Source organism: Mesorhizobium sp. IMUNJ 23033, from assembly GCF_044778005.1.
Classification (GTDB): domain Bacteria; phylum Pseudomonadota; class Alphaproteobacteria; order Rhizobiales; family Rhizobiaceae; genus Mesorhizobium; species Mesorhizobium amorphae_A.
The window spans coordinates 109,797-167,467 of sequence record NZ_JBJACT010000006.1; the positions used below are offsets into that span (position 1 = coordinate 109,797).

Consider the following 57,671-nt stretch of genomic DNA (forward strand, 5'->3'; position numbering starts at 1 on the left):
ATGCCAAGCCCAATGTTGATAAGCGAGACGCATTCGCCGTCGATTGCCGCGCTTCCCGAGGTCGGCGCGTAGATGCCTGAAAGCAATCGAAGCAGCGTCGTCTTCCCGGAACCGTTGTGGCCGACAAGCCCTACTCGTTCGCCCTCATGGATTGCGAGGTCAATCTCGTCGAGACCTTTGACGACGACCAGCCCGTCGAATCGTCTTTCGATGGCGCCGCCGGTCGCAACCTTCAGAACCCGGTTCTTCAAAGACCGGCTCGCAGCGTTGTAAACGGGAAAGGAGACCGAGGCCTTATCCAGATGAATCTTAGCCATTCAACTACAACCAGTACGGGATGCGCTTGCGATAACGGCCGAACAGCCACAACGCGAACAGCCAACCAACGGCTAACATCGCTATTGCGTAAAGCCAGGTGAGAGGTGACGGAATCTGGCCGAGCAACGGACCACGGATCAGCGTAATCAGATGGTAAAATGGATTCAAATCGAAAAGGTACTGAGGCATGCCCGCCGGCAATGTCTTCGTCTGCCAGATGATTGGGGTCAGATAGAAAATCACTTGAAGAAAGTTTTGCATCACCTGCGTCATATCGCGGAAGCGCGCGCAAATTGTCGCAAGGACAAGCATCATCCACAGAAGGTTTAGCGAGACGAGTATGAACCCAGGCAAGGCTAGTATCGCGACCCATGAGATAGGTGCTGCTACAATGACCAACACAACGGGTATGACCACCAGATTATGCGCAAACACTATTGTATTGCGCCAAAGTGTCCTCATCACATGAGTGAACAAAGGCATTCGGACTTGGAGGATGATGCCTTCGGCGCCTATGAAGCTGGTGCAGCCGTCGCTTAGACAAGAGGAGATGAAACCCCAGACAATCAGGCCGCATCCGACAAACGGAAGGAACTCTTGCATCGGCGTTCGAAAAAGATTGCCGAAAATAAGCCCCAGGGCACCGATCATCACGCCCATGTTGATGGTGAGCCAGAATGCCCCGATCCGTGAACGGCGATAGCGCTGGGCGATATCTTGCCAGCCAAACGTCGTCGCCAGATGGTGTTTCTTGATGGCCTCGCTGATGTCCGTGACGGCGTCGGGGAAAGTCATAACTGTCATTTCATCGGCCAATTCAGGGAAACTCGGTGACGCTCAAACCAAACTCAGGCGTCTCCACTACTCGCGATAGAGCACACGTCATTCGTTCTGAGGGATTGTCGCCAGCATCGTGCCTCTCACTGGGGCCAAGAACCATCAAATCTGGTTGATACGATGCGCATCATGCCAACAGGACCGGCGTCAACCTACCTCAATTACCAGCCGACCCATCCTTATTCGGCGACTTTGGGCGGCCATGGCCACCCTCGAAGCAAGCTATTGCTTCTGGTCAGCCGGTCCTCTATCACGGCGCCGAATTCAAATGCAAGGATCATAACCCCGCAGGAGAGCGTGGGCTGTTGAGGGAGCTGTTGGCGGTCAAGGCCGCCGAACACAGCTGGAAAATCCCAAAAAACGGTGAATCGCGAAGATGCTGAATGACGCAAAGACCGCTCAATGAGCTATTTGACGCACACCGTGGCAAAGTGTCAGACAAGTGGGAACACTACCTCAACATGTACGAAAGGCTCTTCGAGCCGCTGCGCCACAAGCCGCTTCGTCTGCTCGAAATCGGTGTGCAGAATGGCGGCTCGCTCGAGATTTGGGCTAAATATTTCAAGCATGCCCGGGAGATAACAGGCGTCGACATCGACCAAGCAGTCGGCCGACTGACATTCGACGACGAACGCATCGGCGTGATAGTTGCCGACGCCACGAATCCCGAATGGAGCGCCACACTTAGCGCAACGCTCGACATCGTGATCGATGACGGTTCGCACCGGTCAGGCGACATGATCAAATCGTTCCTGCTGCTGTTTCCGAAGCTGGCGCGAGACGGAATCTACGTCGTGGAGGACATGCACGCCAGCTACTTCCCGGAGCTCCAAGGGGGGCTCTTCACGCCTGGCTCGGCTATGTCCTTCTTCAAGCGGCTCGCCGATGTCGTCAATCATGAACATTGGGATGTGGATCAACAATCATGGGAACTCGTCATTCCCATCCTCAATCAGCACGATATTGGCCCGACTGATCTCACGTGGCTCGCGACGATCGATTCGATAGAGTTCACAAACTCCTGCGTCATTTTGCGCAAGGGACTGCCAGAAGACAATCGACTGGGCAGGGAGCGCATTCGCGGCGAGATCGAACAGGTTTTGCCTGGTCGATTGCCATATGACGGTCAAATGTATGAGCGGGCACATTTCTCTGCCGGGGCTTCCCTCACGGCGAGAACGGTTCATCCCGAGGATTCAATCGCGAATCTCGAGGCGGAAGTCGCTCATCTTGGCGAGAAGACGCAGAGGTTCAGTGAGGAAGTGCAGGGCATCCGCGAGCGGCTCTCGTCAGCGCAAGACGAATTGTCGGCATCGCTGGAAGCAAGAGCGAAACTGCAGGAGGCATTCGCAAGCGCCGAGGACACTATCAAGGCGCTGAAAGGCGAACTTCATTCATACCGGGGAGAGGTCGCTGCGCTGCGGGCCTCAAACAGTTGGCGAATAACCGGGCCGCTAAGAGCGGTCCGAGTGATCGCGAGAAAGATAGCTCGTTTGCTTGGTTCTGCTCGCCGTTTGATCTCCAGGCAGTCGCGAGCGATTCAGGTGTTGATAGCGCCTCGCAAGACGGTCCGCCTTGCCAGGACCATGCGCCGGCGTGCCGGCGGCGTGCGGCCCCTGTTGAAGATAGGCTGGATTGTGCTGCGGCATGAGGGCATACCGGGCCTATGGTCGAGATTGAGCCGTGCCGCCAACGCCAATTCACCCGGCGACGCCTGGCACAGAGATGTTGTTCGCCGCAGCATCTGGCGCCAGATGAATGGCAACGCCTCATCCGTTCTCGGCAAGCACATTGTCCCTGATTTTCGGCAAGTAAGCGATTTCGCGGACAGCCGTCACGATCCTGAAGAACTCCTTTTCTCGATTCTGACGCCGGTCTTCAACACGGACGACGGCGCACTGCGGGCGATGCTCGATTCGGTGGCGGACCAGTCGTTTGGGATTTGGGAACACATTCTCGTTGATGACGGGTCCACCGATTCCAATGTTGTACGAACATTGAAGGAATATGCTGCCGCGGACCCTCGGTTTGCCGTCGTGGAATGCGACAGAAATCATGGAATTTCGGAAGCAACGAACGAGGCTTTGCGGCGCGCTCGCGGCAAATATGTCGTCCTGCTGGACCATGACGACACTCTACACCCTGATGCCTTGCTCGAGAATGCGCGCGTCATCGGTGCCTATCCGGAAGTCGATCTGATCTACAGTGACGAGGACAAGACCAACTCGGACGGCGAGTTCTACGCGCCGTACTTCAAGCCTGATTGGTCGCCAGTGCATCTGTTAACAAGGATGTGCACAGGGCACCTCTCAGTTTATCGCAAGGATTTGGTGAACACCGTCGGAGGTTTTCGGCCGGAGTTTGACGGGACGCAAGATTACGATCTTGCGCTGCGTATTGCGGAAAAAACCTCAAAAGTCGTCCATATACCAAAGGTATTGTATCATTGGCGCGTTGGAGCCACCAGCACTGCCGGTGATCTCGATGCCAAGGCAGGAATATTGGAAAGACAAAGGGAGGCGCTTGAAGATTGCTTTAAGCGCAGGGGTATTGAAGGGAGCATTCACGCCACCAACTACCCAGGCAATTGGAGGCCTGTTCCCGACATACCCAACCCTGCTCCTTTGGTCTCCATTGTGATTCCAACGGCTGGCCGAAATGGCGTCATTCGTGGCCGGAGTACAAACATCCTGCAGAATTGCTTGGACAGTCTCGCACGGTCCACATACCCGAACTTCGAAATCGTGGTCTCTTGCAATGAGCCGCTTCCACCCGCAGCGCAGGAGGCCTTGCAACGTTTTCCGCGGCACAAGCTTGTTCGATATGAAAGCCCAGTTCTCAACCTCGCCGAAAAGATCAACAAAGCAGCGCGAATGGCCCAAGGAGAATACCTTGTGCTGTTGAATGACGACATCGAGGTCAAGACACCGGACTGGATCGAGAGCATGGTACGCATCTGTGCCCTCGATGGTGTCGGATGCGTTGGTGCGAAGCTCCTGTTCGAGAACGACACGATTCAGCATGCAGGCGTGGTGTTTCAGGATTCCGGCCCTACGCATGCCATGATCGGCCGCCCCGCTCGTGAGTATGGTCCCAATTTGGAGGCCTATCTGACTCGCGAAGTCGTCGCGGTGACTGGAGCTTGCTTAATGGTCGGATCCCGTTTGTTTTGGGAACTGAACGGCTTCGATGAAAGCTTCCCCCTCAACTACAATGACGTCGATTTCTGTTTGCGCCTGCGCGACCTGGGGCACAGCGTCGTGCAGGAACCGTCGGCTGAGCTCTACCATTTCGAGTCCCTGTCCAAGGAAGGGGTCTTCTCGGCGGAACTCGATCGGTTTGTCGCTCGCTGGGGCGAAATCGACGATCCGTACTACAACGTCAATTTCGATCGCTCCAAGCCATGGTTCAATCCGAAGCCGGGCTGGAACTGGCGCGATCTTCCGTCGGAGGACTATCAAGCCTGGCTCGACCGGAGGGTGGCCGCGCGCATGCCGGGCACACTAGGCCCGAGTCGAACTGAAGAACTCACCCTGTCGGTGGTTACCTCGGCCTATAATACCGAGCGCCGTTTCCTCCTTGAGCTTGCTCAATGCGTCAACAACCAGAGCCATCAAAAGCTGGAGTGGATTCTGGTCGACAACGGATCAACCGATCCTGACACGGTTGCGACGCTTCAGGAAATTGCCTCGACAAGCAATCGCGCTACCCTTGTCCGGGTGGAAAAGAACAAGGGTATTTTAGGCGGTATGCGGGTTGGTCTCGAAAACGCGACAGGCGACTACATCCTGCCGATGGATTCCGATGACCTCATTACCTCCGATGCCATGGCAGTGATCTCCACCTTTCTGATCGACCACGGTCGTCCGGAATTGGTCTATTCGGACGAAGACAAATGCGGTGTGCATTCCGCGCGCTCCAGTCCCTTCATGAAGAGAGATTGGGATCCCATCATGTTCTACGGTTGCTGCTACGTGGCGCACATGTGTGCGATCCGTCGAGACGTGGCGCTGAGACTGGAAGCCTACACGGACGACAAGGCGGATGGTTGTCACGATTGGGATACCTTCTTGAGGTTTATCCGTGATGGGGCCACTCCGATTCATATGAACGAAATTATCTATTCCTGGCGCATGCACTCCCAATCGACGGCCTCGGCTGACCCGTCGGTAAAGCCCTTTACTCTCACTTCGCAGAGCCACGTTCTGACGCAGCATCTCGAGCTAACGGGGCTCGCTGACAGAGTTGAAATCGCCGAAAACGCGCTGTTTGGCCACGCCGGCATGTGGCGGCTCCGGCGCAAGGCCGGCGAACTGCCAGGAACGCTTGTGATCGCGACCCACCAAAGCGGAGCAGACGGCAAGGTCGAGGGCTCTGTGAGCACCGTATCCGAGCTGATGGACGTCATTCGCGCAAAGTCGAGCGACTATGAATACATCGCGGTTGTGGATTCGGCGCTCGCGATCGACGCTGCCGACTGGGTTTCCGAGGCAATCGGGCTGTGTGAGGTTCAGGATGATGTCGCCTTCGTCGGCGGCACCTTGCACTCTGATAGCGCGACCATGCTCTGGACCGGAGGCTATCGCACTTACCGCAATGGCGAGATATGCCCCTACCATGGCCGCCCTTCATACCATTCGGGCTATCATGGAGACGTCTTTTTGCAGCGCAGTGTTGACACTTTCACGCCAATGTTTTGGTTGGCTCCTGCCAAGCGCCTGGAGAATCTCTTGAGAGAACTGCCGGCTGACCTATCGTTTGCAGAACTTGCCGGCATCCTCGCGGTCGAAGCTGCCAAGAACGGATATCGGACCGTCGTTTCGCCATTCATGAAGGCGGTTGTGCGAGGCTCCGTCGGGGAGCTACCCTATCATCCGGTGGTGAAGCATCCGTTCCCCGATGGCAAGGCATACTATCCATCGAGGATGTCGCCAACAGCAGCTTGGGAAATAGGGCCAGCAAACTAGGCGCTCGTAGTCGACGCCTTCCCGGATCTATGGAGCTTATGAATGAAAGCGGTGATACTCGCCGGCGGACTCGGTACGCGATTGGCGGAAGAGACGTCTATTCGACCCAAGCCATTGGTAGAAATTGGCGGCCGACCGATTCTTTGGCATATTATGAAGAGCTATTCAGCGCACGGTATAAATGAATTTATAGTTTGTTGCGGTTATAAAGGGTATATGATCAAGGAATATTTTGCAAATTACTTCCTGCATATGTGTGACGTAACTTTTGACATTGCAAAAAACCAGATGGTAACTCATCAGAGTCGAGCCGAGGATTGGAAGGTTACGCTTATTGACACTGGAGATAGCACCATGACGGGAGGACGCCTTCGTCGCGTGCGTGAATACATAGGCGATGAGACTTTCTGCTTCACCTATGGCGACGGCGTTGGTGATATAGACATTGCGGCAACCATTGAGTTTCATCGTCACCACGGCAAGCTCGCAACGCTTACGGCCGCGACACCGCCTGGCCGCTTCGGCGCGCTTAACCTGGACGGTGATGACGTCAAATCATTTCAGGAAAAACCGAAGGCTGATGGGGGAGTGATCAACGCAGGGTTCTTCGTATTGGAGCCGCAGGTGATCGACCGCATCTCCGGCGACGCGACGGTTTGGGAGAGGGAGCCCCTCGAGACCCTCGCGTCGGATGGTCAACTTGCGGCCTGGCGCCACAATGGCTTCTGGCAACCCATGGACACGTTGCGTGATCGCCACCAGCTCGAGGCGTTGTGGGAGGGCGGCAAGGCGCCATGGCGAGTGTGGCAATGACAGCCGTCAATCCCAACCCGGATTTCTGGGCCGGCAAAAGAGTTCTTGTTACGGGTCACACCGGCTTCAAGGGTAGCTGGATTTGCATCTGGCTTTCGACGATGGGAGCGAGGATCACCGGCCTCTCATTGGACCCGGACACCACCCCATCGCTCTATGATATCGCTGGAGTGAGCAGGTTCCTTGAGGCAGACTTGCGCTGCGACATTCGCGACGCCGGCAGGCTACGCGACGCAGTTTTGTCCGCGGAGCCCGAAATCGTGCTGCATCTGGCGGCCCAACCGCTGGTGCGCCGCTCATATTCCGACCCGCTTGCGACCTATGCAACGAACGTCATGGGCACCGCGCATCTCCTGGAGGCCGTTCGACATACGCCGTCCGTCAAGGTGGTCGTCAACGTCACCACCGATAAATGCTACGAGAATCGCGAATGGGTTTGGGCCTATCGCGAGGACGAGGCGATGGGAGGTCACGACCCCTATTCGAGCAGCAAAGGCTGCTCCGAACTTGTAACCGCGGCGTACCGCCGTTCGTTCCTGGCCGCGGCGGGCGTAGGCGTCGCGACTGCCCGCGCCGGCAACGTCATAGGTGGCGGGGACTGGTCGGCAGACAGGTTGGTGCCAGATTTTCTACGCGCCATCGATCGCAATGAAACACTCGTCATCCGTTCACCCGAAGCGACCCGTCCTTGGCAACACGTGCTCGAGCCATTGTCTGGCTATCTGTTGGTGGCCGAAGCGTTGTGGCGCGACAATGTCGGCTTCGCCGAAGGCTGGAATTTTGGCCCGGACGAGGATGACGCCAAGCCGGTACGCTGGATCGTCGAGACACTGCACGCCTTGCGTCCGCAGACGCGCTGGGAGATTTTCGACGGCGAGCGTCCGCACGAGGCAGGCATGCTGACCCTGTCGAGTTCAAAGGCCCGGGTCAGATTGAAATGGCAGCCCCGCTGGAGGCTTCGTCGCGCGCTCGAAGAGACGGTTCAATGGCATGACGCCTGGACGCGCGACCAAGACATGGCTGAGCTGTGTCGGGAACAGATCGGCAGCTATCTGGATAGCCCCGTCCCATGAGCGCGCGTTTTTCCGTCGAGCAAACGCCCCTGGCCGGGCTTCTGTTGATTGCGCGGAAGGTCATCGGCGATCACCGCGGCTACTTGGAGCGGTTGTTCTGCACCACCGAGTTTGCCTCCTTCCTTGAGGGGCGCAAGATCGTCCAGATCAATCACACGCTGACACGAAACACCGGAGCGGCGCGCGGCATGCATTTTCAGCGTGAGCCCTATCAAGAGACGAAGATCGTGTCGTGTTTGCGCGGCGAGGTCTTCGACGTTGCCGTCGATCTTCGGAAGGGGTCTGCCACATTTGGCAAATGGTATGGCGCTGTTCTAAGCGCCGAAAATCATAGCAGTCTCTACATTCCCGAAGGCTTCGCCCATGGCTTTCAGACGCTATGCAGCGATTGCGAGATGCTCTATTTCCACACGGCTCCCTACGCCGCCGAGGCGGAGGACGCCGTCAACATGCTCGATCCCGCATTCGGCATCGAATGGCCCTTGGCCATCACCGAGCGCTCGGCTCGCGACGAAGGCCATCCTTTCATCACAAGCGCATTCGAGAGTTTGAAGACATGATTTGTAGACACTGCCGTGCACCGGTCACGCAGAGCTTCGTCGACTTGGGCAGCGCGCCCCCTTCGAACGCATATCTAACTGCAGAGGCAATGCGGGGTCCGGAGAAGTGGTTTCCGCTCCGCGTTCTCGTTTGCACTCAATGTTGGCTGGTGCAAACAGAGGATTTTGCCAGGTTTGACGAACTATTTGACCAGGAATATGCGTATTTCTCCAGCTTTTCGGCCTCCTGGCTTAAGCATTCCAAACACTATTGTGAGGCAATGACTGCACGGTTCGGCCTCAGCCCCGCTAGCCACGTGGTCGAAGTTGCTGCCAATGACGGCTATCTGTTGCAATATTTCAAGGCAGCCGACATTCCATGTCTTGGCATCGAACCTACTGAAAGCACTGCCAGGGCAGCGCGCGAAAAGGGGATCGACATAGTCCAGTCGTTTTTCGGCGAGGCACTCGGTCAAAAGCTGGCGAACGAGGGCCGGAGTGCTGACCTTACCGCCGCGAACAATGTGCTCGCTCACGTGCCGGATATCAATGATTTCGTGAAGGGGTTTGCGAGGATCTTGAAACCGAACGGCGTTTCGACTTTCGAATTTCCTTCCCTGCTCAATCTACGTGATCTCGTCCAGTTCGATACGATTTATCATGAGCATTTCTCCTATCTATCTTTGACCGCAGTAGATCAAATATTCGACGCGAATGGCTTGTCTGTCTTCGATGTCGAAGAGTTGTCGACTCATGGTGGCAGCTTGCGTGTATTCGCGCAGAGGAAAGACACGGGGAAGCGCGAAAAACGCACCTCTGTTGAAGCGATGCTGGCGCGTGAGAGGGCTGCGGGCCTCACTTCTCGCGAAGGTTATGCCGGTTTCCAGGCGAGAACCAATCATGCAAAGAACGCGCTGCTTTCATTTCTCATAGCAGCGCGGGACGACGGAAAGAAGGTTGTCGCCTACGGTGCCGCTGCAAAGGGTAACACATTCCTCAACTACGCCGGTATTCGGCCAGACCTGATAAGCGTTGTGGTGGACCTCAATCCTGCCAAGCAGGGGAAGTTCATGCCAGGAAGCAGGATTCCAATCGCCGGCGAGGAAAAGATTCGCGACGAAAAGCCAGACTACATAGTTATCCTTCCATGGAATCTGTCTGAAGAGATAACCAGCCAACTTGCATACGTCCGCGAATGGGGTGCACGCTTCGTGACGTCCATACCCGAACTCAAGGTATTTTGATGCGCGTCGCGGTAACAGGCGCGACAGGATTTATTGGACGTCATGTCCTGGCCGAACTGTGTCGGCGCGGTCATGAAACGACAGCGTGCGTGCGCGACGCTTCGCGTCTGCCGGATGAGTTCCTGCAGATGGGGACGGAAGTCCGGCAGATTGCCATAGGCGCTGGCGACGAGCCTGACTGGCAGAGCTTAGGTTCGCCGGACGTGCTTATCCATCTTGCATGGGATGGATTGCCGAACTATCACTCGCCGCACCATTTTGAGAAAGAACTGCCGGACCAGTACTCATTCCTCGCTCGGCTCGTAAAGACCGGATTGCCGGCGCTAACTGTGACAGGAACTTGCTTCGAATATGGTATGCAATCTGGCGCTCTCGGTGAGGAGACCATATGCTTGCCGAGCAATTGCTACGGATTTGCTAAGAACACCTTACACAGGCAATTGCAATTTCTCTCGGCCCAACATAGATTTAATCTCGTTTGGGCAAGATTATTTTATCTGTATGGCGACGGTCAGTCCTCCAACTCGCTTCTTTCGCAATTGCGTAATGCGGTTACAGAAAGAAAGAAAGTCTTCGACATGTCCGGCGGTGAGCAGTTACGCGACTATCTGCCGGTGACGACTGTTTCAAGGTTTCTTTGTACACTTGCGACGCTGGGGCAAGACATTGGCCCGATCAACATCTGCTCGGGGAAGCCGATTTCGGTTCGTAGATTGGTTGAGACCTGGATTCGGGAATATGGCTGGAAGATAGAGCTCAACCTTGGCCACTATCCCTATCCAGACTATGAGCCGATGGCCTTCTGGGGAAAGACCGACAAGCTTTCGACGATCATCTCCATAGCGGATGCGGTTCAACCCGCTTCGATGGAAGTATCAAAAGCGCCGTGAGCGCAAATGCCTTTGCCGCTGCCTTCTATGACGGCTGCAGCGGAGCCTGGGGCACTGTGGCAGCCCTGCACCCCAGTCTCTTAACCCCACCTCTTTGCAAAAATTCTCTGGCGATGCCCCCAACTCCGCGCTATGCGATAGAGGGCGGCGGGTTGAAGATTTGGCACTCTGATAGGTGGCCGGTGGCGGATGACAGTCGATCTGGCGCCACTTTAGCGCTACTATCTTCGCGCCTGGAGTTCAGTACTAGCCAATGACCTCATACGTAGAAGCCGTGTCCGGACTTCGGCCGAAGATACGGCGCGCCATCATCATGCTTCAGGACATCGTCATGGTCCTGATCGCGATGGTGCTCAGCCTGGTGCTGTCGCGGTCGAATCTTTCGTTCGATACGTTCTCACCTACAGGCCTGGCATTCTGGGCGAGCATTGTCGTTCTCAGCCATTTGCTGTTCAGATATTGCGGCCTCTACAACACCGTGTGGCGGTTCGCCTCGACGCCCGACTTCTTCAACATCCTGAAGGGCTGCGCGACCTTGACTGTGCTGCTCTATAGCGCCTCGCTGGCGTTTCGCGCCTTCCAGCCGGTGATCGGCCTCAACGAGCGCCAGTTCATCGTCTTCTTCCTGGTCTCCTTCACCATCATATCGGCGCCCCGGCTCTACTACCGGTTCCTTCGCGACGGCGCGAGCTGGCGCATCCTCGGCCGCGCTACCAACAACAAGCTGGTCAAGCAGGCACTGTTCATCGGCAGGCTGAGCGAGGCCGACGTGATCATCCGTTTCACGCGCACGGCGCAGCCGGCCGAGTATGCCATCGCCGGCATCATGGCCATTGAGAGCGAGGCGCGGCGGGGCACGCGGATCCAGGGCGTTCCGGTGGTGGCGCTCCGCCCGCGCCTTGTCGAAGTGCTGGAGGAATACACCAAGGGCACCGAGAATCTCGACCTGCTGATTTTCGGCAACGGCGCCGAACGCGAGATCGAGGAGTATTCGGAGCTGGTTCGCGTCGCACGCCACAGCGGCATCGCCGTCGTCCAGTTCTCCGGCTTCTCGGAGCTCGGGCAGGGCGGCAAGCTGGTTCTCGACGCCGTCGAGATGGAAACGATCCTGCGCCGTTCGACCGTGCCTCCCGACATCGAGCGCATCGGTGCTTTCGTCAGCGGCAAGCGCGTCCTGGTGACCGGCGGTGCCGGCTCCATCGGCCGCATCCTGGTCAAGCGCTCCCTGGAACTCGGCGCCGAGGCCGTTCTGGTCGCCGATATCTCGGAATTCGGCATTTTCCAGCTCGACCAGTCCGTTGACGAAAAGGACCATGATCGGCTGAAGTGTCGCATCATCGATGTCACCGACCGGCGCCAGATGACGCGCGTTGTCAGCGAATTCAAGCCGGCCATCATCTTCCATGCCGCGGCGCTGAAGCATGTGCCGCTGCTCGAGGAGAACTGGGAATCGGCCATTCAGACCAACATTTTCGGAACGCTCGCCTGCGCCGAAGTCGCCGCCAAATGCGGGGTGCCGCAGTTCCTGCTGATTTCGAGCGACAAGGCGGTCGACCCCACCTCGGTGCTCGGCATCACCAAAAGGGCGGCCGAGCAGATCGTCAGTTCCTTGCATGGGACGCATGCCACCGGGCTCGGCGGGCGTCGCTCCGGCACCAAATTCATCGCCGTGCGCTTTGGCAACGTGTTTGGCTCCAACGGCTCCGTGGCCACCATCTTCCAGGCGCAGATCGAGGCGGGTGGCCCAGTCACCATCACCGACCGGCGCATGACGCGCTATTTCATGACCGTGGCCGAGGCCGTCGACCTTGTCATCATGTCGGCCGCCGATTCGGAGCGGCGCGAGGGCAAGGACGACTATGCCATCTATATGCTCGACATGGGCAAGCCCGTGCCGATCCTCGAGGTCGCCGAAACCATGATCCGCATGGCCGGCAAGAGCCCCTACACCGACATTCCGATCCGTTTCACCGGCATCAGGCCCGGCGAGAAGCTGCACGAGACGCTTCAGGGCGAGAACGAGGAGATCGTCAAGCTCGATATTGCCAAGATTTTCGGCCTGCGGACCGATGTCGTGGAATGGCCCAGGATCCAGGCCGCGCTGACGATACTGCAGGCGGCAATGCGTGACCAGGACAAGGCGGCGGCACTTGCCGTGCTTGCGGCGCTGTATCAGGCGGAAAAACCAATCGGCGGCGCACGCCAGGAAACCAGACCGAAAACAGTCGGACAAGTCGGCTAGACTCTGTCGCAGATGGCCGTGATTGGCTATTGAAACCAATCCGATAGCCATTTCGGGCAGTTCAGGTGATTCTAAACCCGTGATCAGACAAGACCAGCGCGTGGCCGTTCTGTTGGGCACGAAGGACGGCGCGGCCTTCATCGCCGAGCAGCTGGAGTCGCTGCTCGCGCAGTCGCATCCCCACATAGACCTGTGGGTCTCCGACGACGGCTCCACGGACGGCACGACCGATCTGATCCGCGCGTGGCAGGCCCGCTGGCACAAGGGCCGGCTGACCCTGGTGGAAGGACCGTGCCGGGGCTTCGCCGCCAATTTCCGTTCGATGATCGTCGATCCGCGCATCGATGCCGACTGCTACGCCTTTTGCGACCAGGACGACGTCTGGGAGCCCGACCGGCTGGAAAGCGCGCTGCGCTGGATCGAGACATTGGATGCGGCGACCCCGCTTCTGTTCTGCTCCAGAACCGCGACCATTTCCGAAACCGGAACCGCCGAAGGCCATTCGCCGCTGTTCGGGCAGCCGCCATCGTTTCGCAATGCCCTCGTACAGAGCATCGCCGGCGGCAACACGATGATGATCAACCGCACCGCGCGTGACCTCCTGGCCAAGGCATCGGCAAGGACGGAGTTCGTCAGCCACGACTGGTGGGCCTACCTGATCGTCACCGCCGCCGGCGGCATTGTCCGCTACGATCCGCGGCCCCTGGTGCGCTACCGCCAGCACGCGGCAAATCTGGTTGGCGCCAATGTCTCCTGGAAGGCGAGGCTTTCCAGGCTCGCGCGCCTGTCCAGGGGCGAGTTTGCCGGCTGGACCGACACCAATCTCGGCGGCCTCGCCGTCAACCGCGATATCCTCACCAAGGATGCGGCGGCCTGCCTCGGCCTGTTCATAAGGGCACGCAAGGGCAATGTCGTTCGCCGCTTGCGCCTGCTGCGCAGGAGCGGCGTCTACCGACAGACGTTTTTGGGAACGCTTGGGCTTTATCTGGCTTTCCTCTGGCGCCGGATCTAGAGCATGGACGCGAAGCGGGCCTTCGATCTCGTTGTCGCGGCCGCGATGCTGGTGGTGACATCGCCGGTGTTGGTGGTCGCGATGCTGGTCATCCGGGCGACATCGCCCGGGCCCGCCATCTTTTCGCAAGTTCGGGTCGGGCGCGCAGGCGCGCTCTTTGCCTGTCACAAGCTGCGCACCATGCATCAGGGAACGCCGTCCTTGCCGACGCACGAGGCGCCGGCCAATTCCGTCACCGCCGTCGGGAAGGTTTTGCGCGGGACCAAGATCGACGAGTTGCCGCAGCTCTGGAACGTCCTGAAAGGCGAGATGAGCCTCGTCGGGCCGCGCCCATGCCTGCCCACGCAGACGGAACTGATCGGGCACCGAAGAGAGTTGGGCGTGCTGCAGGCGCTCCCTGGCATAACCGGCCTCGCCCAGGTCAGGGGGATCGACATGTCGGATCCCAAGCTCTGCGCCGAAACCGATGCCGAATATCTGAAGACGGCCTCGATCGGCCTGGATATTCGCATTCTCATCGGCACAATCTACCGGGGCTGAGCGGTACCTGATCTATGGCGCCGCGCAAGTTCAGCCAGCCGCTCGAGCGTATCGGTCTGTGGCACCCAGCCTTCGGCAACCAGCAGCGACGGATCGCAAATCTGAGTCGCTGTCATCGCGTCACATGCCTTGCCTTTGCCCAGCAAGGTCGCCGCCGCCCGTATCGGGCCGGCAGGCACGGCAGACAGCCGCAACGAGAGCCCAAAACCCTGCCGGAAGGCGCCGAGGACTGCCGAGATTGGGAGAGGAGGGAGGTCGCAAGCGACATAGACGGGCCGAAGCGGCTGCGGACAGCTCAACAAATACACCACAGTCCGCGCTGCCGCTTCGCATGACATCAGCGATCGCATGCCGCTAAAGAGCGCCGCGGGCAGCGGCAAATTCACAGGCATGCCACCCAGGCGCATCAGCGTCGCCAGGTTTCCCTTCATGCCTTCGCCATAAACCGGCGGCAGGCGGAGCGCCGTGGCATCGGAGGGCCTGGACGCGTAGGCGTCCAGCGTCCTGATCTCGCCTTCGCGCTTCGAACGCCCATAGGCGCATTGCGGGGCAGGGGGTGTTTTCTCGTCGACGGTGCCGCTGAAGCCGGGACCGGCCACCGCCCGTATCGACGACAAATAGACGAAGCGTCCGCCGGCCTGCACGGCGGCGGCACGCGCCAGCCGTCCGGTCAGATCCGCGTTGGCACTCAGATAGTCGGCCTCGCTTGCGTCGCGGTCGTTGTTCAGGGCGGCGCAGTGAACGACATGCCTGACATCCTGCGTGATGGCCGTGAACGCTGCGGCCGGCGCATCTGGGGCCGGCAGCAGGACGGCATCGCTTGCCGGCTCGGGATGGCGGGAGGCGATCCGCACCTCGAACCCGGCTTCGCGGAGTTGTTGCACGACCTGGCGCCCTATAAACCCCGTCGCGCCTGTGACCAGCACTTTCATGGCCTTGTTCATGGCCTTGTCCGAAAACTGTCAGCCAACTGCCGATGCTTCCGGCAATGCCTGCTGGCGGCCCGAGGCAAGATATGTCCCGCAGACCAGGAACACCATCAAGGTCGAATCAAGAATGTCATGGCCAACCAGGATGCCGGTCAGCCCGCCGATCAGATAGGTGATCACGGTGACGACGAGCATCGTTGCGCCGAAGCGCTCCAGCGGATCGGCGCTGATGCGCAGCACCCTGGCCGCATTTCTGGCGGCAACCACGAATATCCCAGCCAGCGCGATGGCGCCCAGAATTCCAGCCTCTACCATGACCGTCAGGAAGCCGTTGTGGAAATGGCTGAAGCCGCGGTCCATGCCGAACTGGTCCTGGAAACCCTGATGCATGAGGTCACGGCTGGCGGCGATGCCATGTCCGAAAATCGGCATCTCGCGGAATGCGCCAAGGCCGATCTGCCAAAGCGCCACGCGCAGCCCGAGTGCCGTCGAGTGGTCGCCCTTGGTGTTCAGCGCATCCCAGTCGCTGAACAGGAAATCGGCGCGCTCCAATATGATGGGAAAGCCGACCGCCGCGATCACCAGCCCGATCCCGGCGGCGATCAGCAGCAGGCGCATGGAATTCTTGCCGGTGAGCTTGCGCCGGTTGATCAGAAGCACGGCAATGCCGGCGATCAGCATGGCCAGCCAGATGATGCGCGAACCCGAACAGACAATCGCGACGGCACCGGCCAGCGCCGCTAAGATCAACGGCTTCCACGCCCTCTCTATGCCCGACAGGGCGCCGGCTAGGCACATCATGACGCTGAGACAGGCGACGGTGGCGAATATGATCGCATTTCCCGCCCCGCCTTCAGCCCTCATGCCAAGCCAGTAATATTGCACGATGGCCAAAGCCAGGGCGCCAAAACATGCCGCCATGCTGGCCAGCACGACAATGCGCACAAGGGTGGCTTTTTCGGTAATGCTCCAGGTCGAGTAGGAGAGGGGGAAAAACAGCAAGGTTATCAGCGGCAGGAAATAGACCGCGTCAGCCCTGAGCGTATTGTTGACGATCGAAGCGAGGATCATCGCGGCGCAATAGGCATAGATCGCCACGGTCATCGCCAGCATCGGCCGGTCGATGTTGAAGCGCCGCCGCTTCACGGCGAGCAGCAGGACGGACCACAGGGCGCCGCCGCTGAACACAAAGCTGACCACCGATCCCAGAACCGGCGGAGAAAAGAAGCAGACGATGGAGAAGTAAATGTTGATCTGCGAAGGCGTGAAGTGACGTCTTGTGGATGAAAGCCGGTTCAATGCTCTGGTTCACAATTGCGGGGGTTGGGGGACGCTGCTTTCCGGTGGCAGCAAACAAGATCACCTTCGAAATCCACGCGCCGCAAGGCGGCCGCTGGCCCATCTTCTGCGTCCGGTATAGCGGCTAGGTCCGATCTTCGATAGTGCGGAGAGGCCCGGCTCCTGATCAAAAATCACCAGCATGGCCTTTACGCCCCCGTGACATCAGCCTGTGGCCGGGCGGCATCTTGTGGCGGCAATAGTTTTTCGCTGCCTTTCAGGCCCATCAACCAGTCAGGCAGGAATTTCCGGTTTTTAAGCTTTGTGTGGAAAATTCATTCTCTATCCGCCCGGTAGCGGACCTCTCTGGCATTGTTCCCGGCAATGGCGATCTGCTAGAACGCCGGCACGAAATCATAATGTCCAGACGTGAAGCTTGAACCGGGCTGTTGAAAAACTGTGCCTGATGCGTCGATGCAAGGTCTGGATGGCACGAGAGAACGCTCACAGTCCATGAATATTGCACTAACGCACCTGCAGCGGCTTGAGGCCGAATCCATCCACATCTTCCGCGAGGTCGCGGCTGCGTTCAGCAAGCCGGTCATGCTCTATTCGGTGGGCAAGGATTCCTCGGTGCTGATGCATCTGGCGATGAAAGCCTTCTATCCCGCCAAGCCGCCTTTCCCGTTTCTGCATGTCGACACGACCTGGAAGTTCCGCGAAATGATCACCTTTCGCGATCAGATGGCGCAGAAGCTCGGTTTCGACCTTCTGGTCCATGTCAACGAAGATGGGGTGCGTGACAACATCAATCCCTTCGATCATGGCTCCAACACCCACACCCATGTGATGAAGACCGTGGCGCTGCGCCAGGCGCTCGACAAATACGGTTTTGACGCCGCCTTCGGCGGCGCCCGCCGCGACGAGGAGAAGTCGCGCGCCAAGGAACGCATCTTTTCCTTCCGCAACGCCCAGCACGCCTGGGATCCGAAGAACCAGCGGCCGGAAATGTGGAAGATATTCAACACCCGCATCGCAGCTGGGGAATCGATCCGCGTGTTTCCGTTGTCGAACTGGACCGAGCTCGACATCTGGCAGTACATTCTGCAGGAAAACATCCCGATCGTGCCGCTCTATTTCGCCAAGGAGCGCCCGGTCGTCGAGCGCGACGGCATGCTGATTCTCAAGGACGACGAGCGCATGCAGTTGCGACCGGGCGAAACGGTGGAGAACCGGCTTGTGCGCTTCCGCACCCTTGGCTGCTATCCGCTGACCGGCGCCATCGAATCCGACGCCGACACACTTGAGGCCATTGTTGGCGAGATGCTGACGGCGCGCACCTCCGAGCGCCAGGGCCGTCTCATCGACCGCGATGAAGCCGGCTCCATGGAAAAGAAGAAGCGCGAAGGGTATTTCTGAGCATGCGCCACATCCTGGCCAAGAGCCTCGCCCCGACCGACAGCATCCGCGAATACATGGCGGCGCAGGAGAAGAAGTCACTGCTGCGCTTCCTCACCTGCGGGTCCGTCGACGACGGCAAGTCGACCCTGATCGGCCGCCTGCTGTCAGACACCAAGCAGATTTTCGAGGACCAGCTCGCCGCGCTCGAGCGCGATTCGCGCAAGCACGGCACCACTGGCGACGACATCGACTTCGCGCTTCTGGTCGACGGCCTCGAGGCCGAGCGCGAGCAGGGCATCACCATCGACGTCGCCTATCGCTTCTTCGCCACGCCGAAGCGCAAGTTCATCGTTGCCGACACGCCCGGCCACGAACAGTACACGCGCAACATGGCGACCGGCGCCTCGACTGCCGATCTCGCCATCGTGCTGATCGACGCCCGCCAGGGTGTGCTGCGCCAGACCAGGCGTCATTCGATCATCGCCTCGCTGCTCGGCATCCGCCACATCGTGCTCGCCGTCAACAAGATCGACCTCGTCGGTTTCGACCATGGCGTCTTCGATCGGATCGTCGAAGACTACAGGCAGTTCTCGCAGGAACTCGGCTTCCAGACGGTCATGCCGATCCCGATGTCCGCCCGCTACGGCGACAACGTCACCGGCCGCTCCGACAAGACGAAATGGTATTCCGGCCCGACGCTGATCGAGCATCTCGAAAACGTGTCGGTCGATGAAGCTGCCGCCGAGCTGCCGTTCCGTTTCCCGGTGCAGTATGTCAACCGCCCCAATCTCGACTTCCGCGGCTTTGCCGGCACCATCGCGTCCGGCACGGTTGCACAGGGTGACGAGGTCGTCGTCGCCAAATCCGGAAAATCCTCGCGTGTCAGGCGCATCGTCGCGCATGGCGGCGATCTTCAAAAGGCCGTTGCCGGCCAGGCCATCACCTTGGTTCTCGACGACGAGGTCGAGGTCTCGCGTGGCAACATGCTGGTGTCGCCGGCAGCCAGACCGCAGGTCGCCGATCAGTTCGCCGCCAACATCGTCTGGTTCGACGAACACGCTCTGCTGCCCGGCCGCTCCTACATCCTGCGCACCGAGACCGACCAGACCAGCGCCACCGTCACCGACCTGAAATACCGCGTCAACGTCAACGACTTTGCCCATGAGGCGGCGAAGTCGCTGGAGATGAACGAAGTCGGTATCTGCAACATCTCGACCCGGTCGCCGATCGCCTTCGACACCTTTGGCGAGAACCGCACCACCGGCGCCTTCATCCTGATCGACCGCATCACCAACGCCACGGTCGGCGCCGGCATGATTTTGCATTCGCTGCGCCGCGCCGAAAACATCCACTGGCAGTCGCTCGATGTCGGCAAGCATGGCCGCTCCGACCTGAAGAACCAGCGCCCCGCCGTGTTCTGGTTCACCGGGCTTTCCGGCTCGGGTAAGTCGACCATCGCCAATCTGTTCGAGAAAAAGCTCTTCGCCTCGGGCCGCCACACCTACATCCTGGATGGCGATAATGTTCGCCACGGCCTCAACCGCGATCTCGGCTTCACCGATGCCGACCGCGTCGAAAACATCCGCCGCGTGGCCGAAGTGGCGCGCCTGATGGCCGATGCCGGGCTGATCGTCATCGTATCCTTCATTTCCCCGTTCAGCGCCGAGCGGCGCATGGCCAGGGAGTTGATGGCCGACGGCGAGTTCATCGAAGTGTTCGTCGACACGCCGTTCGAGGAATGCGCCAGGCGCGATCCGAAGGGCCTCTATGCGCGGGCGCTGAATGGCGAGATCAAGAATTTCACCGGCGTCGATTCACCGTATGAGGCTCCGGAAAAACCCGAAATCCATCTCGAGACACTCGGCAAATCTGCCGAGGAGATGGTAGAGGCCCTGGAACTCTGGCTGAACGAGCGCGACATTGCCGAAGACCAATACGACAACGGCGGCGGTATCTGACGACGAGGCGATGCTCGGCGTATTCGAGCGCCTTGCGCTGGAGGCCGGTCGCGAGGTCATGCGCGTCTTTCACGACGGCTGCGCGGTCGATCGCAAGTCCGACAGTTCACCGGTGACCGAAGCCGATCGCGAGAGCGAGAAGATCATCCTCGCCGGCCTGCGCGCCGCATTTCCGGAAATTCCATGCGTGGCCGAGGAGGAAGCCTCGGTCGGCGTCATGCCGAGCGATCTCGGTGATGCCTTCTTCCTGATCGATCCGCTCGACGGCACCAAGGAATTCGTCAACCGCAGGACCGATTTCACCGTCAACATCGCGCTGGTTCGCCATGGCGTGCCGGAAGTCGGCGTCGTCTTCGCGCCCTGCACCGGGCGCTTCTTCTCGGGACGGCCAGGCAGGGCGGAAACAATCGAAGTCGATGACGATTTTCGCATCGTCGGCCGCCGGCCGATTTCTGCGCGACCGGCCGCTGAGCCGCCGGCCGTCGTCGCCAGCCGCTCCCACAACACGCCGGAAACCGACGCCTTCATCCGTGATCTCGGCGCCGCGGAGATCGTGTCGGTCGGTTCGTCGCTGAAATTCTGCCTCGTCGCGGCAGCCGAGGCTGATATCTATCCGCGCTTCGGCCGCACCATGGAATGGGACACGGCGGCCGGCGACGCGGTGCTGCGCGCTGCAGGCGGCGTGACGCGCACGCTGGACGGCAAGCCGCTGGCTTACGGCAAGCGCAAGCAGGCTGACGACGCGGATTTCGCCAACCCGCATTTCATCGCCAGCGGGAAGGCAGCAAGTCCGGCCTGACGATTCACCTGGCTGACGGCGCTCGCATTTTACGCCGCGGCAACGTGCGCAGAGTTCGAGCCGATGTAGTTGCGGATCGTCTCGATGATCCGGTCCTGGTCGGCTTCGCTGAGATAGGGATGCATCGGCAGGCACAGGATGCGCTTCGGCAGTTCCTCCGAAACGGCAAGGCCGGTCGGTGTGCGTGGATAGTCGCGATAGGCGATCTGGCTGTGCAGCGGCTTCACGTAATAGATGACCGAGGGGATGCCCTTTTCGCCCAGATGCGCCTTCAGCCCGTCACGTTTCGGCGTTTCGATGGCATATTGCGCCCAGGCTGACCGGCTGCCGTCCAGATTGCGGGACGCCTTGACGATGTCGCCGAGGCCTTCGGCATAGCGCTTGGCGACCACCTGCCGGGCGACCATCTCGTCTTCCAGGATCGCCAGCTTCTCGATCAGGATCGCTGCCTGCAGCGTGTCGAGTCGCGAATTGATGCCGACGCGGACATTGTCGTATTGCGTTTCGCCCTTGCCGTGGAACGCGAAGGAGCGGAGCTTGTCGGCCATCGCATCGTCATTGGTGAACATCGCGCCGCCATCGCCGTAGCAGCCGAGGGGCTTCGCCGGATAGAAGCTGGTCGAGCCGACATGGCCGAACGCCCCGCACATCTTGCCGTCGAGCGAGCCGCCCATCGACTGGGCGGCATCCTCAATCACCAGCAGCCCTTCGCGGTTGGCAATCGCCATGATCGCCTCGTAGTCGGCGGCGAGCCCGAACAGGTCGACCGGGATGATCGCCTTCGGCTGCAGCCGGCCTTCCTCTTTGATCATGGCGATCGCCGCCTCGAGGCTGGCGATGTCGATGTTGTAGGTCTCCGGATCGACGTCGACGAACACCGGCTCGGCCTTGGCCAGCGCCACGACTTCCGCCGTCGCGGCAAAGGTGAAGCTCGGCACGAACACAGCATCGCCCGGTCCGATGCCGGCCGCAAACAACGGCAGCAGCAGCGCGTCGGTACCGTTGGCGCAGGCCACGACATGTTTGGTGCCGACATAGGCGGCGAGGTTGTTCTCGAATTCCGTGACCTGAGGCCCAAGGATGTAGCGGCCATCCTCGACGACATGGTCGATCGCGGCTTTCAGCCGGTCGCGGATTCGTTCGCGCTGCGCGCCAAGATCGATGAACTGCATGTCGGCCTCAAAACGGATTAGTGCGTGTCGCCCAAAAGCTTGCCCACGGGCCGGACCCGAGGGTGTGCCGATTTCGGGACAACGACACGCACAACAAACTTGATCGGCCCGCTGGTACCAGACTTGGCGCGGTCGAGAAAGCCGAACCGGCCAAACCGCGAATTGCCTAGGTGTCGCAGCCTGTTACCGCGATTTCAGGGTGCATTGCCGCAGGATGCCGGAATTCCGGCCTTCGCTGGGCGCGACACGTCCCTTTCATCGCGTCTTTTCGCCTCGCGAAACATAAAGTGATCAGTTGGCAAAGCGCATTTCCGGCCGTTCTGCGCTCCGATCAGGCGATTTCATGCCGCCAAGGCGGATTGGCGCCGGCCCGCGATACGGTCACCGCTGCGGCCTTGGCGCCGAGCGCCAGCGCCTGGCGGATCGCGTCCTCGGGCAGGTCGCCGATCGCCGCCTTGGTGAGCAGGCCCTGTTCGTGCAGCGAGGCGAGGATGCCGGCGTTGAAGGTGTCGCCGGCGCCGACCGTGTCGACCACCGTGACCTTCTGAGGCATGACCGTGACCTTGTGCTTCCGGCTGTATCCGACAGCGCCTTCGCTGCCATGGGTGACGACGATCAGCTTCGGCCCGCGATCGAGCCAATTGCGGATGACGTCCTCATGTGAGCCGGCTTCGCCGAACCAGTCCAGGTCCTCGTCCGACAATTTCACGATGTCGGCCATGGCCATCATCGAGCGAATGCGCCTGAGGTGCTTGGCCTTGTCGGGGATGAAATTCGGCCGGATGTTGGGGTCGAGCATCATGACTCGGCGCTCGTGCTCGCGCCGCATGAACTCCTCATAGGCCGATCCGGCCGGCTCCGAGATCAGGCTGATGGCACCGAACAGCATCGCCTCGATCTCGGCGCCGAGTTCCGGCAGATCCTCGATGGTCAGCATGCGTCCGGCAGTGTTCTCGTCATAGAAGGTGTAGGTCGCCTGGCCGTTGTTCAGCCGCACGAAGGCAAGCGTCGTCGGACGGGGCGAGGTGTGCGCGTAGGTCGAGCTGACCTTGCTTGCCCCCAGAGCGTCCCGGAACTGGCCGCCGAACAGGTCGGACGACAGGCCGGAAAAGAAGCCGGCGGGGGCGCCCAGCCGGCCGAGCGCGATCGCCGTGTTGAACACCGCGCCGCCGACATAGGGCGCAAAGGCCGGCTCGCCCTCGGTCGTCGTGCGCGGCAGCATGTCGATCAGGGCTTCGCCGCAGCAGAGGATCATTGTTTCTTGGTCTCCGGCGGATAGATCACGCCCTTGCGGATGATGATGTTGGCGTAGAGCCTGGGTTCGCTGGTCGCTACGATCGCGTGCGCGGCCTTGACCCGTGCATAGAAGTCGGGGCCGGCCAGCGCAACCACCTTGTGGCCCGGCGCGCGCCTGGCGCAGACCGCCTCCATCTCGTGATGAACCGGATCGGCAAGCGTGGGATCGCCCTTGACCGAGGCGCGAAACAGCGCTTCCGGCACGGCGTCGTCCACGGGCAGGACACTCAGGATGGCGTCGAGCACCGGGACCAGCGGATGACCGTCGGCGCGGATGAGCCGCTTCGCCTGTTCCTCGGCCGGATAGTTGCCGTCGACAAGCGCGATCTCGTCGCCATGGCCCATGCCGCGCAAGATCGCCAGAAGCTCCGGACCGAGCAGCGCCGGAATGCCAATCAGCATGGCTCAGGCGCTCCTGGAAATCGTGGTCGAGCCGATCAGGAAGCGCTCGGAAAGCGGCAGGCTGGCGCCGCCCAGCGCCCGCGCATGGATGCCGACCGTGCCCTCGCGCACGGCGGGAAGCTTGAGGCCTTCGCCGTCGATCGTGCCGATCACCTCGATGACGGCATCGACGAGACGGCGGCGTACGGTGAGCGGCATCCAGCCGTCGATCACCGCCGCTTCGAAATCGATCACCGAGGACGCCGCGACGATGGCATAGGCGAGCGCCTGGGAGGCGGTGGCGATCCACGTGTCGAGCTCGTCGCCGATGTCGCCCCAGTCCTGCGGCGAAGTCCACAGATGCGAAGCCTCGACGCCGCGCGCATTGAGCGCCTTTTCCAGCATGGCGATCGAGGCGACGTCGATCAACTGCGTCGGCTTGCCGTCGGGTCCGGGCACCGGCATTGAACCCAGCGCGCCGGCATTGCCGGTCGGACCGCCGAAAAGCCGGCCGTTGAGCACGATGCCGCCGCCGGCAAAGGCGCCGATATAGAAATAGACGAAGTCGCGCGCCGCCGCCTGGCCGAAGACAAGTTCGGCGCCGCAGGCCGAAGTGGCGTCGTTCTGCAGATAGACCGGAAAATCGCACTGCGCCTGGATGTCTGAGCGGATGTCGCGATGGCGCCATTCGTCCATGACCTCGCGCGGCGCACCCGCCGTGTCCGCCCAGTTCCACAATTCGAACGGCATGGCGATACCAAGCCCGGCAATGCGCTTGTCCTGCGCCGGCGTCAGTTCGCCGCGCATTGTCTTCATGCCGGCGGTGACGAATTCTACCGTCTCGCGCGGCGCCGGATAGCGGTAGGAGTGGTGCAGCATCGAGCGCACGGTGCCGAGGAAGTCGATTAGCACCAGCTCGGCGCTGCGGCGGCCGATCTTAAGGCCGATGAAGAAGGCACCTTCGGGATTGAGCGCCATTGGAATCGAAGGCTGGCCGATCTTGCCGCGCAGCGGCGCCTGGCGGACGAGCAGGCTGTCTTCCTCCAGCTCGCGCATGATGACCGAGACGGTCTGCGCCGAAAGCCCGGTCATGCGCGCTATGTCGGATTTGGCCAGGCTGCCATGTTGGCGCACGAGCGACAGCACCAGCCGCTCATTGTGGTCGCGCATCCCGCTCTGGTTGGTGCCACGGTGCAGACGACTCTCTGCTGCCTCGGGCGAACCGTGCCTCGCAATGCCGGTCTCCACCCTTGTTCCTCCCGTCATTTCCCCACACTGCTTTTGGGCCAGAATGAGCGAACGAGGCAAGTGTGTCAATAATAAATAAGAGTGATTTAATTATTGACACGCCGCCCGGACTGGTGTCTGTTGGGCCGGCGTCCGCGCTGGGAGAATATCGTTGGATGCGCTTGAGATGCCGGTTGGCCGGCATCCTGAATGGTTCCCATGGGAGGAAGATCGTGACCAAGTCAAAACTGTTGAAATCCACCGTGTTTGCCGCGGCCGGCCTCGGCCTGATGGCTTTTGCATCGACGGCATCGGCCGCCGGTGTCGGCGCCTGCCTGATCACCAAGACCGACACCAATCCTTTCTTCGTCAAGATGAAGGAAGGTGCCACCGCCAAGGCCAAGGAACTCGGCGTCGATCTCAAGACCTACGCCGGCAAGATCGACGGCGACAGCGAGAGCCAGGTGGCGGCGATCGAAAGCTGCATCGCCGACGGCGCCAAGGGTATCCTGATCACCGCTTCCGACACCAAGGGCATCGTGCCGACGGTGAAGAAGGCGCGTGACGCAGGCCTGCTGGTGATCGCGCTCGACACCCCGCTTGATCCGATCGACGCCGCCGACGCGACCTTTGCCACGGACAATCTGGAAGCCGGCAAGCTGATCGGCGCCTGGGCCGCCGCGACGCTCGGCGACAAGGCCAAGGACGCCAAGATCGGCTTCCTCGACCTGACGCCGTCGCAGCCGACGGTGGACGTGCTGCGCGACCAGGGCTTCATGATGGGTTACGGCATCGACGTGAAGGACCCCAACAAGATCGGCGACGAGGACGATCCGCGCATCGTCGGCCATGACGTGACGAACGGCAACGAAGAGGGTGGCCGCAAGGCGATGGAGAACCTTCTGCAGAAGGACAACACCATCAACGTCATCCACACCATCAACGAGCCAGCCGCTGTCGGCGCTTACCAGGCGCTCAAGGCCGTCGGTCTCGAAAGCCAGGTGCTGATCGTCTCGGTCGACGGCGGCTGCCCCGGCGTGAAGTCGGTGACTGAAGGAGTGATCGGCGCCACCTCGCAGCAGTATCCGCTGCAGATGGCGGCGCTCGGCATCGAGGCGATCGCCGCTTTCGCCAAGGACGGCACCAAGCCGAAGCCGACCGAAGGCAAGAACTTCTTCGACACCGGCGTCAACCTCGTCACCGACAAGCCGGCCAACGGCGTGAAGTCCATCGACACCAAGGAAGGCCTGGCCAAGTGCTGGGGCTGATGGCTGCCTGACAGCCAGCAACAACCTGACGGCCGGGGGCTTGATCCCCGGCCGCATCGGGTGGACGATGTGTCACTGCAAACGCGAATAATCCCGGCAGCAGACCCGGAAAGGCGTGGACGGCGTCGGCATGTGGCTGAAGCCCAGGGGAGAAAACATGGCTCAAGCTCAGGAATTCGAGAAGGTCCTCTCGGGCAGCGACACAAGCGTTGCCGCTTTTGACGAGCACAAATCGGCCGTCAAACGCGCCCAGCATTTCCTGCATTCCACGCCGGCCGCGGTGCCGCTGATCGTGCTGGTCCTGTCGATCATCATTTTCGGTATCACGATCGGCGGGCGTTTCTTTTCATCCTATACGCTGACGCTGATCCTGCAGCAGATCGCCATTGTCGGCATTCTCGGCGCCGCACAGACGCTGGTCATCCTGACCGCCGGCATCGACCTGTCGGTCGGCGTCATCATGGTGATTTCGGCCGTGATCATGGGCAATTGCGCGGTCACCTACGGTATGCCGGCCATTCTTGCGGTAACCATCGGCCTTGCCGCTGGTGGCGCCTGCGGCCTGCTCAACGGGGTGCTGGTCGCTTACATGAAGCTGCCGCCCTTCATCGTGACGCTTGGCACCTGGAACATCGTCATGGCCACCAACTTCATCTATTCGGCCAATGAGACGATCCGCGACACCGACGTCGACGTCCAGGCGCCGCTGCTGCATCTGTTTGCCCTGAGTTTCAAGGTCGGCACGGCCGTGCTGACGCTCGGCGTCATCGCCATGGTCTTGCTCGTGCTCCTCTTGTGGTACGTGCTCAACCACACCGCATGGGGGCGTCATGTCTACGCCGTCGGCGACGATCAGGAGGCCGCGAAACTGTCGGGCATCCAGACCAAGAAGGTGCTGATGACGGTCTACGCCCTTGCCGGGCTGATCGCCGCTTTCGCGGCCTGGGTCTCGATCGGCCGCAATGGCTCGATCTCGCCGTCGGCCGCCGTGACCGACTACAATCTGCAGGCCATCACCGCGACGGTGATCGGCGGTATCTCTCTGTTCGGCGGACGCGGCTCGATCCTCGGCACGCTGTTTGGCGCCATGATCGTCGGTGTCGTCTCGATGGGCCTCAACATGCTGGGCGCCGATCCGCAATGGAAAGTGCTGCTCACCGGTGTGCTGATCATCGGCGCCGTGGCGATCGATCAATGGATCAGAAAGGTTTCGGCATAGTCATGACCCAGGAACCCATCCTCACCGCGCGCGGCCTAGTCAAGCGCTATGGCCGCGTCACCGCCCTCGACAATGCCGATTTCGACCTCTATCCGGGCGAAATCCTGGCCGTCATCGGCGACAACGGCGCCGGCAAGTCATCGCTGATCAAGGCGATTTCCGGCGCGGCCGTGCCCGACGAAGGTGAAATCCGGCTTGAAGGCAAACCCGTTGCCTTCAAGTCACCGATGGAGGCCCGCGAAGCCGGCATCGAGACCGTCTACCAGAACCTCGCGCTGTCGCCGGCGCTGTCGATCGCCGACAACATGTTCCTCGGCCGCGAGATCCGCAAGCCGGGCCCGCTCGGCAGCTGGTTCCGCATGCTCGACCGTCCGGCGATGGAAAAGCGGGCTCGCGACAAGCTGACCGAACTCGGCCTGATGACCATCCAGAATATCAGCCAGGCGGTGGAAACGCTGTCGGGCGGCCAGCGCCAGGGCGTGGCGGTGGCGCGCGCTGCTGCCTTCGGCAGTCGCGTGGTGATCATGGACGAGCCGACGGCCGCCCTTGGTGTCAAGGAGAGCCGCCGCGTGCTCGAACTGATCCTCGACGTCAAGAAGCGCGGCCTGCCGATCGTGCTCATCTCGCACAACATGCCGCATGTCTTCGAGGTCGCGGACCGTATCCACATCCACCGGCTCGGCCGACGCCTTTGCGTCGTCGATCCGAAGCAGATTTCCATGTCGGATGCTGTGGCCCTCATGACCGGCGCAAAGAAGCCGCCGGAGGACGCGCTGGCGGCCTGATCTGCCTCGACGGGTAAAATTGCCGCAGGTGAACCCGGTGGCGTCCCGATCTAAATCGATTGAACATATGCTGCAATGCACTAGGATGGGCTGGGAGTAGCGGTGAAAGCCGGTATGATCGCGGCACGATCACGAGAGGCATTATGACGCGCACGATGACATCCGAAGCCCCCGTCCTCGAAATCCCCGACCCCAAGACGCTCGCCGACGAAGTCCTGCTGGCCCTCAAATACAGGGTCGGCAAGGGCACCAACGTCGCCACCCAGTACGACTGGCTCACCGCTTCGATCAAGGTCGTGCGCGACCGCATCGTCGATCACTGGATGCAGGCGACGCAGGAGGCCTACGCCCAGCAGGAAAAGCGCGTCTACTATCTGTCGCTGGAATTCCTCATCGGCCGCCTGATGCGCGATGCCTTCTCCAATCTCGGTTTGATGGACAATATGCGCGAGGCGCTCAAGTCTCTCGGCGTCGACCTCGACCTCATCGCCGGGCTCGAACCGGATGCAGCGCTTGGCAATGGCGGTCTCGGCCGGCTTGCCGCCTGCTTCATGGAAAGCATGGCTACCGTCGACATTCCCGCGCACGGCTACGGCATACGCTATGCCAACGGCATGTTCCGCCAGGAAATCCATGACGGCTGGCAGGTCGAGCTGCCCGAAACCTGGCTCGACCACGGCAACCCCTGGGAGTTCGAGCGTCGCGAACGCTCCTTCGAGGTCGGCTTCGGTGGCTCGGTGGAGTCGATCACCTCGAAGGACGGCCGGCTCGAACGCCACGTCTGGAAACCGACCGAGCATGTGCTGGCCGTCGCCTACGACACGCCGGTGGTCGGCTGGCGGGCCAACCGAGTCAACACGCTACGCTTGTGGTCCGGTATGCCGATTGATCCGATCCTGCTCGACAAGTTCAATGCCGGCGACCACATCGGCGCGCTTGCCGAGAGCAACAAGGCCGATGCCTTGTCGCGCGTGCTCTATCCGGCCGATTCCCACAAGGCCGGGCAGGAACTGCGGCTGCGGCAGGAGTATTTCTTCTCCACCGCCTCGCTGCAGGACATTCTCCAGCGTCATCTCAGCCAGTATGGCGATCTGCAGTCGCTGCCCGACAAGGCGGCGATCCATTTGAACGACACCCATCCGGCCATCGCCGTGCCGGAACTGATGCGCCTCCTGATGGATGTCCACGGCATGGATTTCGACGAGGCCTGGGACATCACCAAGCGCACTTTCGGCTACACCAACCACACGCTGCTACCCGAAGCGCTTGAAAGCTGGCCGGTGCCGCTGTTCGAGCGGCTGCTGCCGCGCCACATGCAGATTGTCTACGCCATCAACGCCGAGGTGCTTCTGGAGGCGCGCGCCACCAACAAGTTCTCGGGCGAGCAGATCAGCCGCATCTCGCTGATTCAGGAAAACGGCGACCGCCGGGTGCGCATGGGCAATCTGGCCTTTGTCGGCTCGCACTCGATCAACGGCGTTTCGGCGCTGCACACCGAATTGATGAAGGAGACGGTCTTCGCCGATCTCCATAAGCTCTACCCTGGTCGCATCAACAACAAGACCAATGGCATCACGCCCCGGCGCTGGCTGATCCAGTGCAATCCCGGCCTCACCGCGCTGACCCGCGAGGCGATCGGCGACCGCTTCCTCGATGACATCGATGCGATCAAGGGGCTTGACGCCTTTGCCGACGACGCCGCCTTCCGTGACAAGTTCGCCGCCGTCAAGCGGGCGAACAAGGCCAGGCTCGCCAACCTGGTCGCCGACCGGCTCGGCATCAAGCTCGATCCCTCGGCGCTTTTCGACATCCAGGTCAAGCGCATTCACGAATACAAGCGCCAGCTGCTCAACATCCTGGAAGCGGTCGCGCTCTACGACCAGATCCGCTCACACCCCGAGCGCGACTGGATGCCGCGCGTGAAGTTCTTCGGCGGCAAGGCGGCACCCAGCTACCACAACGCCAAGCTGATCATCAAACTTGCCAACGACGTCGCCAGGGTCATCAACCGCGACCCGGCTGTGCGCGGCCTGCTGAAAGTGGTGTTCGTGCCGAACTACAATGTCAGCCTGGCCGAGATCCTGATGCCGGCCGCCGACCTCTCCGAGCAGATATCGACCGCCGGCATGGAAGCATCCGGCACCGGCAACATGAAGTTCGCGCTGAACGGCGCCCTGACCATCGGTACGCTCGACGGCGCCAATGTCGAGATTAAGGAATGCGTCGGCGACGACAACATCTTCATTTTCGGCCTGACCACCGCCGAGGTCGCCGAGCGGCGCAACAACGGCTACGATCCGCGCGCCGTGATCGAGGCATCGCCGGAACTGTCGCAAGCGCTCGCCGCCATCTCGTCGGGCGTCTTCTCGCCTGACGATCCCGACCGTTATCGCGAGCTGATCAACGGCCTCTATGGCAGCGACTGGTTCATGGTGGCGGCCGACTTCGACACCTATGCCGCCACCCAGCGCGACGTCGACACCGTCTGGCGCAACAGTCCCGACTGGTACGCGCGGGCGATCCGCAATGTCGCTCGCGTCGGCTGGTTCTCGTCCGATCGCACGATCCGCCAATATGCGAAAGACATCTGGAACGTGCCCGCCTGATATGCTTGCATGAGACCACGAACAATGTGGTCCGCGTGCATGTCGCCCAAAAGTGTGCAGCGGTTTTGGGACGACGACATGCGCAACAACAAAGGTGCCGCCCGGGGAGGGTAACTGCCTGATGAGGAAGCCGCGCGCGACCGCTGCGACAAGCGGGCCGGACGGACTGGCGCCAGCCGGCGATGTCGCGGCGATTGTCGCCGGCACGCATGGCGATCCATTCGCGGTGCTGGGCGTGCATGAAGCCGGTAAGGGCTTTGTCGCCCGCTGCTTCGTGCCGCATGCCGAGTTCGTCACCGCCTATACGCTGACCGGCAAGAATGCCGGCGAATTGTCCCGGCGCGACGATGGCGGTTTCTTCGAGGGCAAGCTGTCGCTCAAGAAACGCCAGCCGCTGCGCTATCACGCCAGGAATGCCGGCGGCGACTGGTGGCTGACCGATCCCTATTCCTTCGGTCCCGTGCTCGGCCCGCTGGACGATTACTACATCGCCCAGGGATCGCACCTCAGGCTGTTCGACAAGCTCGGCGCTCATCTCATCGACCATGAGGGCGCGTCGGGCGTGCATTTTGCCGTCTGGGCGCCCAATGCGCGGCGCGTCTCGGTGGTCGGCGACTTCAACGAATGGGACGGTCGCAGGCATACGATGCGCGACCGCCGCGACACCGGCATCTGGGAGCTGTTCATTCCCGACATAGGCGCCGGCCGGCCCTACAAATACGAGATCATCGCGCCCGATGGCGTGCGCCTGCCGCTCAAGGCCGATCCGTTCGCCTTCAAATCCGAGCTGCGCCCGGCCACCGCTTCGGTGACGGCGGTACCGCCGGCGCATGAATGGGGCGACGAAGCGCACCGCAATTTCTGGCGCAACGCCGATCCCCGCCGCGAAGCGATCTCGATCTACGAGGTCCATGCCGGCTCGTGGCAGCTGCGCGACGACGGCACCTTCCTGTCATGGGACGAACTCGCCGACCGGCTGATCCCTTATGTCGCCGAAACCGGTTTCACCCATATCGAATTCATGCCGATCTCCGAACACCCCTATGATCCGTCCTGGGGCTACCAGACCACCGGCCTCTACGCGCCGTCGGCCCGCTTCGGCGATCCGGACGGTTTTGCCCGTTTCGTCGATGGCGCCCATCGGGCCGGCATCGGCGTCATCCTCGACTGGGTGCCGGCGCATTTCCCGGTCGACGCGCATGGGCTGGCCAATTTCGACGGCACCGCGCTCTACGAGCATGCCGACCCGCGCAAGGGTTTTCATCCCGACTGGAACACGGCGATCTACAATTTCGGCCGCCGCGAGGTGGTGTCTTTCCTCGTCAACAACGCGCTGTTCTGGGCCGAGAAATACCATGTCGACGGTCTTCGCGTCGATGCGGTGGCCTCGATGCTCTACCTCGATTATTCGCGCAAGGCCGGCGAATGGATCCCCAACGAGAAGGGCGGACGCGAAAATCTCGAAGCGGTCAGCTTCCTGCAGAAGATGAACAAGGAGATCTACGGCCATCATCCCGGCGTGATGACCATCGCCGAGGAATCGACCTCATGGCCGAAGGTGTCGCAGCCGGTGCATGAGGGCGGCCTGGGCTTCGGCTTCAAGTGGAACATGGGCTTCATGCACGATACGCTGGAGTATTTCTCCAAGGAGCCGATCTTCCGCAAGCATCACCACAACGACATCACCTTCGGCCTGGTCTACGCCTTCTCCGAGAATTTCGTCCTGCCGCTCTCCCATGACGAGGTCGTGCACGGCAAGGGCACGCTGCTCGGCAAGATGGCCGGCGACGACTGGCAGAAATTCGCGACGCTGCGCGCCTATTACGCCTTCATGTGGGGCTATCCCGGCAAGAAGCTGCTGTTCATGGGCCAGGAATTCGCGCAGCTCCGCGAGTGGAGCGAGGCGCGCGCGCTCGACTGGAACCTGCTCGATTTCAGGCTGCATCGCGGCGTCTGGCAGACCGTGCGCGACCTCAACTACCTCTACCGTTCGCGCCCGGCGCTGCATGCGCGCGACTGCGAGCCGGAGGGGTTTTCGTGGCTGATCGTCGACGACAGCGCCAACTCGGTGTTTGCCTGGCTGCGCAGCGCGCCGGGCGGCAACCCGATCGCTGTCATTTCCAACTTCACGCCGGTGCCGCGCGACAATTACCGCGTGCCGTTGCCGCAGGCCGGCAAATGGCGCGAGATCATCAACACGGATGCTTCGGACTATGGCGGTTCTGGCCAGGGCAATGGCGGCGAGGTCGAGGCACGGGCGGAAGGAGGAGGCATATCGGTGACGATGCTTTTGCCGCCGCTGTCGACGACCATGCTCGAATTTGTTCCGGACTGAGTGATGTTTCAGACTGAGTGACTTGGGAGGGTAATATGGCAGACACGAAACGGACCCAGCCGCTGGCGCGCGACGCTATGGCCTATGTGCTGGCGGGCGGGCGCGGCAGCCGCCTCAAGGAATTGACCGACCGGCGCGCCAAGCCAGCGGTCTATTTCGGCGGCAAGACGCGCATCATCGATTTCGCGCTCTCCAATGCTCTCAACTCAGGCATTCGCCGCCTCGGTGTCGCCACCCAGTACAAGGCGCATTCGCTGATCCGCCACCTGCAGCGTGGCTGGAACTTCCTGCGCCCCGAGCGAAACGAAAGCTTCGACATCCTGCCCGCCAGCCAGCGGGTTTCGGAAACGCAGTGGTATGAGGGCACGGCCGATGCCGTCTACCAGAACATCGACATCATCGAGGCCTACGGGCCCGAATACATGGTCATCCTCGCCGGCGACCACATCTACAAGATGGACTACGAGCTGATGCTGCGCCAGCACGTCGACGCCAATGCCGACGTCACTGTAGGCTGCCTCGAAGTGCCGCGTATGGAAGCGACCGGCTTCGGCGTCATGCATGTCGACGCCAAGGACAACATCATCGCCTTCGTCGAAAAGCCGGCCGACCCGCCCGGCATTCCCGACAAGCCGGAGTTCGCCCTGGCCTCGATGGGCATCTACGTCTTCAAGACCAAGTTCCTGATGGAGCAACTGCGCCGCGATGCTGCCGAGCCCGGCTCGAGCCGCGACTTCGGCAAGGACATCATTCCCTATATCGTCCAGAACGGTAAGGCGATCGCCCACCGCTTCGCCAAATCCTGCGTGCGTTCGACCGCCGAGAACGAGGCCTACTGGCGCGATGTCGGAACAGTCGACGCCTATTGGGAGGCCAATATCGACCTCACCGACGTGACGCCGGAGCTTGACCTCTACGATCGCGACTGGCCGATCTGGACCTATGCCGAATTGAAGCCGCCGGCAAAGTTCGTGCACGACGAGGATGGCCGGCGCGGCTCGGCTGTCTCCTCGCTGGTGTCGGGCGATTGCATCGTCTCGGGCGCTTCGCTGAAGCGCAGCCTGATCTTCACCGGCGCCCGCATCAATTCCTATTCGACGCTGGAAGAAGTCGTCATGCTGCCCGACGTTCATGTCGGCCGGAACGCAAAGTTGAAGCGCGTGGTCATCGATCACGGCGTAAGGATACCGGAAGGGCTGGTGGTCGGCGAAGATCCCGTGCTCGACGCCAAGCGTTTCCGCGTCTCGGAAAAAGGCATCTGCCTGGTCACGCAGGACATGATCGACAAGCTGAAGCTGTAGGCAGAATTGGATTTGTAGGCGCATGCAGGTTCTGTCGGTCACGCCCGAGATCTTCCCGCTGATCAAGACCGGCGGGCTTGCCGACGTGACCGGCGCGCTGCCCATTGCGCTGGCCGGCAAGGGCGTCGCCATGCGCACGCTGATCCCCGGCTATCCTGTCGTCATGGACGCTTTCAAGAAAAAAAAGGCGGTCTATCAATACCCGCTATTGCAGGGCGGCAAGGCCTCGATCCATGCCGTCCAGATCGCCGGGCTCGACCTGTTCGTGCTCGATGCGCCGCATCTGTTCGACCGTCCCGGCGACCCCTATGGCAATGCGACAGGCGCCGACTGGCCGGACAATTGGCGGCGCTTCGCCGCCTTGAGCCAGGCCGGCGGCGACATAGCCGGTGGCGCCATCTCCGGCTACCAGCCCGACATCGTGCACGCCCATGACTGGCAGTCGGCGATGACGCTGGCCTATATGCGTTACGGCAAGGCGGTCGGCATACCGTCGCTGATCACCGTGCACAATCTCGCTTTTCAGGGTCAGTTCGGCGCCGGCATCTTCGGCGAGCTTGGCCTGCCGGCGGTGGCGATGGCGCTCGACGGCGTCGAATATTACGGCGGTGTCGGCTTCCTCAAGGCCGGCCTGCAGGCCGCCTGGGCGATCACCACGGTGAGCCCGACCTATGCGCAGGAGATCCGCTCGGCCGAATTCGGCATGGGCCTCGACGGCCTGATCAACATGCGCTCGACCGATCTCTACGGCATCGTCAACGGCATCGATGTCGACATCTGGAACCCGGAAACCGACAAGCATCTGGTGGCAAGTTATTCGGGCGCGACGCTTGAGGCGCGGCGCGCCAACCGGACGGCGGTCGAGGACCGCTTCGGCCTCGAGCGCGACGACAGCCCGATCGTCTGCGTCATCAGCCGGCTGACCTGGCAGAAGGGCATGGACATACTCGCCGCGGTCGTCGACGGCGTCGTCGCGGCCGGCGCGCGGCTGGCGATCCTGGGCTCTGGCGACGCCGGTCTCGAAGGTGCGCTGCTCGCCGCCGCCGCCCGCCATCGCGGCCGTATCGGCGTCGTCGTCGGCTATGACGAGGGGCTCTCCCACACCATGCAGGGCGGTTGCGACGCGATCATCATTCCGTCGCGCTTCGAGCCTTGCGGGCTGACCCAGCTCTACGGCCTGCGCTATGGCTGCGTGCCCATCGTCGCCCGCACTGGCGGCCTTGCCGATACCATCATCGACGCCAATGAAGCGGCGATTTCGGCCGGCGTGGCGACCGGCTTCCAATTCGCGCCGAACAATGCCGGCGCGCTGCTGCACGCCATCCGCCGGCTGGTCGACGCGCATGCCAGCGCCGCAACCTGGCAATCGATCCAGCGCCAGGGCATGAAGGCCGATGTCTCGTGGGACAAGAGCGCCGAAAAATACGTCGAACTCTATCGCTTGCTGCTATCGAAAAGGGCTGCCTGAGGCATGATCAGAACCGTCGCCACCAAACCTTATCTCGACCAGAAGCCCGGCACCTCCGGCCTGCGCAAGAAGGTGCCGGTATTCCAGCAGGAGCATTATGCCGAGAACTTCATCCAGTCGATCTTCGACGCGCTGGAGGGATTTGAGGGCAAGACGCTGGTGATCGGCGGCGACGGCCGCTTCTACAACCGCGAGGTCATCCAGAAGGCCATCGCCATGGCCGCAGCCAACGGTTTCGGCAAGGTGATGGTCGGGCAGGGCGGCATATTGTCGACGCCGGCCGCTTCGCACGTCATCCGCAAATACAAGACCTTCGGCGGCATCATCCTGTCGGCCAGCCACAATCCCGGCGGTCCGCATGAGGATTTCGGCATCAAGTACAATGCCGGCAATGGCGGCCCGGCGCCGGAAAAGCTGACCGACCTGATCTTCGAAAAGACCAAGACGATTGCGAGCTTCAAGATCGCCGACATCGGGCCGATCGACATCGACAAGATCGGTACCGTCAAGGCGGACGGCATGACCGTCGAGATCATCGATCCAGTCACCGACTATGCCGAGCTGATGGAAAGCCTGTTCGATTTCGACGCCATCCGCGCCAATTTCAAATACGGCTTCCGCATGCGCTTCGACGCCATGCATGCGGTCACCGGGCCCTATGCCAAGGAAATCCTCGAACGGCGGCTTGGCGCTCCCAACGGCACCTGCTGCAACTTCAAGCCATTGCCTGATTTCGGCGGCCATCACCCCGATCCGAACCTGGTCCATGCCAAGCATCTCTACGACGAGATGATGGGACCGGACGCGCCGGATTTCGGCGCCGCCTCCGATGGTGACGGCGACCGCAACCTGATCATCGGCAAGGGCATCTTCGTCACGCCGTCGGATTCGGTGGCGATGCTTGCCGCCAACGCGCATCTGGCGCCGGGCTACAAGGAAGGCCTCAAAGGCATCGCCCGCTCGATGCCGACCAGCGGTGCGGCCGACCGCGTCGCCGAAAATCTCGGCATCGGCATCTACGAGACGCCGACCGGCTGGAAGTTCTTCGGCAATCTGCTCGATGCCGACATGGCGACGATCTGCGGCGAGGAAAGTGCCGGCACCGGCTCCAACCATGTCCGCGAGAAGGATGGCCTGTGGGCGGTGCTGTTGTGGCTGAACATCCTGGCGGTGCGCGGCGAAAGCGCCAAGCAGATCGTCACCGAGCACTGGGCAACCTACGGCCGCAACTATTATTCGCGCCACGACTATGAAGAGGTCGAGACCGATCGCGCCAACGCCCTGGTCGACGAGCTGCGTGCCAAGCTTGGCTCGCTGCCGGGCACCAGCGTGCGCGGCATGACAATCGCCAGCGCCGATGATTTCGCCTACCACGATCCGGTCGACGGCTCGGTCAGCAAGAACCAGGGCATCCGGGTGCTGTTCGAAGGCGGCTCGCGCGTGGTCTTCCGCCTGTCCGGCACCGGCACCTCGGGCGCGACGCTGCGCGTCTATATCGAGCGCTACGAGCCCGACAAGGCGAGGCACGATCTGGACACGCAGGAGGCGCTTGCCGATCTGATCGAGGCTGCAGACGATATCGCCGGGATCAAGAGCCACACCGGCCGCAACAAGCCGAGCGTGATTACTTGAGGTTGGTTGAGAGGGCTCCCCCTTCTCCCCTTGTGAAGGGGACCGAGCGAAGCTCGGTCGGATGAGGGGTGCTCCAGCTTGGCGCAATCGGCGTTCAAATCACTGATGCCTCATTTCTTCCAACACCCCTCATCCGTCTCGGCGCTGCGCGCCGATCCACCTTCTCCCACAAGGGGAGAAGGGGAGGCGCTCGCGTGAGCCAGCTCGGCGCAACCGTCAGCCGCGAGGGCATCCGTTTTGCCGCCTGGTCGTCGTCGGCGAGGCGCCTTTGGGTCTCGATCTTCGACAAGACTGGAAACCGCGAAATCGACCGGCTCGAGCTCCAGCCGGAAGGCGAGGGCGTCCATGCCCTGTTCGTCGCTGGCCTCGGTGCCGGCGCGCGATACGGCCTTCGCGCCGATGGTGATTATGCGCCCGATCGCGGCTCTTGGTTCGATCCGGAGAAGTTGCTCGTCGACCCCTATGCCGTTGAGATCGACAGGCCTTATGCCCATCACTGGCGGCTTGCCGCGCGGCGCAACGAGGGCGCAGACACCGCGCCGTTGATGCCGAAGGCCGTGGCCAAGACCTTGCCGAAGCCGCTGCCTGTCTTGCCGCCCCTGTTCCGACCTGGTGGCCTCGTCTACGAAGTGCCGGTGCGCGCCTTCACCATGCTGCATCCGGATATCCCCGAGAGACAGCGCGGGACGATTGCGGCCCTTGCCCATCCTGCAATTATCGAGCACCTGAAGAAACTCGGCGTTGGCGCCGTCGAACTGATGCCGGTCACGGCCTCGATCGACGAGCGGCATTTGCCGCCGCTCGGGCTCAGCAACGCATGGGGCTACAATCCCGTCACCTTCATGGCGCTCGACCCGCGCCTGGCGCCAGGCGGGCTGACCGAATTGCGCGACACGGTCTCGGCACTGCGCAAGGCCGGCATCGGCACCATCCTCGACCTCGTCTTCAACCACACCGGCGAAAGCGACCGGATCGGCCCGACGCTGTCGCTGCGCGGCCTCGACAACAGCGCCTACTACCGGCACGAACCGGACGGCAGGCTGGTGAACGACACCGGCACCGGCAACACAGTCGCCTGCGATCACCCGATCGTCGCGGAGATGGTGCTGGACACGCTCCGTCATTTCGTCCGCCATGCCGGGGTCGATGGTTTCCGCTTCGACCTCGCGCCCATTCTCGGCCGCATCGACGGCGTGTTCGACCCGGCCGCGCCACTGCTCAAGGCCATCGCCGCCGACCCCGTTCTCGCCGACAGGGTTCTCATATCGGAGCCCTGGGACATCGGCCTGGACGGCTATCAGCTCGGCAATTTTCCAGCGCCCTTCCTCGAGTGGAACGACAGATACCGCGACGATGTCAGGCGCTTCTGGCGCGGCGACGTCGGCATGGTCGGCGCGCTGGCGACAAGGCTCGCCGGCTCGTCCGATGTGTTCGCCAAGGCAGATCAGTCGGTGAACCGCACTGTCAACTTCATCGCCGCGCATGACGGCATGACGCTGGCCGACCTCGTCGCTTACGAGCGCAAGCACAACGCGGCCAATGGCGAGCAGAACCGCGACGGCCACAACGAGAACCTGTCGTGGAACAACGGTGTCGAAGGCGAGACCTCGGATACTGGGATTGCCGAAGACCGTTTTCACGACCGCTGCGCGCTGCTCGCCACGCTGTTTGCCTCGCGCGGCACGATCATGCTGACGGCGGGCGACGAATTCGGCCGCACGCAAAAGGGCAACAACAACGCCTATGCCCAGGACAATGCGATCACCTGGCTCGACTGGGCCGGGCGCGACCTGAAGCTGGAAGCCCACGCATTCGTGCTCGCCGCAATACGCCGCGCCGCACCAGTGCTTTCCGGCACAGATTTTCTGACCGGAGAGCCGCCGGCGGGTTCGGACTTTCCCGACGTCGCCTGGCTGACCGAGACGGGAGCGCCGCTTCGCGAGGCGGACTGGCACGATCTGCGGCGGCATCGCCTGGTCATGCTGCTTGGCGGCGCCGGCGCTAGCGATGGCCGCTTTGCCGTCATCGTCAATGGCGACCGTCGCCAATCGATATTCACGCTACCCGGGCGTGAGGGATTTCATTGGGTTCCGGCGATCGAAGCCCCGGCCGGCGGCGTCGACATCGCACGGCCTGTGCCGGGGCGGACGGTGATTTTCATGATTGAGCGCCGAGCCGGAAAGGCCAGCGCCAGGAAGGGTTCGTAAATGGCTGACCAAAATGCCGAATGGTGGCGCGGCTGCGTCATCTACCAGATCTACCCGCGCTCCTTCCAGGATACGACGGGCGACGGCAGCGGCGACCTACGTGGCATCACCAACCGTCTGGAGCATGTCGCCTCGCTCGGCGTCGACGCCGTCTGGCTGTCGCCCTTCTTCAAGTCGCCGATGGCCGACATGGGCTATGACGTATCCGACTATCAGGACGTCGATCCGATGTTCGGCAGCCTCGAGGATTTCGACGCGCTGATCGCCGAAGCGCACCGGCTCGGGCTTAAGATCATCATCGATCAGGTCCTGTCGCATTCCTCCGACAAGCATGAATGGTTCGTCGAAAGCCGCGCCAGCCGCGACAATCCCAAGGCCGATTGGTATGTCTGGGCCGACGCAAGGCCCGATGGCAGCGCGCCCAACAACTGGCTGTCGCTCTTCGGCGGCCCGGCCTGGGAATGGGATGCCACGCGGCGGCAGTACTACATGCACAATTTCCTGGCCTCGCAGCCGGACCTGAATTTCCACAATCCCGAGGTTCAGGACGCGCTGCTGGAAACGGTGCGGTTCTGGCTGGAGCGCGGCGTCGACGGCTTCCGGCTGGACACGGTCAACTACTATTTTCATGACCAATGGCTGCGCGACAACCCGCCTCTGGCGGCAAGCGTCGCCGGCACCAACGAGGCCACCACCACCTATGCCTTTCAAATGCATCTGTTCGACAAGACGCAGCCGGAAAATCTGACTTTCCTCGGGCGCTTTCGGGCGCTGCTCGACGAACATGGCGGCCGCGCCGCGGTCGGCGAGGTCGGCGACGAAGACCGCTCGCTGCAGACGCTCGCCGCCTATACCTCCGGCGGCGACAAGCTGCAGATGTGCTACACTTTCGACCTGCTCGGCCCGCAATTCTCGGCCGCGCACATTCGCGGCTGCGTCGAGGCGTTCGAGACCGCGGTCGCCGACGGCTGGGTCTGCTGGGCCTTTTCCAACCATGACGTGGTGCGCCATGTCAGCCGCTGGACGCGCCCGGGCGGCGACCCCGAAGTGGTAGCGAAATTCTCCATCGCGCTGCTCTCCTGCCTGCGCGGATCGATCTGCCTCTACCAGGGCGAGGAACTCGGGCTGGAGGAGGCGGAACTCGCCTTCGAGGATTTGCGCGATCCGTTCGGCATCCGCTTCTGGCCGGGCATCAAGGGCAGGGACGGCTGCCGCACGCCGATGGCCTGGGAAGCGGGCGCCGACAATGCCGGCTTCACCTCGGGCAAGCCGTGGCTTCCCGTGCCGGTCGGTTATCGCGCCTGCGCCGTTGACATCCAGAACGGTGAGCAGGCGTCGGTGCTTGCCGCCTACCGGGCGATGCTCGGCTTGCGCAAGCGGCATCCGGCGCTGGTCACCGGCTCGATCCGCTTCCTCGATGCCGAAGGCGATGTTCTTGCCTTTATCCGTGAAGGCGGCGGCGAGACGCTGCTCTGCGTCTTCAACTTCGCCGACGAGCCGGCAAGCTGGGCGTTGCCGCCGGAATTGGCCAGCGTCGAGGCGATCGATCCGGGTGGCGCTGCTGCTGTTGCGCAAGAAGAGGGTCTGTCGCTGGCGCCGCTCGGCTGGTTTCTCGGGCGGGCAGGCTGAAGCATCCTATTGAACAAGCACGGAGCGCCCGCAGGTCGCGCCGGTAACACGGATATCGGCCTCGCCGACATACACGACGAGCGCGGCAAGCACATTGTAGACCAGGTCGTCGACTGGCGCGGTTGTCGAGGCCAAGGCCCAGCGTGCAACCATGCCGAGCAGAAGCGGACGAAGTTCCCGCGGCGTCTGTCCGGAAGCGAGGTCATGAACTGCGGCTTTTGGGGCTCGGCGGCATAGTGCCGAGCATGCCAAATCCCGACTGCAAAAACAGAAAACAGGCCGAGCAACCGTTGGGTGTGCCAAGTTGAAGGGCGTTAGACTTTAGACGTCGCTGTTTTAGCGGAAGGTTGCTCACTTAGCGTCAAGCAAGACTCGGTTGAAATCGCATTTCCGTCTGTCTAGTCTCCTGCCACCAGCCGCCGGACAGGGAACCGGCAGCGCGCTCAAAAGGGGCCAGATATCGGTTCCGGGGCGTCAACACGTAAAGGCGCGCCGACGGCAGTGCCGACAGGGAGAAACGTCATGCTGAAAAATATGCTGAAGGCGACAGTGTTCGCTACGACGATGGCTTTGACGGCCGGAACGTTCTACACGCCGGCTTTCGCCGAGACCGTCTATAACAGAGGCAGCGCCGCCGAAGCGGAGACGGTCGATCCGCACAAGACCTCGACCGTCTACGAAGCCGATATCATACGCGACCTGTTCCAGGGACTGGTCATGCACGATCAGAAGACGAACCTCATTCCGGGCGCCGCCGAAAGCTGGACGGTATCGGATGACGGCACCGTCTACACCTTCAAGCTGCGCAAGGACGGCTTATGGTCGGATGGCAGCCCGGTGACGGCGGACGACTTCGTCTACTCCTTCCGTCGGCTGGAGGATCCGGCGACCGCCGCCGAATACGCTTCCATGCTCTATCCGGTGAAGAACGCCGAGGAAGTCAACACCAAGAAAGGCAAGCCCGAGGATATGGGCGTCAAGGCGATTGACGCCAACACCCTGGAAGTGACGCTGAAGGCACCGACACCATACTTCTTGGAGATGCTGACCCACCAGGCCACCTATCCGGTCAACAAGGCCTCAATCGAAAAGCTCGGCGCCGACTGGATCAAGGCGGGCAATCTGGTTTCGAACGGCGCCTATACGCTGGCCGAGTGGATTCCCAATGACCACATGAAGCTGGTCAAGAATCCGAAATTCTGGGACGCCGCGAGCGTCAAGATGGACGTCGTCAACTATATCCCGACCGAAGACCGCTCATCGGCGATGAAGCGCTTCGAGGCAGGCGAACTCGACAGCTACGGCGACCTGCCGACCGAACAGCTCGCTGACCTCAAGACCAAGTTCGGCGATCAGGTCCGCGTCGGACCGTATCTCGGAACCTACTACTATGCGATCAAGACCGACAAAGCGCCGTGGGACAACCCAGAGCTGCGCACCGCCATCTCGATGGCGATCGACCGCGACTTCCTCGCGGAGAAAGTCTGGCAGAACTCGATGCTGCCCGGCTACTCGATGGTGCCTCCGGGCATCGCGGGCTACACCCCGGCAATGGCCAAATACGCCGACATGCCGCAGATCGACCGCGAGGACGCTGCCAAGAAGATTCTCGAGAAACTCGGCTATACGCCCGAGCATCCGCTGAAGATGGAGATCCGCTACAACACCTCGGAAAACCACAAGAACACCGCGGTTGCCATCCAGGAACAGCTGAAGCCGCTTGGCGTCGAGGTCACGCTGCTCAACACCGACACCAAGACCCACTACTCCTTCCTTGAGCAGAAGGGCAACTACGACGTGGCGCGTGCCGCCTGGATCGCCGACTACAAGGATCCCGAGACCTTCCTCGGCATCACACGCAAGGCCAGCGGCAACAACTATTCGAACTATGTCAGCCCGGCATATGAAGCGGCCATGGACAAGGCCGCGGCTGCCGGCGGCAAGCCAGAAGAGCGCATGAAGGACCTCACTGAGGCCGAGCGCATCCTTGTCGATGACGTCGGCAACATTCCGCTTCTCTACTACAGCTTCCACGATATCGTTTCCTCGAAGCTGCATGGCTTCGATGACAATGTGATGGACATCCATCCGTCCCGCTTCGTCTCCAAGGACTGAATCATCCTTGACCAGCCCGCCGCGCCTCATCTGGGCGCGGCGGGCTGGTCGGTCATCGCATCGGTCCGAAAGTCGTGCTCGATTTTCGGCAAGCCCGGTGCGAAGATTTGGCGCCGGAGCATGGCAATGCGTCCGCATTGACGTAATGTCGCTCTGGCCGAAGCGGGGCGCCGATGCTGCGATATATTCTCCGGCGGCTTCTGACCGCCATACCGACGCTATTCGTCATCGTGACCATGGCGTTCTTCCTGATACGCGTCGCACCAGGCGGCCCATTCAATCAGGAGCGGGGCTTGAGCCCCGAGATCAGGGCCAATCTGGAAGCTCAGTTCGGCCTCGACGATCCGCTCTGGCTGCAATATGCCCATTATCTCGGCAATCTTTTGCGCGGCAATTTCGGGCCGAGCTACAATTTGCCTGACTTCACCGTCACCGAACTCTTCGCCAAAGGCTTGCCGATTTCAGTCCAGCTTGGCACCTCCGCGCTGATCCTGGCGCTTCTGCTGGGTTCGGTGCTCGGCACCGTTGCCGCGCTCAACCAGAACAAGCTTGGCGACTATACGGTGATCGCGCTGGCGACCGCCGGCAGCACCATCCCTACCTTCGTCATCGCTCCTGTGATTCAGCTGGTGTTCGGATTGACCTGGAAGCTGTTGCCGATCGGCGGCTGGGGTGATGGCGCCTTCATCAACAAGGTCGGCCCGGTGCTGACGCTGGCTTTGCCGCAGATCGCCATCGTTGCCCGCCTGATGCGCGGTTCGATGATTGAGAGCTTGCGTTCGCATCATATCCGAACGGCGCGTGCGCTCGGCCTCTCCGACTGGTCGGTGGTGGTCAAGCACGCGCTGCGCGGCGCCATCCTGCCGATCGTTTCCTTCACCGGTCCGGCGGCCGCGGCGCTGCTCACCGGTTCGGTCATCGTCGAGACCATTTTCTCCATTCCCGGTGTCGGCCGCTATTTCGTCGATGCCGCGCTCAACCGCGACTACACGCTGGTGATGGGGACCGTGGTGGTGATTGCGCTCTTCACCATCGTCTTCAACCTGATCGTCGACGTCATGTACGCGGTCGTCGACCCGAGGGTGCGCTATGACTGACATCGCAGCCACCGCCGCTCCTCCGGCCGTCGTCGGCCGCTCACTCTGGGGCGATGCCTGGGCGCGGCTCAAGGCCAACCGCGCCGCCATGTTCAGCCTCTATTATCTCGCCTTCATTGGCGTCATCAGCGTGTTCGGCCCCTGGTTCGTGCCGCATCAATACACCACCATCTACGCCGACTACGTGCGCACGCCGCCAAGTTTTTCAGCCTATCCGAAGGCCGACATGATCGAGACTGCGCTCAAGGATGCGATCAAGCGCATGCGCGTCGACATCAAGGAGTGGAAGCAGAAGGGCGATCGCGTCACCGTAACCGTCACCTCGACCAAGCCGATCGACGAGCGCAACATCCGCTATCTCGACCGCTCCGATGCCTTCGACGACACCAAGATAGAGAGCAAGTCGCCTGACGGGCTCGAAGTGACGATGAGTACCTCGGTCAAGCAGCAATATTTCCTGTTCGGAACCGACAATACCGGCCGCGATCTGTTGTCCCGCACGCTGATGGCAGGCCGCATATCGCTCGCCATCGGCCTGCTTGCCGGCGTTGTCGCCGTGGTCATCGGCGTCCTCTACGGGGCGGCGGCCGGCTTTTCCGGTGGCAAGATCGACGAGGTGATGATGCGCATCGTCGATGTGCTCTATTCCTTGCCCTTCATCTTTTTCGTCATCATGCTGGTGGTGTTCTTCGGCCGCAACTTCGTGCTGATGTTCCTGGCGGTGGGTGCGGTGCTATGGCTCGACATGGCGCGCATCGTGCGCGGCCAGGCGCTGTCGATCCGGCGCCAGGAATATGTTCAGGCGGCCGAGGCCATGGGCGTCGGCCAGCGCGGCATCCTGATCCGCCATGTCATCCCCAATTTGCTCGGACCGGTGGTGATCTACATGACGCTGCTGGTGCCGCAGGTCATCATCCTTGAAAGCTTCCTGTCCTTCCTCGGCCTTGGCGTGCAGGAGCCGATGACCAGCTGGGGCGTGCTGATATCGGTCGGCGCCAAGAACATCGGCACCGCCAACTGGCTGCTCCTGTTCCCCGCCTTCTTCCTCGTCTCGACGCTGTTCGCGCTGAATTTCGTCGGCGACGGCCTGCGCGACGCGCTCGACCCGAGAGATCGATAAAGATGGCAACCGTTGATATGGGAATTCCCGAAACGATCCTCAGCGTCAAGGACCTTCGTGTCCGCTTCCGCACGCTCGACGGCGCAGTCGAAGCCGTCAAGGGCATCAACATCCACGTCAAGGCAGGCGAAACCGTTGCCGTGGTCGGCGAATCCGGTTCCGGCAAGAGCCAGACGATGATGGCGGCGATGAGCCTGCTGGCCTCCAACGGCGAAGCCACCGGCAGTGTCGACTACCGTGGCCGCAACCTTCTGACGCTGAGCAAGTCCGAGCTAAACAAGGTCCGCGGCCGCAAGATCAGCATGATCTTCCAGGAGCCGATGACCTCGCTCGATCCGCTCTATTCGATCGGCAACCAGCTGATGGAGCCTATCCGCAGGCATCGCGGGCTGAATGCGACCGAAGCACGCGAGGAGGCCCTCAAGCTGCTGCGGCTGGTGCATATTCCCGATCCCGAGCGGCGGATGAAATCCTATCCGCACGAAATGTCGGGCGGCCAGCGTCAGCGCGTCATGATCGCCATGGCTTTGGCCAACGATCCCGACATACTGATCGCCGACGAACCGACGACGGCGCTTGACGTGACCATCCAGGCGCAGATCCTGATGCTGCTCGCCGAACTGCAGCGCAAGCTCGGCATGGCCATTGTCTTCATCACCCACGATCTCGGCATCGTCAGGCGCTTCGCCGACCGCGTCTACGTCATGCGCCAGGGCGAAGTGGTCGAGGAGGGCGACGCCGAAGCGCTCTTCGCCAGCCCGCAGCACGCCTACACCAAGATGCTGCTTGCCGCCGAGCCGACCGGTTCCAAGGCGCCGCCGCCGGTCAACGCGCCGGTGCTGCTCGAAGGCAGGAATGTCGAAGTGGTGTTCAGGATCGGCGGCGGCTTTCTTTCCGGCGAGCCGCTGATGCTGCGCGCCGTCGACCGCATCTCAATCCGGCTGCAGCGCAACCAGACGATCGGCATCGTCGGCGAATCCGGCTCGGGCAAGTCGACGCTCGGCCGCGCTTTGCTCAGGCTGCTGCCCAGCGACGGCCTGATCCGCTTCGGCGATCGCGACATTTCCGGTGCCGGCCGGCAGGCGATGCGGCCGCTCAGGCGCGAAATGCAACTCGTCTTCCAGGATCCGTTCGGCTCGCTGTCACCGCGCATGACCGTCGGCCAGGTCATCACCGAAGGGCTCCTGGTGCATGAGCCGAACCTTTCGGGCAAGCAGCGTGACCAGCGTGCCGTCGAGGCCTTGCTTGAGGTCGGGCTCGATCCCAATTCGCGCAACCGCTATCCGCATGAATTCTCCGGCGGCCAGCGCCAGCGCATCGCCATCGCGCGGGCCATGATCCTGAAGCCGAAGCTGGTGGTGCTGGACGAGCCGACCTCGGCCCTCGACCGCTCCGTGCAGAAGCAGATCGTCGAATTGCTGCGCAAGCTGCAGGCCGACCACGGATTGTCCTATCTGTTCATCAGCCACGACCTCGCCGTCGTGCGCGCCATGGCCGACTACATCATCGTCATGAAGCAGGGCAAGATCGTCGAGGAAGGGCCGACAGAGGCAATCTTCAGCAATCCGCAAGCCGCCTACACGCAAACGCTGATGAACGCGGCGATCGATGTCACGCGGTTTCGGTTGAGCGCCTGAGGCGACAGTCGTCCGACGGCTTGCCACTCATTGCGAAGAAGGGCACTGGCGCTTCCTTGCCGCGACGATGGCTAGTTGTTGCTGCTGGAGCCGTTCGATTCTGGCCGTCTCGCGGTTGGCGACCGCTGTCTTGACGGTCGAGCCGCCGAGCAGCCAGCGTGGGACGCTGGTATTGGCAACCTTGCCGTGGGTGATAGCGGTTTGCGAAATGTCGCTGGCCGTGTCGCCGAGCGCGCTGTTGAGCTCGGTGCACGTCATCTTGTCGTATTTCGCCGGGTCGAGCGATCTGCCCGTCGACGAACAGCCTGCTGCAAGAAGGAGCATAGCGGCCAGGGTGAATGGCAAGGCGGCCGTCGACGTCAGCTTCATGTCTTGTCCGGTCTCGCCATTCCTGACTCCATCATACCCGTGCAACTAGGGCAGGGCGCCATTAGGTCAAAGTGAGGGCTTGCTGTCGAGCATCATCGCGACTGGCCACGATCCGGCACGCATTTGGAGCTGCTCGATTGATGTGGGGGCGGCGGGAGGAACAAACACCCAAGTGCTTGTTTTTTCTGGTCGGAGTGGCAGGATTTGAACCTGCGACCCCCTCGTCCCGAACGAGGTGCGCTACCAGGCTGCGCTACACTCCGTGACCAGACCGCGGGCTTATAGCCGCCGTACTTCGTTCCTGCAAGCGGCAATGGCAGCGCTTCTGTCGCATTTCGTCCGCTTTCGTCCGGCATGGCCGGAATGCTCGGATTTTCCCCCGGGATAAACACGGTCTAAAGGCTTGCGTGCTAAGCCGCTGCCTCGATAGATCGTATTTTCTGCCGCCTGGAGTTCTGCTGTCTTGCCCCTAAAAATCGTTGGCGATGCCCGGCCCAACAGCTTCGAATTCGAAACCGACGCGCTGATCAAGGCGTCCGGCTTTCGCGAATACGACGCGCGCTGGTGGTTCGGCCATCCGGGCTCGACGGTGCAGCCGGAGCTCAACCTGATCGGCGTCCAGGCGCTCGGCATGGGGCTGGGCACGCTGATCCGTCGTCTCGGCGCCGGGCCCGACATCGTCGCCGGGCATGATTTCCGCTCCTATTCGCTTGGCATCAAGCTGGCACTGGTGTCCGGCCTGATGGCCGCCGGCGCCAGGGTGAAGGATATCGGGCTGGCGCTGTCGCCGATGGCCTATTTCGCCCAGTTTGCGCTGGATACGCCCTCCGTCGCCATGGTCACCGCCTCGCACAACGAAAACGGCTGGACCGGCGTCAAGATGGGTGCGACGCGGCCGCTGACCTTTGGCCCCGAGGAGATGGGCGCGCTGAAGACAATCGTGCTGGCAGGCGATTTCGACCTTGCCGGCGGCGGTTCCTACGAATTCGTCTCCGGTTTTCGCGCGACCTATCTCGACGACCTGGTCGGAGACAAGCGCATAGCGCGCAAGCTGAAGGTGGTCTGCGCCTGCGGCAACGGCACCGCCGGCGCCTTCGCACCGGAGGCGCTGGCGCGCATCGGCTGCGAGGTCATCCCGCTCGACGTCGAGCTCGATCATACCTTCCCGCGCTACAATCCGAACCCGGAGGACATGCAGATGCTGCATGCCATCAGGGACAAGGTTTTGGAGACAGGGGCCGATGTCGGCCTCGGTTTCGACGGCGATGGCGACCGCTGCGGCGTCGTCGACAATGAAGGCAACGAGATCTTCGCCGACAAGGTCGGCGTGATGCTCGCGCGAGATATTTCGCGGATCTATCCCGGCACGACCTTCGTCGTCGACGTCAAGTCGACCGGCCTGTTCAACACCGACAGCGTGCTCAGCGCCAACGGTGCCGTCACCGACTACTGGAAGACCGGCCATTCCTACATCAAGCGCCGCGTCGCCGAACTCGGCGCCGTCGCCGGCTTCGAAAAGTCCGGCCATTTCTTCTTCAACCCGCCGATCGGCCGCGGCTATGACGATGGGCTGATCACCGCTATCGCCATCTGTCAGATGCTCGATCGCAGCCCGGACAGTTCGATGGCCGATCTCTACCGCGCGCTGCCGCTTACCTATGGCACGCCCACCATGTCGCCGCACTGTGCGGACGATGTGAAGTATGGCGTGGTCGAGCGGGTGGTTTCCGACTTTCAGGCAATGCAGCGCGACGGCGCTATCTTCGCCGGCCAGAAAATCGCCGCACTCGTCACGGTAAACGGGGTGCGCGTCGTTGCCGAGGACGGCACCTGGGGTCTGGTGCGGGCCTCCTCCAACAAACCGGAGCTGGTCGTCGTGGTGGAGAGCCCGGTATCGTCGGAGCGGCGCCGGCAGATGTTCGAAGCCGTCGACGCCGTGCTGCGCCGCAGCGCCGAGGTTGGCGCCTACAATCAGACCATTTAGGTTCAGGCCTCGGCTTTGGGTTCAGGCGAAGAGCAGTCAGGCGGAGGAAGATGCCCGCTTGAGTGCGCTCCAGTCGAATGCGCGCGCCCAGTCGGCAAAACTGTGCCAGCGGACCTCCGGGAATTCCTTGTGCAGGGCGGCGATATCGACGTCGTAACCGATACGGTCGAACCATTCGAACATGAGTGCCGCATCCTCGCTCTGCTCGCGGGCCACGGCGATCGGGATTTCCTGGTAGTGGATTGGGCGGCCGATGGCTTGCGTCAGGATCTTCGCCTGTTCCTCGCCGGACAACTCGTCCCCGGCAAAATCAAAGCGCTTGCCGAACACCTGTTCGCGCTGCTCGACCAGAGCGGCAACGAAAGCGCCGATATCCATCAGGGTGACCAACTGGAGGACGCGCTTCGGGGGCATCGCAAAGGCATGCGTGCCCTGGCTGAGCGCGCCGATCGACCATGGCGCGACGACATTCTCCATGAAGGCGACCGGCGCGCTGATCGTGTAGGGGACGCCGAGCCCGACGATATGCTTCTCAACGAGATACTTGCTGTCGAAATGCGGGATGCCGGTTTGCTTGTCCGCGTCGGCAACCGACGAATAGATCAGATGCCCGACGCCGGCAGTCTTCGCCGCATCGGCGGCAAGAATCCCCTGGCGCGTCTCCTCCTCCATGCCGGCCTCATAGCTGTTGCCCATCAGGAACATGGTGTCGACGCCGCTTGCGGCTCTCACGACGGAGGCTGTGTCGGCGAGATCGCCGCCCACGACGTCGGCGCCCGCCAACGCCAGCTGCCTTGCGGCATCGCTGTCCGGCCTGCGTGTCAGTGCCTTGACGCGATGTCCTTTCGACAGCAGGGCGCGCGCAACCGCGCCGCCTTGCTGGCCGGTGGCGCCGGTCACCAAAATGCTTCGTTTGCTGGTCATTGAGTCTGCTCCTTCGTTGCGGTGGAGCAAATTTAGGGACTGCCATATTGATGCATAACTGCCTATAATTGAAAAACTTTGTCCCACATTCGGATACAATGCTCGATCTCAACGATATCGTCGTGTTCGCTCGCGTCGTCGAAGCCGGCAGCTTCACCGCTGCCGCGCGCCTGCTCGCCATGCCCAAGACGACGGTCAGCCGGCGCATAGCCGCGCTCGAGCGCGAGGTCGGGGTCCGTCTTCTGCAGCGCACGACACGCAGCCTCAATCTGACGGACGCCGGGCGCCTCTACTATGAGCAGAGCAGCCAGGCGTTGCGGACGCTCGAGGAAGCAAATCTGCGCCTCGCGGAAGCAAGGGCCGAACCTTACGGCACGATCCGCATTTCAGCACCCGTCGGCTTCGGGGGATATTTCCTCACCGGCGCCGTAGTTGAGTTTCTGGCGATGTATCCAAAGGCCAAGGTCGAGCTCCGCTTGACCGACGACAGGCTCAATCTGGTCGAGGACGGGATCGACCTCGCTTTCCGCACTGGCGTCCTGCAGGATTCGACGCTGATCGCCCGCAAGCTCGGCTCGACCCACAGGCTGCTCTGCGCCAGCCCGGACTATCTCGCGCGTCGCGGAGTGCCGGAAGCACCCACGGATCTCGTCGGCCACGACTGTGTCATCGCGGGTGCCTCGGCTACCGGCGCTCATTGGGTGCTGGAGGGGCCGGACGGTCAGGTGACGGTCGCCGTAGACGGGCGCTTCGCCGCCAACGAGATGCAGGCAGTCGTTGCGGCCACGCTTGCGGGCTTCGGTATCGCCCAATTGCCGCACGGCATGGCCGAGGCGCTCATCAGCGAAGGGCGCATGAAGCGTGTTCTCAAAGATTACACGACGCCGGCCGGCGGGCTGCATGTCCTTTATCCGAGCAGCCGCCACCTTTCGCCGCTGGTCAAGGCTTTCATCGAGCTGGCGGCCGAGCGCATTTCCAATCGGCTAAACACAGCTTAAAGGCATGTGTAGTAAGCAGTCGGCCACAACCTTGAGCGCGAGACCTGAATGAGCGAGCGGATCGTCAGTTTTGTCATGAGCGGCGGCGTCGGGTCGCGGCTCTGGCCGCTGTCGCGCGAGGACAATCCGAAGCAGTTCCATGACCTTTCCGGTCATGGCTCGATGCTGGCCAAGACCTTGCGCCGCCTGACGGCAAGGCCAGATGGCGAGACGCCGATCTTCCTGATCGCCGCCGAGCGTCACGCCGAGCGTGTTCATGCCGATCTCGCCGGCCTCGATCTCGCCGGCGGCGGCCCGCTGTTCGAACCGACCGGCCGCAACACCGCCGCCGCTGTCGCGCTGGCTACGTTGCGCACGCTGTCGGAATTCGGCGACAGCCTGGTGCTGGTGGTGCCGTCCGACCATGAGATTTCCACCACGCGGCAATTCTGGGAGAGCATCGAAGCGGGTGCCGCGGCGGCCAGCGATGGCCGGCTGGTGGTGTTCGGCATCAAGCCCACCCAGCCCGAGACCGGCTACGGCTATATCGAGGTATCGCGCGACAAGGCCGGCATCTTCGACGTGTCGCGCTTCGTCGAAAAGCCCGATCTCGCGACCGCGCAGAGTTATCTCGAGGCCGGAAATTTTTATTGGAACACCGGCATCTTCCTCTTTCGCGCCGGCGCCATGCGCGATGCGTTCGCGGCGTTTGAGCCAAAAATCTGGCAGGCGACAGAAACGGCCTACAAGGCGGCGACATCGGACCTCTCCGGCCTCTACATGCCGCTGGAACTCTACGCGGCCATTCCCTCGACCTCGATCGACTACGCCATCATGGAGCGGGCGACGGGCATCGCCATGGTGCCGGCCGGCTTTCGCTGGAACGACCTTGGCTCCTGGCAGTCGCTGCTCGATGTCGGTCCTTCCGACAGTCAGGGCAATGTCATCGTCGGCGATGTGGTCGCCATCGACTGCGAGAACTCCTACATCCGCAGCGACGGTCGGCTCCTGTCGGCCATCGGCATGAAGGACGTCGCCATTGTCTCGACCGCCGACGCCACCTTCGTCGCCCCGGTCAGCCACAGCCAGCACGTCAAGAAGATCGTCGAACAGTTGGAAAAGTCGGGCCGGCTGGAGACCCGCTTCACGCCAGCGCATGACCGGGTCATTGAAAGCGGCGCCTGGCGGCGGCGTGTTCGTCACTGGCTGTTCGAGGAGACCTTGCCGCTGTGGTCGACATCAGGCGTCGACGAGCGCCATGGCGGCTTCCACGAGGCGCTCGGCTTCGACGCCGCGCCGCTGCTGAAGCCGAAGCGCATGCGTACGCAGGCCAGGCAGGTCTATGCCTTCGCCGTCGCCAAGGCGCGCGGCTGGACCGGCCCGGCCGACCGGCTGATCAGCCACGGCATCGACTTCATGGCCGGCAAGGGCCGCACCGACAGCGGCGGCTGGGTGCGCACTCTGAATGTCGACGGTTCGGTCGCGGATTCCGCCGAGGACGCCTACGATCATTCCTGCGTTCTGCTGGCACTGGCGCACGCCCATATGTCGGGCAATCCCGATGCCTTGCTGCTCGGCGAGGAGACCTTCGCCTTCCTCGATGCCCATCTCGAGGATGAGCGCATGACCGGCTTCCTGGAAACCTCGAGCGGCGAGGGCGAGCGGCGCTCCAACCCGCATATGCACCTGCTCGAGGCCTTCCTCGCCTGGCATCAGGCGACCGGCGAGCGCGCCTATCTGCGCCGCGCGGCGCGCATCATCGACCTCTTCCGCAGCCATTTCTTCGACCCGGAAAGCTGGACGCTGGGCGAATATTTCGACCGGGAATGGAAGCCGTCCACCGGCGAGAAAGGCCAGGGGACCGAACCTGGCCATCATTTCGAATGGGCCTCGCTGCTGGTCGATTTCGCCGCCCGCAGCGGCCAGACCGAGTTGAGCGGCTTTGCCCGAAAACTCTATGCCTCGGCGATCGCCAACGGCCTCAACCGCGCCACCGGCCTGTCCTACGGCGCCGTCTCCAGGCAGGGCCTGCCGCTTGACCTTGTGTCGCGCAGCTGGCCGCAGGCCGAGGCGGTCAAGGCGGCGATCGCGCTGGATGGCTCAGGCGGGCCGGACCTGAAGCCCGAGATCGAAGCCCGCGTCGGTCGTCTGTTCCGCTGGCACATCGACCCGGCGCCGCTCGGCCTCTGGATCGACCGCATCGACGAGCGCGGCCGTTCGCTGGCATCAGACGTGCCGGCCAGTATTTTTTATCATCTGGTTTGCGCGCTGACGCAGTATCTGGATGGGACGGCGGAGAAGGGTAGCTGAGAGGTTGAAGCTGCCGACATCCCTCGCAAGGGGGAGATCGGCTCTCATGTCGGCTTTCGCCAATCGCCAACCTCAATATGGGCTCGCCACATCCCCAGTCTCGACATAAATCGCCTTCAGCTGCGAGTAATGCGCAAGCGCCGCCAGCGAATTCTCCCGCCCGATACCTGACTGCTTGAAGCCGCCGAAGGGGATTTCCACCGGTGTCAGATTGTAGGCGTTGATCCAGCAGGTGCCGGCCTGTAATTCGGCGATGACGCGATGGGCGCGCTGCAGGTCGCGCGTGAAGACGCCGGCGGCAAGCCCGAACTCGGTGTCGTTGGCGCGGTCGATCACCTCGTCCTCGCTGTCGAACTTCAACACGCTCATGACAGGCCCGAAGATTTCTTCACGGGCGATGCGCATCGTATCGGTAACGCCGGTGAACACTGTCGGCTCGACGAAGAAGCCGCCCTGGAAACCCTGCAGCGACGGTACATTGCCGCCGCAGGCAAGCGTTGCGCCATCCTGCTTGCCGATCTCGATATAGCCGACGACCTTTTCGTGTTGCGCTTTGTTGACCAGCGGTCCCATCTGCGTCTCGGGGTCGAGCGGGTCGCCGATGCGGATCTTCTTGGTCCGCTCGACCAGCCTTTCGACGAAGCGGTCGTGGATGCCCTTCTGCACGAAGACGCGCGTGCCGTTAGAGCAGATCTGACCGGTCGAGTAGAAATTGCCGAGCATGGCGCCGCCGATGGCACTTTCGAGATCGGCGTCGTCGAAGACGATCAATGGCGACTTGCCGCCGAGCTCCATCGTGGCATGCTTCATCTTCGAGCCGGCGAGCGACAGCACCTTGCGGCCGGTCGGCACGGAGCCGGTCACCGAGACCTTGGCGACGACATCATGGCCAACGAGGCCGGCGCCGACATCGCCATAGCCCTGCACGACGTTGAACAACCCGTCGGGCAGGCCGGCCTCGGTGTAGATCTCGGCCAGTGCCAGCGCCGACAGCGGTGTGTTCTCCGACGGCTTGAACACCATGGCGTTACCCATGGCGAGCGCCGGCGCAGACTTCCAGCCGGCGATCTGGATCGGGTAGTTCCAGGCGCCGATGCCGACGCAGACGCCGAGCGCCTCGCGCCTGGTGTAGGCGAAGGGTCCACCGAGATCGATGGCCTCGCCATTGAAGGCGGCGACCGCGCCGCCGAAATATTCCAGGCAGTCGGCCGCCGACGGCGCGTCCGCCACCAACGTCTCCTGGATCGCCTTGCCGGTATCTAAAGTCTCGATGCGGGCGAGATCGGCATTGCGTGCGCGCAGAATGTCGGCGGCGCGGCGCAGGATGCGTCCGCGCTCGACAGGCTTCAAACGTGCCCAGGCGGGCTGTGCCGCCCGCGCGGCCTCGATCGCCAGCTCCAGCACGTTGGGCGTCGCCGAATGCAATGTCGCGATCGTCTCGCCGGTGGCCGGATAGATGACCGGCAACGGCGCACCGCGCTCGTCGTCCAGGTAGCGGCCGTTGACATAGTGCGATGCCGTTGGCTGGGCGCGCATGGCTGTTCTCCAATTTACATGCGGATCGTTCAGTCCGCCCGACAATGCTCTATCTGTCCGACACCTGCCAGCGCGGATTGATCCAGGGTTCCTGGTTGGACGGCGCCAGCGGCGTGCGGCCGAGGATGTGGTCGGCGGCCTTCTCGCCGGTCATGATCGACGGCGCATTGAGGTTGCCGTTGGTGACGCGCGGGAAGATCGAGGAATCGGCGACACGCAATCCCTCGACGCCGATGACGCGGCATTCCGGATCGACGACGCTCATTTGATCGTCGGCGCGGCCCATCTTGCAGGTGCCGCAAGGATGGTAGGCGCTCTCGGCGTGATCCCGGATGAAAGCGTCGAGATCCTCGTCCGATTGGACATGGCTGCCAGGCGAAATCTCCTTGCCGCGAAAGCCGTCAAAAGCCTTCTGGCCGAAGATCTCGCGCGTCAGCCTTATGCAGTGGCGGAACTCGGTCCAGTCGTCCGGATGCGACATGTAGTTGAAGCGGATCACCGGCTTCGATTTTGGGTCCGGCGAGCGCAGCGTCACCGAGCCGCGCGACTTCGAGCGCATCGGTCCGACATGCGCCTGGAAGCCGTGCGACTTCGCCGCCGCCTTGCCGTCATAGCGCACCGCCGCCGGGATGAAATGATACTGGATATCAGGATAGTCGACACCGGCCTGCGAGCGCACGAAGGCGGCCGCTTCGAAATGATTGGACGCGCCGAGGCCGGTTTTGAAGAACAGCCACTGCGCGCCGATCAGCGCCTTCGAGAACGGATTGAGCACTGAGTTCAGCGTGATCGGCTTGGTCGATTCCTGCTGGATGTAGAGCTCCATATGATCCTGCAGGTTGCGGCCAACGCCAGACCTGTCGGCCACGACCTGTATACCGTTTTCCTGAAGATGCGCGCCCGGGCCGATGCCGGACAGCATCAGGATCTTGGGCGAATTGATCGAGGAAGCGGCGACGATCACTTCACGTCGCGCCTTAACGACCTGAATCTGTTTGTGAGCTTCGATCTCGACGCCAATGGCGCGCTGATTCTCGATGATCACCCGCCGGGCGAAACCCTTGAGCAGGCTAACATTTCTTCGCCTGAGCGCCGGCTTCAGATAGGCGCTTGCCGCCGACCAGCGGCGGCCGCCGCTTATCGTCTGCTCCATCGGCCCGAAGCCTTCCTGCTTGGCGCCGTTGTAGTCGACGGTCAGCTCGAAGCCGGCCTGGCGGCCTGCTTCGACGAAGGCGCCGTAGAGCGGATTGCGTCGCGGCCCGCGCTGCACATGCAGCGGGCCGCTTTTGCCTCGCCAGCCGTCCTCGCCGCCATCCGAGTTCTCCATCCGCTTGAAGTAGGGAAGCACGTCGGCGAAGCCCCAGCCGGTCGCGCCCTCTTCGGCCCAATGGTCGAAGTCGCGCGCATGGCCGCGCACATAGACCATGCCGTTGATCGAGGACGAGCCGCCGATGACCTTGCCGCGCGGCGTCGCCAGCACGCGGCCGCCGAGATGCGGTTCCGGTTCGCTGGCAAAACCCCAGTCGTAGAGGCTCATGTTGAGCGGGATCGACAGTGCCGACGGCATCTGGATCAGCGGCCCGAGATCGGTGCCGCCAAACTCGACGACGATCACCGAATGCTTGCCGTCTTCCGACAGCCGGTAGGCCATGGCCGAGCCGGCCGAGCCGGAGCCGATGATGACGAAATCTGCTTCAAGCATGGTTCATATGCGCCATGAAATCGGCGAGCGAGACATTGCCGCCGGTAGCCACAACAAGGACGGTTTTGCCCGCCACATCCACCTTGCCGCCGAGCAGTGCCGCGAGCGACGCAGCGCCCGACGGTTCGAGCACGAGCTTCATCCGCTCGAAGGCGATCCGCATTGCGTTGCGCACCGACGCGTCGTCGACGGTGATGCCGCGAACGCCAGCCGTCTTGACCGCCGCGAACGGCGCGTCACCCGGCCGCCGCGACATCAGCCCGTCGCAGATCGACTTCGGTCCGATCGGCATCGTCTCGATGGCGCCATGCGCCAGCGACGAGCCCATGCCGTTGAATCCCTCCGGCTCGACGCCGATGATTTCGGTGGCCGGCGACAGATAGTGGAAGGCGAGCGACACACCGCCGATCAGTCCACCGCCGCCGACCGAGCAGAACAGGAGGTCGGCCTTGGTGTCCTTGGCGTCGAGTTGTTCCAGCGCTTCCAGCCCGGCGCCGGCCTGGCCGGCGACGATTTCCGGATCGTCGAAAGGAT

General features: G+C 62.1%; 42 protein-coding genes, 1 tRNA gene and 1 pseudogene (2 of these 44 cut by a window edge). 29 read left to right on the forward strand and 15 right to left on the reverse strand.

What is annotated here, in order from left to right; all coding sequences use genetic code 11:
* Together ACFX5Q_RS09635 and ACFX5Q_RS09640 are read right to left on the reverse strand one after the other, a co-directional pair.
* Positions 1 to 317, reverse strand: partial view of an ABC transporter ATP-binding protein gene (locus ACFX5Q_RS09635; protein WP_404277254.1) — the 5' portion only. It extends 427 nt beyond the left edge of the window; the window shows 317 of its 744 coding nt (coding positions 1-317); it begins with the start codon at positions 315 to 317; the stop codon falls past the left edge of the window.
* 4 nt (positions 318 to 321) lie between these two features.
* Positions 322 to 1,134, reverse strand: a complete 813-nt coding sequence (locus tag ACFX5Q_RS09640) for an ABC transporter permease (RefSeq protein WP_404277255.1) — start codon at positions 1,132 to 1,134, stop codon at positions 322 to 324.
* Between the two features lie 404 nt (positions 1,135 to 1,538).
* On the opposite strand from ACFX5Q_RS09640, the gene ACFX5Q_RS09645 reads away from it, so the two are divergent.
* From ACFX5Q_RS09645 to ACFX5Q_RS09685, 9 genes are all read left to right on the forward strand, one after another.
* Positions 1,539 to 6,122 carry a glycosyltransferase gene (locus ACFX5Q_RS09645; RefSeq protein ID WP_404277256.1) on the forward strand — a complete coding sequence of 1,528 codons (4,584 nt, stop codon included), beginning with the start codon at positions 1,539 to 1,541 and terminating at the stop codon, positions 6,120 to 6,122.
* A gap of 42 nt (positions 6,123 to 6,164) precedes the next feature.
* Entirely contained in the window at positions 6,165 to 6,935 is a 771-nt protein-coding gene (rfbF, locus tag ACFX5Q_RS09650) for a glucose-1-phosphate cytidylyltransferase (protein WP_192183697.1), read from the forward strand.
* The gene (gene rfbG / locus ACFX5Q_RS09655; RefSeq protein ID WP_404277257.1) at positions 6,932 to 8,008 is read left to right on the forward strand and encodes a CDP-glucose 4,6-dehydratase; all 1,077 of its coding nucleotides are present in this window, start codon (positions 6,932 to 6,934) and stop codon (positions 8,006 to 8,008) included. The genes rfbF and rfbG overlap by 4 nt, the downstream gene beginning before the upstream one ends.
* Positions 8,005 to 8,568 carry a dTDP-4-dehydrorhamnose 3,5-epimerase gene (rfbC, locus tag ACFX5Q_RS09660; protein ID WP_404277258.1) on the forward strand — a complete coding sequence of 188 codons (564 nt, stop codon included), beginning with the start codon at positions 8,005 to 8,007 and terminating at the stop codon, positions 8,566 to 8,568. Before rfbG ends, rfbC begins: the two co-directional genes overlap by 4 nt.
* The gene (locus ACFX5Q_RS09665) at positions 8,565 to 9,791 is read left to right on the forward strand and encodes a methyltransferase domain-containing protein (protein WP_404277259.1); all 1,227 of its coding nucleotides are present in this window, start codon (positions 8,565 to 8,567) and stop codon (positions 9,789 to 9,791) included. Before rfbC ends, ACFX5Q_RS09665 begins: the two co-directional genes overlap by 4 nt.
* Positions 9,791 to 10,681: an NAD-dependent epimerase/dehydratase family protein gene (locus tag ACFX5Q_RS09670; protein WP_404277260.1), complete on the forward strand. Its 891-nt coding sequence runs from the start codon at positions 9,791 to 9,793 to the stop codon at positions 10,679 to 10,681. Before ACFX5Q_RS09665 ends, ACFX5Q_RS09670 begins: the two co-directional genes overlap by 1 nt.
* Before the next feature lie 253 nt (positions 10,682 to 10,934).
* Entirely contained in the window at positions 10,935 to 12,923 is a 1,989-nt protein-coding gene (locus ACFX5Q_RS09675; protein ID WP_404277261.1) for an SDR family NAD(P)-dependent oxidoreductase, read from the forward strand.
* Between the two features lie 100 nt (positions 12,924 to 13,023).
* Positions 13,024 to 13,935, forward strand: a complete 912-nt coding sequence (locus tag ACFX5Q_RS09680) for a glycosyltransferase family 2 protein (protein WP_404277262.1) — start codon at positions 13,024 to 13,026, stop codon at positions 13,933 to 13,935.
* 3 nt (positions 13,936 to 13,938) lie between these two features.
* Complete coding sequence (locus ACFX5Q_RS09685) at positions 13,939 to 14,475, forward strand: sugar transferase (RefSeq protein WP_404277263.1); 537 nt, start codon at positions 13,939 to 13,941, stop codon at positions 14,473 to 14,475.
* Here the strand turns inward: ACFX5Q_RS09685 and ACFX5Q_RS09690 are convergent.
* Both ACFX5Q_RS09690 and ACFX5Q_RS09695 read right to left on the reverse strand, forming a co-directional pair.
* Positions 14,463 to 15,407 carry an NAD-dependent epimerase/dehydratase family protein gene (locus ACFX5Q_RS09690; protein WP_404277446.1) on the reverse strand — a complete coding sequence of 315 codons (945 nt, stop codon included), beginning with the start codon at positions 15,405 to 15,407 and terminating at the stop codon, positions 14,463 to 14,465. The genes ACFX5Q_RS09685 and ACFX5Q_RS09690 overlap by 13 nt on opposite strands.
* Before the next feature lie 30 nt (positions 15,408 to 15,437).
* A complete protein-coding gene (locus tag ACFX5Q_RS09695; RefSeq protein WP_404277264.1) occupies positions 15,438 to 16,703 on the reverse strand; it encodes an O-antigen ligase family protein in 1,266 nt (421 codons plus the stop codon).
* A gap of 492 nt (positions 16,704 to 17,195) precedes the next feature.
* Between ACFX5Q_RS09695 and cysD the strand changes: the two genes are divergently transcribed.
* Genes cysD through cysQ form a run of 3 tightly spaced genes read left to right on the forward strand, consistent with a single transcriptional unit; the run spans position 17,196 to position 20,840 of the window.
* The gene (cysD, locus tag ACFX5Q_RS09700) at positions 17,196 to 18,101 is read left to right on the forward strand and encodes a sulfate adenylyltransferase subunit CysD (RefSeq protein WP_006206275.1); all 906 of its coding nucleotides are present in this window, start codon (positions 17,196 to 17,198) and stop codon (positions 18,099 to 18,101) included.
* Between the two features lie 2 nt (positions 18,102 to 18,103).
* Positions 18,104 to 20,041, forward strand: a complete 1,938-nt coding sequence (cysN, locus tag ACFX5Q_RS09705) for a sulfate adenylyltransferase subunit CysN (RefSeq protein ID WP_404277265.1) — start codon at positions 18,104 to 18,106, stop codon at positions 20,039 to 20,041.
* A gap of 10 nt (positions 20,042 to 20,051) precedes the next feature.
* A complete protein-coding gene (cysQ, locus tag ACFX5Q_RS09710) occupies positions 20,052 to 20,840 on the forward strand; it encodes a 3'(2'),5'-bisphosphate nucleotidase CysQ (RefSeq protein WP_404277448.1) in 789 nt (262 codons plus the stop codon).
* A gap of 29 nt (positions 20,841 to 20,869) precedes the next feature.
* Here cysQ and ACFX5Q_RS09715 read toward each other — a convergent pair whose 3' ends face one another.
* From ACFX5Q_RS09715 to ACFX5Q_RS09730, 4 genes are all read right to left on the reverse strand, one after another.
* Positions 20,870 to 22,012 (reverse strand): DegT/DnrJ/EryC1/StrS family aminotransferase, encoded by a 1,143-nt coding sequence (locus ACFX5Q_RS09715; protein WP_404277266.1) that lies wholly within the window; start codon positions 22,010 to 22,012, stop codon positions 20,870 to 20,872.
* A gap of 331 nt (positions 22,013 to 22,343) precedes the next feature.
* Entirely contained in the window at positions 22,344 to 23,267 is a 924-nt protein-coding gene (locus ACFX5Q_RS09720) for a carbohydrate kinase (RefSeq protein WP_404277267.1), read from the reverse strand.
* The gene (locus tag ACFX5Q_RS09725) at positions 23,264 to 23,710 is read right to left on the reverse strand and encodes an RbsD/FucU family protein (RefSeq protein ID WP_404277268.1); all 447 of its coding nucleotides are present in this window, start codon (positions 23,708 to 23,710) and stop codon (positions 23,264 to 23,266) included. Before ACFX5Q_RS09725 ends, ACFX5Q_RS09720 begins: the two co-directional genes overlap by 4 nt.
* Before the next feature lie 3 nt (positions 23,711 to 23,713).
* Positions 23,714 to 24,937, reverse strand: a complete 1,224-nt coding sequence (locus tag ACFX5Q_RS09730) for an ROK family protein (protein ID WP_404277269.1) — start codon at positions 24,935 to 24,937, stop codon at positions 23,714 to 23,716.
* 269 nt (positions 24,938 to 25,206) lie between these two features.
* On the opposite strand from ACFX5Q_RS09730, the gene ACFX5Q_RS09735 reads away from it, so the two are divergent.
* From ACFX5Q_RS09735 to ACFX5Q_RS09780, 10 genes are all read left to right on the forward strand, one after another.
* Positions 25,207 to 26,184, forward strand: a complete 978-nt coding sequence (locus ACFX5Q_RS09735; protein WP_404277450.1) for a sugar ABC transporter substrate-binding protein — start codon at positions 25,207 to 25,209, stop codon at positions 26,182 to 26,184.
* Positions 26,185 to 26,341: 157 nt separating this feature from the next.
* Positions 26,342 to 27,403, forward strand: coding sequence for an ABC transporter permease (locus ACFX5Q_RS09740; RefSeq protein ID WP_404277270.1), 1,062 nt, complete (start codon positions 26,342 to 26,344; stop codon positions 27,401 to 27,403).
* Between the two features lie 2 nt (positions 27,404 to 27,405).
* Positions 27,406 to 28,188 carry an ATP-binding cassette domain-containing protein gene (locus ACFX5Q_RS09745; RefSeq protein ID WP_404277271.1) on the forward strand — a complete coding sequence of 261 codons (783 nt, stop codon included), beginning with the start codon at positions 27,406 to 27,408 and terminating at the stop codon, positions 28,186 to 28,188.
* Positions 28,189 to 28,331: 143 nt separating this feature from the next.
* Positions 28,332 to 30,794 carry a glycogen/starch/alpha-glucan phosphorylase gene (locus ACFX5Q_RS09750; protein ID WP_404277272.1) on the forward strand — a complete coding sequence of 821 codons (2,463 nt, stop codon included), beginning with the start codon at positions 28,332 to 28,334 and terminating at the stop codon, positions 30,792 to 30,794.
* A 121-nt stretch (positions 30,795 to 30,915) separates the two neighbouring features.
* Positions 30,916 to 33,129, forward strand: a complete 2,214-nt coding sequence (gene glgB, locus ACFX5Q_RS09755) for a 1,4-alpha-glucan branching protein GlgB (RefSeq protein ID WP_404277273.1) — start codon at positions 30,916 to 30,918, stop codon at positions 33,127 to 33,129.
* A 35-nt stretch (positions 33,130 to 33,164) separates the two neighbouring features.
* Positions 33,165 to 34,430 carry a glucose-1-phosphate adenylyltransferase gene (gene glgC / locus ACFX5Q_RS09760; RefSeq protein ID WP_192183714.1) on the forward strand — a complete coding sequence of 422 codons (1,266 nt, stop codon included), beginning with the start codon at positions 33,165 to 33,167 and terminating at the stop codon, positions 34,428 to 34,430.
* A gap of 22 nt (positions 34,431 to 34,452) precedes the next feature.
* Complete coding sequence (glgA, locus tag ACFX5Q_RS09765; protein ID WP_404277274.1) at positions 34,453 to 35,898, forward strand: glycogen synthase GlgA; 1,446 nt, start codon at positions 34,453 to 34,455, stop codon at positions 35,896 to 35,898.
* 3 nt (positions 35,899 to 35,901) lie between these two features.
* Positions 35,902 to 37,530 carry an alpha-D-glucose phosphate-specific phosphoglucomutase gene (locus ACFX5Q_RS09770; RefSeq protein ID WP_404277276.1) on the forward strand — a complete coding sequence of 543 codons (1,629 nt, stop codon included), beginning with the start codon at positions 35,902 to 35,904 and terminating at the stop codon, positions 37,528 to 37,530.
* A 194-nt stretch (positions 37,531 to 37,724) separates the two neighbouring features.
* Entirely contained in the window at positions 37,725 to 39,737 is a 2,013-nt protein-coding gene (glgX, locus tag ACFX5Q_RS09775) for a glycogen debranching protein GlgX (protein WP_404277277.1), read from the forward strand.
* Positions 39,738 to 41,366 carry an alpha-glucosidase family protein gene (locus ACFX5Q_RS09780; RefSeq protein WP_404277278.1) on the forward strand — a complete coding sequence of 543 codons (1,629 nt, stop codon included), beginning with the start codon at positions 39,738 to 39,740 and terminating at the stop codon, positions 41,364 to 41,366. It abuts the gene before it with no gap.
* 6 nt (positions 41,367 to 41,372) lie between these two features.
* On the opposite strand, the pseudogene ACFX5Q_RS09785 reads toward ACFX5Q_RS09780, so the two are convergent.
* Positions 41,373 to 41,501 (reverse strand): annotated as a pseudogene (locus tag ACFX5Q_RS09785) (hypothetical protein); the annotation flags it as partial.
* A gap of 387 nt (positions 41,502 to 41,888) precedes the next feature.
* Between ACFX5Q_RS09785 and ACFX5Q_RS09790 the strand changes: the two are divergent.
* From ACFX5Q_RS09790 to ACFX5Q_RS09805, 4 genes are all read left to right on the forward strand, one after another.
* Positions 41,889 to 43,481, forward strand: coding sequence for a peptide ABC transporter substrate-binding protein (locus tag ACFX5Q_RS09790; protein WP_404277279.1), 1,593 nt, complete (start codon positions 41,889 to 41,891; stop codon positions 43,479 to 43,481).
* Positions 43,482 to 43,654: 173 nt separating this feature from the next.
* Positions 43,655 to 44,578 carry an ABC transporter permease subunit gene (locus ACFX5Q_RS09795; RefSeq protein WP_192183720.1) on the forward strand — a complete coding sequence of 308 codons (924 nt, stop codon included), beginning with the start codon at positions 43,655 to 43,657 and terminating at the stop codon, positions 44,576 to 44,578.
* Positions 44,571 to 45,698 carry an ABC transporter permease gene (locus ACFX5Q_RS09800; RefSeq protein ID WP_404277280.1) on the forward strand — a complete coding sequence of 376 codons (1,128 nt, stop codon included), beginning with the start codon at positions 44,571 to 44,573 and terminating at the stop codon, positions 45,696 to 45,698. Before ACFX5Q_RS09795 ends, ACFX5Q_RS09800 begins: the two co-directional genes overlap by 8 nt.
* 17 nt (positions 45,699 to 45,715) lie before the next feature.
* Complete coding sequence (locus tag ACFX5Q_RS09805; RefSeq protein WP_404277452.1) at positions 45,716 to 47,335, forward strand: ABC transporter ATP-binding protein; 1,620 nt, start codon at positions 45,716 to 45,718, stop codon at positions 47,333 to 47,335.
* A 27-nt stretch (positions 47,336 to 47,362) separates the two neighbouring features.
* On the opposite strand, the gene ACFX5Q_RS09810 is transcribed toward ACFX5Q_RS09805, so the two are convergent.
* Both ACFX5Q_RS09810 and ACFX5Q_RS09815 read right to left on the reverse strand, forming a co-directional pair.
* Positions 47,363 to 47,704, reverse strand: coding sequence for a hypothetical protein (locus ACFX5Q_RS09810; RefSeq protein ID WP_404277281.1), 342 nt, complete (start codon positions 47,702 to 47,704; stop codon positions 47,363 to 47,365).
* 186 nt (positions 47,705 to 47,890) lie between these two features.
* A tRNA-Pro gene (locus ACFX5Q_RS09815) sits at positions 47,891 to 47,967 on the reverse strand.
* Between the two features lie 200 nt (positions 47,968 to 48,167).
* Here ACFX5Q_RS09815 and ACFX5Q_RS09820 point away from each other — a divergent pair.
* Positions 48,168 to 49,688, forward strand: a complete 1,521-nt coding sequence (locus ACFX5Q_RS09820; protein ID WP_404277282.1) for a phosphomannomutase/phosphoglucomutase — start codon at positions 48,168 to 48,170, stop codon at positions 49,686 to 49,688.
* Between the two features lie 36 nt (positions 49,689 to 49,724).
* Here ACFX5Q_RS09820 and ACFX5Q_RS09825 read toward each other — a convergent pair whose 3' ends face one another.
* Positions 49,725 to 50,612, reverse strand: coding sequence for an NmrA/HSCARG family protein (locus ACFX5Q_RS09825; protein ID WP_404277283.1), 888 nt, complete (start codon positions 50,610 to 50,612; stop codon positions 49,725 to 49,727).
* Positions 50,613 to 50,710: 98 nt separating this feature from the next.
* Here ACFX5Q_RS09825 and ACFX5Q_RS09830 point away from each other — a divergent pair, with 98 nt between their 5' ends.
* Together ACFX5Q_RS09830 and ACFX5Q_RS09835 are read left to right on the forward strand one after the other, a co-directional pair.
* Complete coding sequence (locus ACFX5Q_RS09830) at positions 50,711 to 51,610, forward strand: LysR family transcriptional regulator (RefSeq protein ID WP_404277284.1); 900 nt, start codon at positions 50,711 to 50,713, stop codon at positions 51,608 to 51,610.
* Positions 51,611 to 51,658: 48 nt separating this feature from the next.
* Entirely contained in the window at positions 51,659 to 53,899 is a 2,241-nt protein-coding gene (locus tag ACFX5Q_RS09835) for an AGE family epimerase/isomerase (protein ID WP_404277286.1), read from the forward strand.
* A gap of 72 nt (positions 53,900 to 53,971) precedes the next feature.
* Here the strand turns inward: ACFX5Q_RS09835 and betB are convergent, their stop codons facing one another.
* The 3 genes in view from betB to ACFX5Q_RS09850 are tightly spaced (at most 49 nt apart) and all read right to left on the reverse strand, a layout consistent with a single transcriptional unit that may run on beyond the window.
* On the reverse strand, positions 53,972 to 55,435 hold the full coding sequence (betB, locus tag ACFX5Q_RS09840) for a betaine-aldehyde dehydrogenase (RefSeq protein ID WP_404277287.1): 1,464 nt from the start codon (positions 55,433 to 55,435) through the stop codon (positions 53,972 to 53,974).
* 49 nt (positions 55,436 to 55,484) lie between these two features.
* On the reverse strand, positions 55,485 to 57,137 hold the full coding sequence (gene betA, locus ACFX5Q_RS09845; RefSeq protein WP_404277288.1) for a choline dehydrogenase: 1,653 nt from the start codon (positions 57,135 to 57,137) through the stop codon (positions 55,485 to 55,487).
* A protein-coding gene (locus tag ACFX5Q_RS09850) for a threonine/serine dehydratase (RefSeq protein WP_404277289.1) crosses the window boundary here: on the reverse strand, positions 57,130 to 57,671 show its 3' portion. 460 nt of this gene lie beyond the right edge of the window; the window shows 542 of its 1,002 coding nt (coding positions 461-1,002); its start codon lies off the right edge, out of view; the stop codon is at positions 57,130 to 57,132. The genes betA and ACFX5Q_RS09850 overlap by 8 nt, the downstream gene beginning before the upstream one ends.

Excerpts from the sequence above, each read along its gene's own strand:
- rfbC (WP_404277258.1), top strand. The coding sequence starts at position 8,005 with ATGAGCGCGCGTTTTTCCGTCGAGCAAACGCCCCTGGCCGGGCTTCTG.
- ACFX5Q_RS09780 (WP_404277278.1), top strand. The coding sequence starts at position 39,738 with ATGGCTGACCAAAATGCCGAATGGTGGCGCGGCTGCGTCATCTACCAG.
- ACFX5Q_RS09645 (WP_404277256.1), top strand. The coding sequence starts at position 1,539 with ATGACGCAAAGACCGCTCAATGAGCTATTTGACGCACACCGTGGCAAA.
- ACFX5Q_RS09795 (WP_192183720.1), top strand. The coding sequence starts at position 43,655 with ATGCTGCGATATATTCTCCGGCGGCTTCTGACCGCCATACCGACGCTA.
- ACFX5Q_RS09790 (WP_404277279.1), top strand. The coding sequence starts at position 41,889 with ATGCTGAAAAATATGCTGAAGGCGACAGTGTTCGCTACGACGATGGCT.
- cysQ (WP_404277448.1), top strand. The coding sequence starts at position 20,052 with ATGCTCGGCGTATTCGAGCGCCTTGCGCTGGAGGCCGGTCGCGAGGTC.
- ACFX5Q_RS09830 (WP_404277284.1), top strand. The coding sequence starts at position 50,711 with ATGCTCGATCTCAACGATATCGTCGTGTTCGCTCGCGTCGTCGAAGCC.
- ACFX5Q_RS09670 (WP_404277260.1), top strand. The coding sequence starts at position 9,791 with ATGCGCGTCGCGGTAACAGGCGCGACAGGATTTATTGGACGTCATGTC.
- ACFX5Q_RS09715 (WP_404277266.1), bottom strand. The coding sequence starts at position 22,012 with ATGCAGTTCATCGATCTTGGCGCGCAGCGCGAACGAATCCGCGACCGG.
- ACFX5Q_RS09685 (WP_404277263.1), top strand. The coding sequence starts at position 13,939 with ATGGACGCGAAGCGGGCCTTCGATCTCGTTGTCGCGGCCGCGATGCTG.
- ACFX5Q_RS09835 (WP_404277286.1), top strand. The coding sequence starts at position 51,659 with ATGAGCGAGCGGATCGTCAGTTTTGTCATGAGCGGCGGCGTCGGGTCG.
- cysD (WP_006206275.1), top strand. The coding sequence starts at position 17,196 with ATGAATATTGCACTAACGCACCTGCAGCGGCTTGAGGCCGAATCCATC.
- betA (WP_404277288.1), bottom strand. The coding sequence starts at position 57,137 with ATGCTTGAAGCAGATTTCGTCATCATCGGCTCCGGCTCGGCCGGCTCG.
- ACFX5Q_RS09805 (WP_404277452.1), top strand. The coding sequence starts at position 45,716 with ATGGGAATTCCCGAAACGATCCTCAGCGTCAAGGACCTTCGTGTCCGC.
- rfbG (WP_404277257.1), top strand. The coding sequence starts at position 6,932 with ATGACAGCCGTCAATCCCAACCCGGATTTCTGGGCCGGCAAAAGAGTT.
- ACFX5Q_RS09725 (WP_404277268.1), bottom strand. The coding sequence starts at position 23,710 with ATGCTGATTGGCATTCCGGCGCTGCTCGGTCCGGAGCTTCTGGCGATC.
- ACFX5Q_RS09825 (WP_404277283.1), bottom strand. The coding sequence starts at position 50,612 with ATGACCAGCAAACGAAGCATTTTGGTGACCGGCGCCACCGGCCAGCAA.
- glgA (WP_404277274.1), top strand. The coding sequence starts at position 34,453 with ATGCAGGTTCTGTCGGTCACGCCCGAGATCTTCCCGCTGATCAAGACC.
- ACFX5Q_RS09690 (WP_404277446.1), bottom strand. The coding sequence starts at position 15,407 with ATGAAAGTGCTGGTCACAGGCGCGACGGGGTTTATAGGGCGCCAGGTC.
- glgC (WP_192183714.1), top strand. The coding sequence starts at position 33,165 with ATGGCAGACACGAAACGGACCCAGCCGCTGGCGCGCGACGCTATGGCC.
- betB (WP_404277287.1), bottom strand. The coding sequence starts at position 55,435 with ATGCGCGCCCAGCCAACGGCATCGCACTATGTCAACGGCCGCTACCTG.
- ACFX5Q_RS09675 (WP_404277261.1), top strand. The coding sequence starts at position 10,935 with ATGACCTCATACGTAGAAGCCGTGTCCGGACTTCGGCCGAAGATACGG.
- cysN (WP_404277265.1), top strand. The coding sequence starts at position 18,104 with ATGCGCCACATCCTGGCCAAGAGCCTCGCCCCGACCGACAGCATCCGC.
- glgB (WP_404277273.1), top strand. The coding sequence starts at position 30,916 with ATGAGGAAGCCGCGCGCGACCGCTGCGACAAGCGGGCCGGACGGACTG.
- rfbF (WP_192183697.1), top strand. The coding sequence starts at position 6,165 with ATGAAAGCGGTGATACTCGCCGGCGGACTCGGTACGCGATTGGCGGAA.
- ACFX5Q_RS09735 (WP_404277450.1), top strand. The coding sequence starts at position 25,207 with ATGGCTTTTGCATCGACGGCATCGGCCGCCGGTGTCGGCGCCTGCCTG.
- ACFX5Q_RS09810 (WP_404277281.1), bottom strand. The coding sequence starts at position 47,704 with ATGAAGCTGACGTCGACGGCCGCCTTGCCATTCACCCTGGCCGCTATG.
- ACFX5Q_RS09750 (WP_404277272.1), top strand. The coding sequence starts at position 28,332 with ATGACGCGCACGATGACATCCGAAGCCCCCGTCCTCGAAATCCCCGAC.
- ACFX5Q_RS09720 (WP_404277267.1), bottom strand. The coding sequence starts at position 23,267 with ATGATCCTCTGCTGCGGCGAAGCCCTGATCGACATGCTGCCGCGCACG.
- ACFX5Q_RS09800 (WP_404277280.1), top strand. The coding sequence starts at position 44,571 with ATGACTGACATCGCAGCCACCGCCGCTCCTCCGGCCGTCGTCGGCCGC.
- ACFX5Q_RS09665 (WP_404277259.1), top strand. The coding sequence starts at position 8,565 with ATGATTTGTAGACACTGCCGTGCACCGGTCACGCAGAGCTTCGTCGAC.
- ACFX5Q_RS09770 (WP_404277276.1), top strand. The coding sequence starts at position 35,902 with ATGATCAGAACCGTCGCCACCAAACCTTATCTCGACCAGAAGCCCGGC.
- ACFX5Q_RS09745 (WP_404277271.1), top strand. The coding sequence starts at position 27,406 with ATGACCCAGGAACCCATCCTCACCGCGCGCGGCCTAGTCAAGCGCTAT.
- ACFX5Q_RS09740 (WP_404277270.1), top strand. The coding sequence starts at position 26,342 with ATGGCTCAAGCTCAGGAATTCGAGAAGGTCCTCTCGGGCAGCGACACA.